Genomic DNA, 57,671 nt, shown 5'->3' with positions numbered 1-57,671 from the left:
ACTATCGCGTAGAGAAATATCCTGAAGCAACGATCAGTTTAGAGGTGTATACCTTAGGTGAAAGTAAGGACTTTATTGGTGGCTAAATATTTATTGCTAGTACTTGGTTTTCTTATGGGTGGATCTGTTTTTGCAGCACAAGATCCAACAGCCCCACTGGGATGGCAAGCTCCAACACAAAAAAGTCGGACGCAAAAGGTGTATAAGCCCGTACTACAAAGTGTGTTATGTGATGAATATAGCCGTTGTAGTGCGATCATAAATGGCCGTAATGTTTCTGTTGGCCAAAGCGTGAGTGGCTATAGAGTTATAAAAATTTATCCAGATTCTGTTGTGGTATCGCGTGGTGGTAAGCAGTCGCGCTTAGCATTATTTGCAGACAATATAACAATAAAATATTGAGGGAATGGTTAATATGCGTCGAGTCGCTGTAGGTTTAGCTATTGCGTCACTGGTTGGTTGTTCAACCAATATGGGGCACCGCGATCCTGTTGAAATAAAACAAGCATTAAATCAGGCAGTTAATGATGCTAACAATACATCATTAACGGATCTTCCTGAAGGGGTAAGTGCGGATCTAATGCCGAATATGGATCCTATGTCAGGATCTTCTATCGTACCATCGCACGTGGTAGAAAAGCGTTTTCAAGTGAATGCTCGTAATGTTGAAGCGAAAGCGTTTTTCACCAGCCTTGTGAAAGGTACGCCATTTAATATGGTGATTGCACCGAATGTGTCAGGTCGAATAACACTAAAATTAAAAGATGTAACGTTAAGTGAAGTCTTAAAAGTGGTCTCTGATATGTACGGTTATGAGATCACGCGTGCTGATAATATCATTCAGGTCTTTCCTGCCACATTACGTACTGAAATCATTCCAGTTGATTATTTGCAATTGCAGCGTCGTGGGGTTTCCTTAACCTCGATCACAACAGGCTCTGTGAGTGATAACGATTCATCTAATGGTTCTAGCAATAGCAACAATAATAATGATGACAATAATGACAGTGATAGTAATGGTAATAACCTAAGTTCAGGTGATAGTACTACTACTGGCGGCACCACCATCGAAACAACCTCTAAGAGTGATTTCTGGGGACAGTTGCAAAAAGCCGTTCAAGCTATGATTGGTGGTGCGGGAGATGGCCGTAGTGTTGTCGTTTCTCCACAAGCAAGCTTAATTTCTGTACGTGCGTATCCGAATGAATTACGTGAAGTGAAGAAGTTCCTTGGGATGTCTGAGCAGCGATTAAAGCGTCAGGTTATCTTAGAAGCTAAAATTCTTGAAGTAACGTTAAACGACAGTTACCAACAGGGTATTAACTGGGGCAATATTACTCGTAGTATTGGCAGTGGTGGCGTTACTATTGGTCAGCCTTCCGTGGTTAATCCTGTTACTGGGCTGATTAATACACTTCCTGGTGGTAACGATATTTCTGAGCTGCTTGGCGGTCAAACCAATATAACAATCACCGATGGCAACTTCAGTGCTGTGATGCGTTTTCTGTCGACTCAAGGTGATCTTAATGTGCTATCAAGCCCTCGCGTAACGGCGGCGAATAACCAAAAAGCGGTTATCAAAGTGGGTGGTGATGAGTACTTCGTCACTAACGTATCGAGCAGTAATGTTTCAGGTGATAACAGTACGGCAGCTCCAGATATTAATTTAACGCCGTTCTTCTCTGGCATTTCTCTTGATGTGACTCCGCAAATTGATGATCAAGGTGGTGTGTTACTGCATGTTCACCCAGCTGTGGTTGATGTAACAGATGAAGTGAAATCCATCGAGCTTGGCGATAAGTTTGGTACCTACCAATTACCACTGGCGAAAAGCTCTATTCGCGAATCTGACTCTATCATTCATGCTCATTCCGGTGATGTGGTGGTGATTGGTGGTTTGATGAAGACATCAACCCATGATCAAGTATCAAAAGTACCGTTACTTGGCGATATTCCCGGCCTTGGTAATCTGTTCCGTAATATCAATAAAGTGCAGCAAAAAACCGAGTTGGTGATTTTACTTAAGCCAACCGTTGTTGGTGAGCAAACTTGGAAGCAGCAGTTAGAGCGCTCCCAAAGTCTGCTTAATGAGTGGTTCCCAGAGAATAAATAAGTCATGTATCAGGCTTATTTTGGTTTCCATCAGGCACCTTTTGCTCTAACGCCAAATACGGAATTATTTCATGCGTTGCCACCCCATGTTGAAGCTATCCAAACCACATTGGCTGCTTTAACTATGGGGGAAGGGATCATTCATATTTCTGGTGAAGTTGGGACGGGTAAAACCTTAGTGTGTCGCATGCTCATTCAGCGTTTGCCCGCTCATTGTGATTTGGCCTACATCCCAACACCGCCGAAAGAGGGCGATGAACTTAAAATCGCATTGGCAATCGAGCTGGGGTTAGAGCCGCCAAAAGATCGTATCGCTTTAACGTCACAATTGCAGCATGAACTGATTCGAAGAAAAGAGCTAGGGCGTTCTGTTGTGGTGATATTAGATGAAGCTCAAGCGTTATCGGATGATTGTTTAGAGACAATTCGACTGCTTGGTAATCTGGAAACCGAATTTGAGAAACTGTTGCAGATTGTGCTGTTGAGTCAACCTGAGTTGGATCAGCGTTTGCAACAACATCACTTACGACAATTGCAGCAGCGCATAACGTTTCGAGCGCAACTGCGAGCTTTAGATTTGGCTGAAACTGTGGCTTATATTGAGCATCGTCTTTATCAGGCAGGATGTCGTCTACCACTGTTTTCTTTACCTCAATCTAAACTTATTTGGCAGGCCAGTAACGGTATTCCGCGCTTAATTAACCAGCTTTGTCATAAGGCGTTAATTGCAGCAAGCAGTAGCCAATTACAGATGGTTGGCCAACGTGAAATTCTAATGGCTATTCAAGACACACCTGGTGCGAGACAACCGCGATGGCTGTTTCCCGTTCCATGGGGGTGGAGTAAAGCATGAGTTCTATTAATAAAAAATTAGATGCTTTAGCACAAAAACAAGCGCTATCTAGTGATTTACCTCCGCTTAAGATGGCGAAAATAAAACCCGTTGCTCAATCGGTATGGCCATCTCGTATTGCCGTGGCTCTTTGCGCTATGGGGGTATTTGCTAGTGGTTGGATCATTCGTTCGTCTTATATTGATGCCGATGAGTCTGGTGCCGGGTTTCATGTTGTCACTCCAGCGGTTGCTGCGTCTAATCCGGTCTCTAATCATCAGGTGATGGTTAACGAAAAGAGTGACTCTCAGTCAGTACTTCACAGCCAAGAATTAAAAACTTCAAGTGAAGAAAATAACGAGATAACGACTGAGCATCGTTCTATATCTACTGAGGCAATTGTTCAAGTAGAAGAACCTAAAACCACACCGATTAAACTGAAACATCAAGCGTTAAAACCGGTAGTTGAAGAATATGACAGTGCACCTGAGCCAGAATTTGAACCTGAGCCAGAAGTACATATTGCTCAAGTTAGATCAGCGCCTCGTCATGTTATTGAAGAGAGTCATGAGCCTGAGCAATTGTCGATTAAAACTGTTACGTTAAATAATCGCCAGCTGGCTGATCTTGAATATAACCGAGCAGAAAAAGCACTAGCCCAAGCTGATAGTCAGCAAGCGATCATCAGTTTACAAAAAGCCGTTAAGTATCGACCAGACTGGATTGAAGCAAGACAAAAGCTAGCGGCCACCTTATATGGTCAAGGCAGTGTTCGTGGTGCCATCGCAACCTTGGAAGAGGGCTTGGAACTTGCACCTCAGCAGCCGGTATTGCGCTTAACGTTAGCGAAATTATTAGCACAAGAATCTCAGCCTGAAGCGGCACTGGCTATCTTAAATTCTGTACCCGCGAATGCGCCAATGCCTTATTTGGTGATGCGTGGTGCACTTGCTCAAGAAGTTAAAAATAACGCGATTGCTTTAAATTCTTATCAGCAACTGCTTAACCGTCAACCGCAAAATGGTCGCTGGTGGCTAGGCCTGGCTATTGCTGCAGAACGTAGCAATAACAAAGCCAAAGCAACCATGGCTTATCAGCAAGCATTGAAGTATGGCCATATTTCCCAGCAGTCAATTCAGTTTGCTCAGCAACGTTTAGCGTTATTAACAAAAACTCGAGGTTAAGTGTATGTCTCTGCGATTAAGAAAACGTCTTGGGGATCTTCTGGTTGAAGAGAACATTATTGCGCAAAGTGAGTTAGAACAAGCGCTGGCTGAACAACATAATACCGGGCGTAAGTTGGGTGATACGTTGATCAGTATGGGCTTTATCTCCGAGCAGCAGATGTTGGAATTCTTATCGCGTCAGTTAGGGATCCCGCTGGTTAACTTGAGCCGAATTAAGATCGATAGTGATGCGGTGTCGCTGCTATCAGAGGTTCATGCTCGTCGTTTACGTGCGTTAGCAATTGGTCGCAATGGCGATACCGTACGTGTAGCTATGAGTGATCCTGCCGATCTGACCGCACAGGAATCCGTTTACGATCAGCTTCATGGCTATCAAGTTGAGCTGGTGATTGCTTCTGAAACTCAACTGTTAGCAGCGTTTGATCGCTACTATCGCCGCACTAAAGAGATCGCCTCTTTTGCCGAGCAACTTAAAGCGGAACATCAGGTACAAAATCCCTTTTCTTTTGGTTTTGATGAAGCGGTTGATAATGATGAAGTTACAGTCGTTAAGCTGATCAATACGTTATTTGAAGATGCGATCCAAGTCGGGGCCTCTGATATTCATATTGAGCCAGATGAAGATGTCTTACGTATCCGTCAGCGTATTGATGGGGTATTACACGAAACGGTATTACAAGAGAAAAGTATTGCTTCAGCATTGGTGCTGCGTTTGAAGCTGATGAGCGGTCTGGATATTTCAGAAAAACGTCTGCCACAAGATGGACGCTTTAATATTAAAGTAAAGGAGCATTCCGTCGATATCCGTATATCAACCATGCCAGTACAGCACGGTGAATCGGTTGTAATGCGTCTATTGGATCAATCTGCTGGGATTTTAAGTCTTGAGCAGGTTGGTATGCCAGCAGAGATCCTAACTCGTTTCCGCCGTCAGCTTAAGCGTCTACACGGTATGATTTTAGTAACAGGCCCAACCGGTTCGGGTAAAACCACCACCTTATACGGCGCACTTAATGAACTAAACTTGCCGGGTAAAAAATTGATCACCGCAGAAGATCCGGTGGAATATCGTTTGCCTCGTGTTAACCAAGTTCAAGTCAATAGTAAGATTGGTCTGTCGTTTTCCTCGATTCTCCGTACGGTACTTCGTCAGGATCCCGATGTGATCTTAGTGGGTGAGATGCGTGACCATGAGACGGTTGAAATTGGTTTGCGTTCTGCTCTAACTGGCCACTTAGTTCTGTCGACACTGCACACCAATAATGCCATTGATAGTGCGCTTCGTATGATTGATATGGAAGCTCCTGGCTACTTAGTGGCAAGTGCAGTACGTGCGGTGCTCGCTCAGCGGTTGGTGCGTCGTATCTGTCCAGAATGCAAAGAGCCTGTTGCATTAGCACCTCAGCAGCAAGTGTGGTTGGAAAGTTGTTATCCGCAACTGAGTCAGCATACTTTTCATTATGGTCGAGGCTGTCAAAGCTGTAATTTCTCTGGCTACCGAGGTCGTATCGGTGTGTTTGAACTGCTTGAAATTGATATGCCGATGATGGATGCACTACGAGATAATAATGCGGTGCTATTTGGTCAGTTAGCGCGTAATAGTCAAAGTTATAAACCGTTGATTGAATCTGCGATGGAGCTGGCTATGGCCGGTACAACAAGTATTGATGAAGTGCTGATCTTAGGTGAAAGCGACAACGTTGATTTGGTGGTGTGAGTTTAGTTTATGGCGATGTTTCAATATAAAGGTCGTTATCAAGGGGCGATCCGACAAGGCAAAATAGAGGCTGCCAGCAGTGATGCCGCCGCTGATCTTTTGCTGCAACAAGGGATAATTCCACTCGATCTAAAGCCGTACTCAGAGTCTCCACTTAACTTCGACTTAATGGCGCTGTTTAAGGCTCCTTTGCCGCTAGAGATCTTGGTGATTTTCTGTCGTCAGCTCTATAGCTTAACCAAAGCTGGGATCCCATTACTGCGTGCGATTAAAGGTTTGGCACAAAGTACTAGCCATCCACTACTACGTGAAACTTTAGAAGCGGTCATTGCTGATTTAACCAATGGTAGTCCGTTATCGGTCTCGATGAAGCAACATCCACGGGTATTTACGCCACTGTTTGTTTCAATGATCAATGTGGGTGAAAACACGGGTCGTTTAGATAGCTCTTTGCTTCAGTTAGCCAATTATTATGAGCAGGAGATGGAAACCCGGCGCCAAATAGCTTCTGCCATGCGTTATCCCATGTTTGTTTTAACCTCGATTGGTTTGGCCATGGTGGTACTGAATATCAAAGTGATTCCACAGTTTGCTTCTATGTTTTCTCGATTTGGTATGGAGTTACCTCTGCCAACTCGAATTTTAATTGGCACCTCAAACTTCTTTGTACATTACTGGCCGTTATTACTAGGGGCTTCACTGGCCACTTGGATTGGATTACGAGTTTGGCGCAATACCGTCAAAGGACAAGAGACGTGGGATAACTGGCGTCTCAAAGTTCCGGTAACGGGCAGTATTGTGACTCGTGCTCAGATGGCCCGTTTTTCTCGTACATTTGCGTTAATGATTCGTGCTGGTGTTCCGCTTAATACCGCATTGCAAATGTCCGCCGAGGCATTGGGCAATCGCTATTTAGAGAACCGTTTGATTGAAATGAAAAGTGGCATTGAAGGGGGCGCAAGTATCGCGAGTACTGCGGTCAGTAGTGGTATTTTCCCTCCTTTAGTGTTGCAGATGATTGCCGTTGGTGAAGAGACCGGTCAAGTTGACGATCTCTTAATGGAAGTTGCCGATTTTTATGACCGCGAAGTGGACTATGATTTAAAGACACTAACCGCGCGTATTGAGCCCATTTTATTGTTAGTGGTTGCTGGCATGGTATTGCTGTTGGCATTAGGTATTTTCCTCCCGATGTGGGGTATGTTGGACTTGGCTCGTGGTGGTTAAAACTCGTCATTATTTATGGGTTCGCCGGAGTGTCACTGTTGCTTTAGTTTTGCTCGTTATCGCTATCATGATGATGTATTGGGCCAAAATTGAGCGCAGTGCTCGTGAGGCTCATTTGCACATGTTAGTTGGGCAGTTTCAAGAAAATGCGGCGCAACTGAAGCAGTATTGGGAACTCAACAATCGACCTCTGCAAACTATAATTGATGGATATTTAGTCCAATTTACAGAACGTGGCTGGCCTAAATTATCGTCAAATAGTGATAGTGGATGCCAAGAAATGTGGCAACTATTGGCTGGTAAGAAGGCAAATCTGAAATATTTAGCGTTAAAACGCAATGAGATTCATAATCGACTGAAATATGACACCTGCTATTACCTTGTTTCGCCAAATAAATGGCTAGGATTAGGTTACAGTAATGAGATATTATATGTCGGTAGTTTCAGCACAACAGAATGAAGTTCAATTTCTGTTATAGGACAGTGCAATGAATAAGCAGCAGGGTTTCTCGTTAATCGAGTTAGTCATTGTCATTATTGTGGTAGGTATTTTGGCTGCCACAGCAATGCCTCGGTTTTTAAATATTACTGAGCAAGCAAAGAAAGCCGCAGTAGAAGGTATGGCTGGTGGTTATGCAACCGCAGTGATTTCTGCTCGTGCTCAGTGGGAAGCATATGGCCGTCCAACGATGCAAGGTGTCAGTGGGGCGGTAAACAGTGTGGATTATGATGGTAGTGAGTTCTTACTAACTAAAGCGTCTAATCAAGATGGTGTTCGTATGGGTTACCCGTATGCATTATCTATTGATGGGAGTTCTAAGCCTTTTTCGGCTATGGCACCTCAAGATTGCGTCGACTTATTAGAGAATTTATTACAAAACCCGCCACGAGCATCGCTGGATCAACAGTCGATTCCGTCGGGTAATAACGTATTTTTTGTATCGATGTTGGGTTCAGGCAGTGAAAAAGCTTGCCGTTATTATCAAACAACATCGGCGAAAAATAGTAGTGGTATCGCGGATATCACTACAGGACATTATTTTACGTATACACCGGCAACCGGCCGCGTTGAAGTAAATATTAATAATTAAGTAAATTAATTGGAGTTGTTTTTATGAAACGTCAAGGCGGTTTTACGCTAATTGAATTAGTGGTTGTGATTGTAATCCTAGGTATTCTTGCAGTAACTGCAGCACCTAAGTTTATGAACCTACAAACAGATGCACGTAACGCGTCGCTACAAGGTCTAAAAGGTGCAATCCAAGGTGCAGCTGGTATTGTATATGGTAAAGCGGCTATTAATGGTATCGAAGCTAAAAATACAGCTACTGATTTAGATGTTGATGGTAAAACCATTAAAACCATTTATGGTTATCCAGTTGCAACTTCAGCAGCTCTTTCTGCTGTAGTTCAAGGTCTTGATAATAATGATGAATGGTTACCAGTGAATAATTCTCAAGGCGGCGAAGCCGCAGGTGATAGCATTTCTTACACTTTTGCAAATCAAGAGAAAAATGCATCTACAACAGTGTGCTCAGTAACTTATACTGCTGCTCAATCAGGTGCTGCTGCAACAGTTAAAGTTAACGATTGTAAATAATCAATTTCTTAGCGCTCTTCGGAGCGCTATTTAACCAAAATGTACCTGCTGGTGGATTTTGGTTAAATATCCAATCCCGAGGCTTACTATGAACCATCAGCGAGGCTTTACGCTCGTCGAGCTGATCGTTGTCATTATTCTTATTGGCATTATATCGGTTACAGCAGCATCGCGTTTTTCAGGGCGAAGTGGCTTTGATGCCTATATTACTCGCGATCAGGCGATATCTATTATGCGCCAAATTCAAATAGCAGCCATGCAAGGACAAGGCGTTAGCTCAAATAACCAAAATGTGACCAGTTCCTTGCTTGTTGTACCAAGTTGCTTAGGGGCGGCAAATATCTGCAGTCAGAGATTTCGCACGCAAACACCCGATGCGCTATGGCAACAAGATACACATACCAAGTTTTCTAGCTCCCAGAGTTTTATCACGTTCAATCTATTGGGTCAGCCAGTTTCTGCTCAAGGTGAACGTATCTGTACAAATAATGGCTGTGAGATAACGATTACGGCTAAAAATAAGCAAACAACTCATATCTGTATCAACAGCCAAGGTTATATATCAGCAGGAGTTTGTGCTAGTGAGTACTAACTTAAAATCTCGTGGTTTTACGTTAATAGAAGGGATTATCACGATAGTCTTGCTTGCTATTGCAATGATTACCTTAACCAGCTTTCTCTTTCCTCAGTTAGAGCGCTCTGCGATTCCTATGTATCAGGCCAAATCGGCCGCTATTGCTGATGCAGTTTTCAATGAAATATTATCGCGTCAATTTGATCAAAACTCCGATCCGCTGGGTGACAGTGTTTATCGTTGTGGTGAAGCTTATCCAGCTGCTGTTTCTGGTGCAATGACCTCCAATCTTTGTTCGAAAGAACTTGGGCCTGATGATGAGTTAGAAAAAGAGCAGCCTCAATATTCTAATGATGTGGATGATTTTATTGGTTGCTGGGGGGTACTAAGCCAGTGTGAGACTCATCAAGGTGTCGAGTATCGAGCTATTAAAGATAAAGAGAACAGCTTAGTTGGGTTAATTCCCGGTGTCTCTCAGTCTGAATACAAGCATATCGCCGTTATTGTTAACGTTAATTATGTCGATAATAGTCATGATCAATTTAAACTTGTTTCTGCTCCTAAAGCCGCCGCAGAATTAGTACCGCTTAAGCAGATTTCGGTCACGGTAGATGCAGGTCGTTATGGCTCGTATCAATATAAAGCGTTGCGAGGTAATTACTGATGAAGAAACTTCAGGGTTTTACCTTAATGGAGATGGTTATCGCAATGGTCATTCTTGCCATTATTATGGTCGGGATTGGCAGTTATATTGAAGCTGGCGTTAAAGGATATTCCAGTACTGTTGATCGTGAACGTTTACAATCTGAAGCTCGCTTTCTATTGGCTCGAATGACTAAAGATATTCGTCATGCTGCGCCAAATAGCCTTTCTGTATCTGATACATCAGGTTCGAAATGCTTAAGTTTTTATCCTATTGTAGGCTCTGCGGCTTATTACGATAATTTACCCAATAACAGTCATAGCTTAAATATCTCAACGTTTGATGATGCTAAAAAGTGGAATAGTAGTGACAAAATAGCGGTTGGATTTATTGATCCTCAACAATACGAAAAATCAGATATTAATTTTGTGGCTCTTTCTGACGACAAAGATAATTTATGGTCTTTAACTGTATCATCACCGATTACCACCTCATCTCCGGCGAACCGATTATATCTGTATAAAAATAAGATCAGCTATTGTTTACTTAATTCAACAATAGTACGAATGACGGATAATAAAACACCAATTGTAATGGCTCAGAATGTTAGCCAGTTTAAACCTGGGGTTGAAGTAGCTGGGTTAAGTAGTAATGCGATCGCTTTGATCGGATTGCAGTTTAAAGATCCAAGCTCACAAGAAGTTGCTAATTATAATCACAGTGTGCAGGTGCTTAATGCGTTATAACAGTATTCGAGCCCAACGAGGCAGCGGTATTATGATTGCACTCTTTGTCATTATTGTGATGGGACTGATGGCGGCCGCTATGACTAAAATAGGCTGGTCGAGTCAAAATACCACAACCAAAGAAGTGTTAGCAGAACGTGCATGGCTAACTGCTCACTCAGCCAATGAGGTTTTACTGACACAAATATTTCCTCTAGGACAGCCTCACAACAGTGATGAAACAGCATGTAAAGCATTATTGTTTAAACCTCAAGATTGGTTTAACTGTGAAGCTAAAGTGAGTTGCGAAAGTCGAAAGATCTTGCATGATCATCAACAAATTACCGAATATAAATTAAGTAGTACAGCGACATGTGGCAGCAAAAATATAACAATGACACGTACACAAGAAGTATGGGCGCGAGGGGTAAAATAATGCGTATTTATTTATTAATATTCGCCATTTTATCTTGTTTGTTTTTGCGAACGGCAATGGCGTCAACATCTCAGCAATTTGAGTTTGGTACAATATCAGGACCTTGTGTTGATTATTCTTGCGACATAAACTTTAAGAATAATTATAATGATCCTCTTATTTTCTTGATGCCTTCATTTGCTGATGGTCATTGGAATGATGCTCCTTCAACACTAAGAGTGATTAGCGCTAATGGTGGGGTTGGTGGTAAAGCTCGTATTCGTCAATATTTTGCACCTTATAATCATAATGACTTAATCTTATTAGATCCTGGTCACTGTAATAGGGCTAATTGGTGTTTAACCAAGCAACCGATGACGAATATTAGTTATTTTGTTATTGAAAATGGAGCTGATATCAACCTAGGTAGTAAAGGTCGAATAATAGCTAAAAGTATATCAACGAATAAATATTTGAGATATAAACAAACGGCTTCTAAAAACAATAGTGAAGAAATAAACACTAAAGATTTAATTGGTAAAAATCAGTTAGAAAATTTTGGTGTAATAGTTGAGTCTCAAGCTGTAAATAATATATCAGAACAACTTCCACCCAATGGTATATTTGAAAATCAATATGTTATTGACAAGATTTTAGATTATCCTTTCTATATAAAAGAAAACTATACAAATCGATGGTATACTCCTGCAGTTATTAAAAATAGTAATAGTTTTTATTTGGCATTGGACCGTGGTGAGACCGTTATTAATGGTGATTACTACAATAATTATAATTATTATCAAAAAGTTGGTTATTTATTAGTAACTGGAGCTGGACAATATAAAGGCTTATTGTTTTCTTTGGGCCATGGTTCAACTCCAAACACTTTAGGTCAGAATAAAGATTATAAAGGATTTAAAAATGTAACTTTGCCTTCAGAAAGACAATGTGGGGAAGTAACCGAAGTTCCCCATAGTAGTCAATTTAAGGGGCTTCCTTTTATTTTGGCATCAAAAAATAGTAGAAATGGTTCTGATGGTGGTATTTTTCGATTATGTAGGCTTAAGCAAGAAAGTCGCAATTCTGATGATATTGAGGTGAGTTTTGTTACTGATGAGGATTTAAATGAACCTCGAAGAGGTAAGACTAATGAATCATGCGGGGGACAAGATTGCATTGAACGACGTCATGCTAATGAAAGTTTTGGATTTATGGCATTTCAACAAGCGGTGGATTCTGAAACATGTGAATTATTTCCGGGACCAGCTCAATCATGGGATAAATATGATAGTGAATTAGAAGGCAATCATAATGTTTCTATTATTGGATCACCTGTTATTAATGGTAGTTATCACTTAGGCTTTACAGAAATTGATAATGAATCAGGTGGTAACAATCAGTTTTGTAATGGAAAAGAATGTTTTCCTGCTCAAGGATATACTCATTTATATGCTAAAAAAGCGATTTTAGATACTTGGCCTGGTATTGATGATGGTTATTTCTCTCTATCATCAATCTCCTCTTCAAAAAAGGAATATTGGTTTCAAACGTTAAGTTTGGAGGGAAATAAAGTTGCTAAGTTTCCGAATGGTACAATAATACATACCAGAGATTTAAGTGTTGGTAGTAATTCTTGGTTATCTTCGCAATCTGAAAATCCTGATGATCTAATCATTTATGTTCATGGCGAGAGTGGGCCATGGAAACGTGATTTTATTGATATGACAAAAGGTGCTCAAGTTCACGCTTTAATCTATTCAGAAAGAGATCTTAAAATGTCTTATGGTAATGGTAACAATGAAACTACTCGCTTAGTGGGTTCTATTACTGCTCCAGATATTGAAATGGTTGGTAAAAAAGATGGGAATTATAATCTTAAAAGCGAAATTATAGGCCAAAGTTCCTGTTTTGAATCAGAGCCAAACTACAGCTTAACTATTACACCAAAAATCAAAACAAATACCCTGTGTGATGATCAACCTATAACCTTTAACGTCCAAGCATCAGACGGTAGTTCATCAAATTATACAGGTAAAATCCACGTTACTATTTCTTCTCGATTTGGTGGTCAATGGGCTGGAAATGCTAATTTTACGAATGCCATAAAATTTAGTGAAAATACTTCTTTTGATTTGGATGTTGCTAATAACCAAGCTAAGTTTTGGCTTCGAGCAAATGATGCTGAAAAAATCACGGTTTCAGGCTCCATTGATAGAATGGAAGGGGCCGCTCCCATTGGTGAGTATTCTTTTATTCCCGGCGGATTTAAAATAACACCGCAAAGTGCCAATATCATTGCGGGTAAACCTTTTAGCGCTACTATTACCGCCGTTGCTTGCCCGGCCAAAGGGAAAGAAAAACCAATCTCAATGTATGATGGTGAGAAAACATTAGATTTTTCAACACAATACCAAAGTCCTAAAACGGGTAATGTTGCCGTTAATATTTTACGTGATAATTCTCAGTTTACTACTTCTGCCACTATTAGGTTTAACAAAGGTGAGAGTGAGCCTCTAACTTTACAATACAGTGATGCGGGTAGTTTAATTTGGAATGTTACTGATCCTAATTGTACGACAGAGTCGTGTCTATTAACGGATGGAAAAAACCGACAAGCTCAAGAATTGAAGCGATTATTACCTGACGGTCTTAAAGGATCGATGACTATCAACTCCCGCCCTTGGACTTTTGCAATTTGTCCAGCGCAAGGTAAGAACATTGATGGAACGGCACTTGGCGGTCAACCTTTAGCAGCTGCTGGAGATTATTTTTATTTGCATGTAAGGCCTGTTGTATGGCAGCAAGGTGGCTCTGAGTCAGATCCTATTTCAACAACAGCATATAATTTATGTAGTGCAGCCATTACACCGAATTTCTTTAAATCGGATGCGCCAAGGTTAAATGTAAATATCTCTCTTAATGAAAAACAGCCAGTTTCTCCGGTTGGAGGGGATTATGGCCAATTGTCTGGGAATTTACAGGCCAATAATCATACGGGTAATGATTATTTAAATTATCGTCTGACATGGTCAGAAGTTGGCAGTGTGCCTCTTAAAGCCAGCGGTCAAAGTGATTATTTAGGTATGACGATTAACTCAGGGTATCGATCTGCAGGGCGAATTTATCCAGCCTTTTTCGGCTCTACTCATAATGAACTGACACCAGCAATGGGATCCTTTACTTATATGGGACAACCATTCCCAGTACATTGGGTGGTGAATGCTTTTAATCGACAGGGAAAAGCCGTCGGCAATTATGATAAGTTTGCGCCAAAGTTAACGGCTAAATTTGCTTTTGATATTAAAAATAGTGGGAGTAACAGTGAAGAGCGATTGTTACTTCAGCAGCCATTACCGCAGACATGGTCTCACAATGGTGAAAATCATCATTCCTATATGAGTTATCAATCAGACGTTACTTTTGCTCGTCAGGGGTTTCAGGCACTTGATAAAGTAACAACACCGGGTGGACCGTATAACTCATGGCAATTATGGCTAACCATCACTAACCCAAATGCAGGACGTCCAGCTCAAGATCCTCGTCGACTGACGCCAGAGCTTTGCAATCCTAATGACGGGTGTTCAGATCCTGATTTATCTAAAATGACGGAATTACGGCTAGGTAATACCAATCCAATGCGCTATGGCCGCATGGTGCTCCAAGATGCCGCTGGTGATATTCGAGGCCCAGTAGCCATTCCACTTCGTGTTGAGTATTGGAATGGTGCTGCTTTTGAAACCAATGCCGATGACTCAAGCTCACATTTTGATGGTCGAAATTACTGCAGTCAGATTTTGTATCCTCAACCTGATAAAAAGAACATTCCAAGCACATCAGGTACCGGTAATGTTGACCAAGGCGTTGCAAGCAATGAAAAGTTAGTGGCGTATCCTGATGTTCCTGTTCTTGAGCCGTTTAAGCAGCAGGTACGTTTTTGGCAACGATTGTCAAATTCAACTGAACCCAAGGGAAACGGTATTTCATGTCGTGGTACATATACTTATCAGCCATGGCTCTCTTATAACTGGCGAAAAAAGGGCGATGAGGATCCATCTGCGATAGTGACATTTGGTGTGTATCAGGGAAATAAGCGTATTATTTATCGTGCTGAAGCGGGAGTTGCATCAAGTAACTATCAATAAAGTTCAGCACAAAATTGAGATCTCGTTATACTAGGTCGCGCTGATAGAAAATGAACGTTTTTATGGATACTTTGTCCTATAACTCGGTTCTTTGTCCTTCTCAGTGATGGACGTCAGTATTTGAGTAACCTTGAGTTGGTATGCGGGCAGATTAAGCAAGGTAATTAACCGCCCCGACCAATGATGAAAGGTAGAATTTTTCAGTTTAGAGAGCCGAATTCCCGCTCTCTGGACATTTTGACAAAGAAATTGCGGATCTTGTGGCAGGTTTGACAATCCTTGCCTTGTTTCAACTAACTCCACTTGATACATTTAGCGCAATTTACCGAATTTTGAGCTTGCAGGATTAGCCGAAGACTATGTTTAAAAAACTTCGTGGCATGTTTTCTAATGACCTGTCTATTGACTTGGGTACAGCCAATACCCTTATTTATGTCAAAGGACAGGGCATCGTTCTTGATGAACCATCAGTAGTAGCAATTCGCCAGGACCGCGCCGGTGCAACAAAGAGTGTTGCGGCTGTTGGTCATGATGCAAAACAAATGCTAGGACGTACGCCTGGCAATATTGCTGCGATTCGTCCAATGAAAGATGGTGTAATTGCCGATTTCTACGTGACTGAAAAAATGCTACAGCACTTTATTAAGCAAGTGCACGACAACAGTATTTTACGCCCAAGCCCACGTGTGCTTGTTGCTGTTCCATGTGGTTCTACCCAGGTTGAGCGTCGTGCGATTCGTGAATCAGCTCAAGGTGCTGGTGCTCGTGAAGTTTATCTTATCGATGAACCAATGGCTGCAGCTATCGGTGCTGGTATGCCAGTATCTGAAGCAACAGGTTCTATGGTGATCGATATCGGTGGTGGTACAACAGAAGTTGCTGTTATCTCGCTTAATGGTGTTGTGTACTCATCATCTGTACGTATCGGTGGTGACCGTTTTGATGAAGCGATCATCAACTATGTACGTCGTAACTACGGCAGCCTAATCGGTGAAGCAACGGCTGAACGCATTAAGCATGAGATCGGTTCTGCTTATCCTGGTGATGAAGTTCGTGAAATTGAAGTTCGTGGTCGTAACCTAGCAGAAGGTGTGCCTCGTAGCTTTACTCTAAATTCAAATGAAATCTTAGAAGCACTGCAAGAGCCGCTAACTGGCATCGTTTCTGCAGTTATGGTTGCACTAGAGCAGTGTCCACCAGAGCTTGCTTCTGATATTTCTGAGCGTGGTATGGTACTAACCGGTGGTGGTGCACTATTACGCGATCTTGATCGTCTGCTAACAGAAGAAACAGGTATTCCTGTTGTTGTTGCCGAAGATCCTCTAACTTGTGTAGCTCGTGGTGGCGGTAAAGCCCTAGAAATGATTGATATGCATGGTGGCGACCTCTTCAGCGAGGAATAAATGCCAACCCTAGCGCACAAAAAAACAGGTGATAGTGTTAGATGAAACCTATTTTTGGCAGAGGCCCATCTCTGCAATTACGCCTGTTTCTTGCCATATTACTATCGGCTGGCTTGATGCTAGCCGATAGTCGTCTTGATGCCTTTGCAAATGTTCGTTACTTTTTAAACTCTGCAATAGCCCCGTTACAGTATGCCGCGAATCTGCCACGAGAGTTGCTTGATAGCATGTCAGGCCAATTTAGCTCTCGCCAAACCCTATTGGTAGAAAATAAAGCCCTAAAACGTGACTTGTTGGTGATGCAAAGTAACGTCTTATTGCTCGATCAATTAAAGCAAGAAAACAAGCGATTACGTGATTTACTCGGTTCTCCATTTGTGCGAGATGAGCGCAAGATGATTACCGAAGTTATGGCCGTTGATTCCGATCCGTACAGTCATCAGGTGATGATAGATAAAGGTCGCATCGATGGTGTGTATGAAGGTCAGCCTGTTATCAATGAAAACGGCGTTGTTGGTCAAGTCTCTTACGTTGGCGCACATAACAGCCGGGTATTGTTGTTGATTGACCCTATGCATGCCATTCCGGTTCAAGTGGTTCGTAATGATATTCGAGCAATTGCCTCTGGCACCGGACAGTCGAATGAAATTCAGCTTGAGCATGTTCCAAGTAGTACCGATATCCAAGTGGGCGATAAGCTAGTAACCTCAGGTCTCGGTGGTCGCTTCCCTGAAGGATATCCGGTTGGTTATGTAACGGAGTTTTCTTTTGATAACAAACGTCCGTTTGCACAAGTAAAAGCTCGTCCAAGTGTGAATTTTGATCGCTTACGATATCTACTCTTAGTATGGCCAACGCCTCAACATAAAGAGACAGACCAAGATGTGGCGGCATCAACTGTTATTCCAACCGTTGCAGCTCAAGTAGCATCGCCAAAAGTTGAGCCAATTCCAACAGAACCTAATAAGCCAAAAGCAAAAAAAGAGGTGACCAATGTCCACTAGTTATGCTCATGGCCGAATTTGGATTTGGATCTCTTTTATTCTGGCTCTGATCCTACAAACAGCACCTTGGCCGGGACCGTTTGAACCGTTTCGTCCTTCTTGGGTTATGTTAGTTGCCTTTTATTGGGTGCTGGCTTTGCCTCATCGAGTGAATGTAGGAACCGCGTTAATCGTTGGTTTGCTGTGGGACTTGATGTTGGGCTCTACGTTAGGTGTTCGAGGGTTGATGATGTCAATCCTGTGCTATATTGTGGCGCTTAACTTTCAAGTATTACGAAATTTGTCGTTGTGGCAGCAAGCGGTTATTGTGGCGCTACTTAGTGTTGCAGGTAAACTGATTGAGTTCTGGGCTGAATATTTAGTCTCAGATATTACATTCGAACCACAGCAGTTATGGGCCGTTGTCTTAAACTTTTTACTCTGGCCATGGCTGTTCTTGCTACTGCGTCGAGTTAGACGTAAATTGGCAATACGCTAGTTAACAGATTGAAATTTTAAAGGGGAAGCTGGTATTGGCTTCCCTTTTTGTTATTTAAGGAATTCTAACAATGTCATCAACCATTCAAGTCTACCTAGCATCAGGTTCACCTCGTCGACAAGAGCTATTAACTCAGTTGGGATACCAATTTGAACGTGCGGTTGTTGATGTAGAAGAGTGCCATCAAGCGGGTGAAACACCAGAGCAATATGTACAACGATTGGCAAAGGATAAAGCTTTGGCCGGAGTTGCTGTTACAGATGGTCACACTCCTGTGATTGGGTCCGATACTATTGTTGTGGTTGATGATACAATCCTTGAAAAGCCCATTGATTTTAATGATGCAAAACGGATGTTGGAGCTATTATCGGGTCGTAAACACCAAGTTATGACCGCGGTAACTGTTGCAACACAAGAACGCCAACAAACTCGCCTCGTTATCACTGATGTGTGGTTTAAAACTTTGTCTGACAACGAAATTAAAAATTATTGGCAAAGTGGAGAGCCACAAGATAAAGCGGGCAGTTATGGTATCCAAGGGATTGGCGGTAAGTTTATCGAACGAATTGATGGCAGTTATTATGCTGTGATGGGGCTACCTTTAGTGGAAACCGACATCATGGTGCAAGAATTTTTAAGTTTATCAAAATAGAGGCAACCATGAGCACTGAGCTGCTAATAAACGTGACACCGAGTGAGACTCGTGTCGCTATGATTGAAGATGGCAATTTGCAAGAGATCCACATTGAACGTGAATCTAAACGCGGTATTGTTGGCAATATTTATAAAGGCCGAGTGAGCCGAGTTCTTCCCGGTATGCAGGCGGCATTTGTCGACATTGGTTTAGATAAAGCGGCGTTTTTGCATGCCTCTGATATCGTTCCTCATACTGAATGTGTAGCAGAGAACGAAAAACAGCAGTTTCAGGTTCGTGATATTTCTGAGCTAGTGCGTCAGGGCCAAGATCTTGTGGTTCAAGTGGTCAAAGATCCTTTAGGTACCAAAGGCGCACGTTTAACAACAGATGTGACGTTGCCATCTCGCTATTTGGTCTTTATGCCTGGGGCGAGTCATGTTGGTGTTTCACAACGTATTGAAAGTGAACATGAACGTGAACGTCTGAAAAAAATTGTGATGCCACATTGCGATGATTTGGGTGGTTTTATTATTCGTACTGCTGCTGAAGGAGCATCGGATGAAGAACTCAGCCAAGATGCAGCATTTTTAAAGCATTTATGGCGTAAAGTGATTGAGCGTCGCGCAAAATATAAAACGCGTTCAATGCTCTATGGTGAACTGGGTTTAGCTCAGCGTATTCTACGTGATTTCGTGGGAACTGAAATTCATAATATCAAAGTCGACTCTCGTTTAGCCTTTGATAAATTGAAAGAATTTACAGATGAATTTGTTCCTGAAGTAACGGAAAATATTGAGTATTACTCTGGCGACCAACCTATTTTTGATCTGTACGACACTGAAAATGAGATCCAGCGATCTTTGGATCGTAAGGTTGAACTGAAATCTGGTGGCTACCTTATTATTGATCAAACTGAAGCCATGACAACGGTAGACATCAATACGGGAGCGTTCGTTGGTCGTCGTAATTTAGAAGAAACGATCTTTAACACCAATATTGAGGCAACCAAAGCCATTGCGCGCCAGCTGCGTCTTCGTAACCTTGGCGGCATTATCATTATCGACTTTATCGATATGGCAGGTGAAGATCATCAGCGTCGAGTTCTACAAGCATTAGAGCAAGCGTTATCGGGCGATCGGGTAAAAACCAACATTAATGGTTTTACTCAGCTTGGCTTAGTTGAGATGACGCGAAAAAGAACTCGTGAAAGTATTGAACATGTTCTATGTGGTACTTGTCCAACCTGCAAAGGTCGAGGCACAGTGAAAACAGTTGAGAGTGTTTGTTACGAGATTTTACGTGAAGTCACTCGTGTTAACCGCGCTTATGACGCCGATCGTTTTGTTGTTTATGTTTCACCTGTTGTCGCAGATGCATTATCGGGTGATGAATATCATGCACTTGCTGAGCTAGAAGTTTTCATTGGTAAAGAAGTGAAAATTAAAGCCGAGCCTCTTTATATTCAAGAGCAGTTTGATGTCGTGATGATGTAAGAGGATTCTTTGCGTGACAAGCATACCCACTAAGTTAGCCCGAGCCTTATTGTGGCTAATTGTTGGCGGAGCTGTTTTTTCCGCCATTACTATAACTGGGTTGCGAGTCACGCTTCCTTATATTGACCGTTATCAGCCGCAATTAACCGCGTGGGCTGAGCAGCAGATTGGCTTGCCTATTTCGGTCGGGACAGTCAACGGTCGCTGGTTTAATGCCGGCCCTGAATTTACGTTATCAAATGTCGCTCTTTACCGCGAAGATTCGACGCAACAAATTGTCTCTATTGGGCAAGTTTCTGTTGCACTTAACTTTTGGCAAAGTCTACTTCAAGCCAAACCTGTATTTAAAGATATTGAGATCAATCAACTCAAGGTTGATCTCACTCAACTGCCTAAACAAAAAAAGACGCAAGAGAAGCAAACTAAAAGCTGGGCTGAAAAGTTAGAACAGCTATTTTTAGTGCGCCTTGACCGTTTTACTCTCCAGCATTCACAAATTACCTTATACACCCCATCGGGCAAATCGCAGCAACTGGATATATCAGATCTTAATTGGCGCAATAACGCAGGTCATCACTTAGCGGAAGGTACTGTTAGTGTTGCTAACAGCCATTTGAGTCGATTAAAAGTCATGGCTGATTTCTCTGAGCAGGGTGATTTGTCTTCGATAACTGGGCAGTTCTACGTTCAAGCTTCAAAGTTGGCAGTGACACCTTGGTTGCACCAGACATTTGCTAACATTGCGGATATCAAAAACAGTGAAGTGAGCTTTGAAAGTTGGATTAATGTTAAGCAAGGTCTTATCGAACAGAGCACGCTGGCGTTAGGGCCAATTGATATAGCGTGGCAGCAAAATCAAGTCTCCCATCAGTTTAAACTCAAGCGAGGTGTGGTTTCTTTAGCGCCATTAAACTCAGAGCCAAGCAGCAATCAGTGGTATATCTCAACAAATGATTTTGCTGTCACTACCGATGGTCAATCTTGGCCGCAATTGAATCTTCAAGCAAATGTGAATCTTAATCGTCAATACCAGCTTCAAGATTGGAAGTTGCAAATTGCTGATCTCAATTTAGCTCGACTACGACCTTTACTCGGTTTATTTCCTCAAGAGTTGCCTGCGATCAAAACGGTTACCGCAATGAAGCCTCAAGGTTTGATCTCTCAACTACGAGTATCGGATAAACAAGGTCAGCAACCGCAATTTTCTGCTGATTTCTCCCATGTCGCAATTAAGCAGTGGCAATTGATCCCCGGAATTCACAAACTTAATGGACAAGTGTCTGGTAGTTTGCAGCAAGGCAAAGTGCAATTGAGCCTGACCGATGATCAACTGCCTTATCAAGGAATCTTTCAAGCTCCACTTAATATTAAACAAGCTAATGTGACAGGCTATTGGCAGGTTGATAAGGATGGAAGTTGGCGATTATGGAGTGATCATCTTGCCGTAACGACTCCGGATCTTGCTGCCAACGGTGTTTTTCGCCTTGATTTTCCTTATCAACAGCCTGCATGGTTGTCATTTTATGGCGATGTTGATGTTAAAAATGCGGGGGCAACATGGCGCTATTTACCTATTCCTGCACTTGGTACTGAGCTCACTGATTACCTTTCACGAGCGATCCGGGGCGGGGAGGCAAAAGGGGCAAAACTACTGTGGTATGGCGCGCTACAAGATTTTCCATACAGCCACCATAATGGTATTTTTCAGGTTGATGTTCCCCTTAAAAAGGCTCGTTTTATTTTCGATACTGCGTGGCCAGAATTGACGGATTTGCAGCTGGATTTAGTCTTTAAAAATGATTGGATGTATCTCGATTCTCATCATGTCAAAACAATGGGAGCGGTTGGACATCGTGTCACGGGAGCATCTAAGCTTGCCAGTGATGGCCACTTAAAACTAGATATTGATGTGGCTGCTGATGGCAGTGCTGTTCGAGATTATATGTTGGCTACACCTTTAGTTGATTCTGTTGGTGCCGCCTTAACAACAGTACAAGTTAGTGGGCCAGTCAGTTCTCAATTTAGTTTGGATATTCCTTATGATGGTAGCCAAGTCGGTGTAACGGGCTATGCGTTGTTGAATAAGAACCGAGTTGCTTTGCAAACGCCAAATATCGAACTTGATAACGTATCGGGTAAGCTTAATTTTCATGATGATAAGATCTTAGCTCAAGGCTTCAGTGGGCGTTTATTGCAACAGCCGATTGATTTGAGTTTTAGTGGTGCTAATCAAGATGAAGGCTATCAAGTATTGGTTGATTTGGCTGGTGATTGGCAACTATCTCCACTGCAAAAACAATGGCAAGATCCGTTACTTGAACAAGTTTCTGGTAGCAGTCAGTGGCAATCTCATGTTGCCGTTCATCTAAATGACACAGGGTTTGGTTATGATGTTGATCTGAAAGCTGGCTTAGCTAATATTATTAGTAAGTTACCGTATCCATTAGCCTACATTGCCGCTCCAAAACAGCAGCAATATGTCACAGTAAAAGCACAAGGTGACAAGGAAAAAGTGGATGTAACGGCGCAGTTGCCAGATATGAACTATCAGATGCGACTTAATTTACAAACCAATAAACCACACATTGTTGCCAGTTATGCGGCCATTGGTAAGAAGCAACTGCTGCCTTGGCCGTTATTGGGTCAGCGCATTGACATTAATAGTGAGCAGGTAAACTTGGATGATTGGCTGGATGTGCTATCTAGTATTAACCATTCTTTTGCCCTAGCAAAACAGCAAGGTGAACCAAGAACAGTGCCATCAATTCCCTTACCGACACAGATTAATGGGCAGGTAAAACAACTGATTGTTGGCCAAATGCCGTGGCATGATGTCACGCTTACGGCCCGAAGAAACGGCGCTAATTGGCATGGAAATCTCGCTAGCCGAGAAGCGACTGGCACAGGAAATTGGCACGCACCTAATCAATTAAATATTAATCTAAAACGGTTATTTTTAACCATTCCAGGATTAGATAAGTCTCATAAACTGTTTCGCGAGCCTTACAAAATTACAGCACAGCCGTTTCATGTATCAGCTCAAGATAGAGCGGTAATGAGTGCGATGCCTAATATCAATTTATCTATAGCCGATGCTTGGCTGCAAGGGTATCGCTTAGGTAAAGTCGAAGGCCAGCTGCTTAAGAAAGGCAGTAGTTTAACGCTACCTAAATTTTCAGTAACAACAGGAGCCATGGCTTTGAATATGCAAGGTGCATGGCAGATTAAAGGAAATACGAGTACGACCCAGCTTAGTGCAAAAATTAAAGGGGAAGACAGTACAGATCTAATGGGGCGATTAGGTATCTCTGGTGGTATTCAAGACGCTTCATTTAAAACTAATCTATCAGCGTCATGGCAAGGTACGCCATGGCAGATTCGACGAGAAACATTAACAGGACAAGTTAAAACGAAAACGGGTAAAGGCATTATTAGTGGTGTAGGTGGCGCAGGTCGCTTACTCGGTTTGTTTAGTATTGATTCCATTATTCGCAAAATGCAGCTCGATTTCTCTGGCATTTTTGAAAATGGTTTGGCTTTTGACTACATCAAAGGCTCTGGTGATATTAAGAACGGTATTTTTATCACGAAAGATTTGACCATGAAGGCGTTAGCTGGCGATATGACGATTAAAGGTCAAGCGAACTTAGTGAAAGAAACCGTTGATGCGAATGTGAAATTCATACCTGACTTTACTTCGGGTATTCCTGTACTGACGGCATTTGCTGTTGCACCACAAACGGCACTGTATGTATTTGCTATCTCAACCGCACTGTCACCTGTGTTAGATGTCTTTACTCAAGTGAATTACTATGTTCACGGAAAAATAGATGATCCTGTTGTTACCGAACGCTCACGTTTTCAAGGGGAGTATAAACTTCCGGAAACCAAACAGTAGAAAGTAAAGTTGGAAAGGATATTAGCCATGACTAAAGTTGGGATTGTGCAGATGAACTCAGGGGCAGATCCTGAGCATAATTTATTAAAGCTAAAGAAAAAATTGAAAGGCTTACAACTGCAAGGTGCCAAACTGATCGTGACACCCGAAAATACAGTTGTCTTTGGTAGCAAAGAGGATTATCACAAAGTTGCAGAGCCACTCAATGATGGTCCTATTCAAACAGAACTCGCTCACTTTGCAAAACAATTAGGTATCTGGTTATTAATTGGCTCAATGCCTATTCGTCAGCAAGATGGTGCGGTGACAGCCACGGCTTTACTTTATGATGATCAGGGTCGATTACACGAACATTACAATAAACTGCATATGTTTGATGTTGAAGTGGCCGATCAACACCATAGCTATCGAGAATCAGATACCTTTAAGCCTGGCGATGAAATAAAAGTCGTCAGTACGCCATTTGGCAACATTGGCATGAGTATCTGCTATGATGTGCGCTTCCCACAGTTATATACGGCACTGCGAGAGCAAGGTGCTGATATTATTGTGGTACCAGCGGCCTTTACTCGTGTAACAGGAAAAGCGCACTGGGAAGTCTTATTACGAGCACGTGCGATTGAAACCCAATGTTGGGTAATCGCTGCTGCACAATGGGGTGAACATAACGAATCCCGAGAAACCTGGGGTCATTCAATGGTGATTGATCCATGGGGACAAGTTGTCGTGTGTCAGCAACAAGGAACGGGTGTCATTACGGCACATGTTGATCCGCAGCTAACAAAAACAATTCGAACTAATATGCCTGTGGTTGATCATGCCCGTTTGCATCTTCAGCCTCTCAATTAAAAGAGTTATTGAATGACCCTAAACACAGTAGAAAAGACCATGTTGGCTCAGGCTGATATGGGTCAAGACGAGTTACAAGCTATTCTAGCTAAGATTGCTACTCGAGATGTGGATTATGCTGATATCTATTTCCAATCTTGCTGGCATGAATCGTTAGTTCTTGAAGACAGCATCATTAAAGACGGTTCGTTTAATATTGACCGTGGTGTTGGGGTTCGAGCGATTTCTGGTGAGAAAACAGGTTTTGCTTATTCTGATCAGATCAATCTATTAGCTCTAGAGCAAAGTGCAAAAGCGGCTCGTGGTATTGCGCGTCAAGGTCGTAGTGCTCAGGTACAAGCTTTTGTTCCCGTTACGGCGAGTGGTATTTATGCACCTGTCGATCCATTAACAACGATGGATAAGCAGCAGAAAATTGAATTATTGCAGCAAATTGATAGCTATATTCGCACTAAAGAACCTTTGGTGACTGAGGTTTCAGTTAGCATTAATGGTGTTAATGAACAGATTTTAGTGGCAGGCCTTGATGGTACTTATGCTGCTGATGTTCGCCCATTGGTTCGCTTATCGATTAGCGTATTAGTTGAGCGTGGCGACAAACGCGAACGTGGCAGTGCTGGTGGCGGTGGTCGTTATGGCTATCAAGCATTCTTAGCAGAAGATGAAAATGGTAAGAGTGTTGCGTTACATTTTGCCGATGAAGCGATTCGTCAAGCATTAGTAAGTTTAGAAGCACAAGCAGCACCAGCTGGAACTATGCCTGTGGTATTAGGGGCAGGCTGGCCTGGCGTATTGTTGCATGAAGCGGTTGGTCATGGCTTAGAGGGGGACTTTAACCGTAAAGGCTCTTCTATGTTCAGTGGACAGCTTGGAGAGCAAGTCACATCATCACTATGTACTATTGTTGATGATGGCACACTACCGGATCTGCGTGGATCTATTAATGTCGATGATGAGGGTACTCCAGGCCAATACAATGTGTTGGTTGAGGGCGGTAAACTTAAAGGTTACATGCAAGATAAGCACAATGCTCGCTTAATGGGTGTTGCTCCAACCGGTAATGGTCGTCGTGAGTCTTATGCACATCTTCCAATGCCTCGTATGACCAATACTTACATGTTACCAGGTGAGCACTCGCCAGAAGAAATCATTGCTAGTGTGAAAAAAGGTATCTATGCCCCGAACTTTGGTGGTGGTCAGGTTGATATTACTTCCGGTAAATTTGTGTTCTCAGCATCAGAAGCTTACTTAATTGAAAACGGTAAGATCACAACTCCTATTAAAGGTGCAACGCTTGTGGGTAGTGGTATTGAAGCTATGCAGCAAGTTTCTATGGTCGGAAATGATCTTCAGATCGATAAAGGGGTTGGTGTGTGTGGTAAAGCCGGCCAAAGTATTCCTGTCGGCGTTGGTCAACCAACCTTGAAGTTAGATTCCATGACTGTGGGTGGCACTCAATAGTTGCGAGTTAACTTCTGAATAAAAAAATGCCAGGCTCCTTATTGGATACTGGCATTTTTTGTTTTTGAATAGGTAAACACTACAGATTCAACATTTAATTAGTCTTGAATGTACAACTCTTTTAGGTACTGGAAGATCTCTTTAAATGCTTTGCCTGGTTTTTGTTGTGCCTTCTCTTTACCTGCTTGGCGAACCAATTGACGTAAGTGCTGGCGATCTGCGTGAGGGTGATCAACTAAGATAGCATTGATCATGCTGTCTCCGTTTTCGATCAATTTATCACGTTTTTGCTCAAGCTTTTTCAACATCACGGTTTGTTGAGAGTGCTTATTACGTAGTTTATCTAGAGCTGCTTCAATTGGTTCTAGATCAATAAAACGCATCTGCTTACCGATGTACTGCAACTGACGACGACGAGCTTCTTTCGTAAAGCGTTGTGCGTCTTTAATTGCGTCCATCATATCTTCATCAAGAGGCATTTTGGCAAGGGCATTTGGTTTAAGCTCTACCAGCTCTTCACCAATTTTTTGCAGCTCTTCCATGTCGCGCTTCATCTCGGATTTACTTACCCAGATGATTTCCTCTTCTTCTTCCCAAGGGGCTTTTTTGTTTTTACGGCTCATAATGGGCTCACTAAGGGGGTTAATGATTCTATTTTATCAGTTTAATAACGATTTTGGGCGTAAATTCCATTATTCTATAACTAATAATGCCAATTCCGAGAAAAGAAAAGTATGGACGTAAGAGAACAGGTAGCTCAGCAGCGTGTTGAGCTTGAAGCTGCTGTTGCCAAAGCCCTTGAAATGGCTGGACAAAAAGCCGATGCCGCTGAAGTTGCTATTAATAAAACAACAGGCATCAGCGTTTCAACTCGTTTGAGTGAAGTGGAAAATGTTGAGTTTAACAGCGATGGTGCTTTAGGTATTACTGTGTACCGCGGTCAGCGTAAAGGCAGCGCATCTACCTCTGATCTTAGTGAAAATGCCATTGCTCAAACGGTCGCTGCAGCATTAGATATTGCCAGCTACACCTCGGAAGATCCTTTTGCAGGGCCTGGTCCAAAAGAGTTGATGGCAAAAGATATTCCAGATTTAGATCTGTTCCACCCAGATGAGCCAGAACCAGATCGCGCTGCTGAAATCGCCATTGCCGCAGAAGAAGCTGCGATGGCTTATGATCCTCGAATTAAGCAGAGCGACGGTGCGAGCTATGACAGCCACTATGGTATTCGTGTTTATGGTAATAGCCATGGCATGTTAGCCAGTTATGCTTCTAGCCGTCATAGCATCAGTTGTTGTGTGATTGCTCAAGGTAAAAATGGCGAAATGGAGCGCGATTACAGCTATACCACGGCTCGTCGTGCTTGCGATATGTGGACGCCTGAAAAAGTGGGTCGCCACGCAGCAGAGCGTACTGTGGGTCGCGTTGATGCACAAAAATTATCAACACGCGAAGCTCCTGTAATGTTTGCCGCCGATATCGCAACGGGACTATTTGGTCATTTAGTGATGGGTATCAGTGGTGCGAACCTATATCGTAAGTCGTCTTTTTTATTAGATAAGTTAGGTGAAGAAATTTTCCCTAATTGGCTAAATATCAGTGAGCGTCCACATATCTTACGTGGTATGGCAAGTACGCCGTTTGATAGCGAAGGCTTAGCAACTAAAGATTTAGAGATCATTAAAGATGGTCAGTTAGCGACCTACCTATTAACCAGTTATGCGGCTCGTAAAATGAATCGTCAGCCAACAGGTCATGCTGGTGGTATTCATAACTGGTTAGTAAGCTCTACGGGTGAAAACTTTACTCAAATGCTGAAAAAAATGGATCGAGGTCTGTTGGTTACCGAGCTTATGGGACAGGGCGTTAATATTGTTACTGGCGATTATTCCCGTGGTGCAGCAGGTTTTTGGGTTGAAAATGGTGAAATTCAATTCCCTGTTTCTGAGATAACCATTGCTGGTAACTTAGCTGACATGATGAAAAATATCGTGGCGGTAGGTTCAGATATTGAAACTCGCAGCCAAATCCAAACGGGTTCTATCTTATTAGACTCGATGAAGATTGCTGGTGAGTAGCAGAAGCTTTTCGAAAAACTTTCTGTGATGGAATAAAACAAAAGGCCCAATGAGTATTCTCCTTGGGCCTTTTTAACAACTTGATTGGGTCTAGATTATTGTAAAAATACGGTCGCAAGACCTAAGAATACAAATAAGCCGACAATATCGGTACAGGTTGTTAAAGCCATTCCCCCCGCAAGCGCTGGGTCGATTTTTAGCTTCTTAAGCATGATTGGAATAACCACACCAGCAACACCTGCCACGAAAAGGTTGGTAAGCATTGCACCTGCAATAATGGCTCCGAGAATCAGATTGCCTTTCCACAGAACCACGACACCACCGATAATTAATGCCCATAGAAGACCATTAATAAGGCCAACTCGTGCTTCTTTACTCAGTAGCCAACGAGTGTTGGAATCACCGATATGACCAACAGCTAAACCACGAATTACCAGTGCGACAGTTTGGTTACCAGCAACGCCACCCATTGAAGGAACAATGGTCATTAAAACAGCAATAGCAGCCATTTTTGATAGCGTGTCTTCAAACATATTGGAGACAGATGCGGCAGCTAGAGCGGTTAATACGTTAACACCAAGCCAGATACTACGACTTTTTGCCGATTTTAATACTGGGGCAAAGGTATCTTCGTCATCGTCCATACCCGCCATACTCATCATTGAGTGCTCAGCATCTTCACGGATTACGTCAACCACGTCATCAATGGTAATACGGCCAACCAGTTGATTATTGGCATCAACAACCGGAGCGGATAACCAGTTACGACGTTCAAACAGATTGGCGATTTCACCATCGTCCATATCCACAGGAATGGCTTCATCTGTATCGTCCATCACATCTTTAATTTCAACATCAGGCTGTGTAGTAACCAGAGTTGACAGAGAGATATGACCAATCAGTTTTTCTTCTTCATCAACCACATACAAAGTATCAGTGGCTTCTGGAAGTTCGCCTCGCATACGAAGATAACGCAATACAACATCGGTTGAGACATCACCACGAATTGTGATGAAGTCAGTACTCATAATGCCGCCAGCGCTATCTTCAGGGTAGGCTAGTGCTTTTTCGATTCGATGACGATCTGTTGCATCCATTTGCGCCAATACTTCCTGATATTTATCATCAGGTAAGCTACGCAATACGTATGCGATGTCATCACTTTCCATCCCCTCAGTAACGGCCGCCAGTTTCTCTGGATCCATTTGTGAGACGATACCATCTTTTACATCTTCAGATAGCTCTTCTAGGATGTCACCTTGCTCTTCCGGATCCGTCAACTGCCACAGCACTTGACGCTCTTTTGGTGGAGAGGCTTCTAAAAGGTGAGCAATGTCCTCCGGCTCCATATCCTGAAGCATTCGGCGTACATGGACAAACATCCCGCTTTCGAGAGCTTTATTAACTTCTTGTAATGTTTGATGGGTTTGATCTTGTTCTAATACGTCCGCCATAGGTATTAGGCCCACTGTTGTTTTTAAATTAATGGCGCAATAATCTGAATTTTAACGTAATAAATGAGTGATTGTCTCATTAGAAATCAAGACAAGCGCATAAAAATTTTGAATGGTGTTTTATGATAAGAATAAAAAAGAGAAAGTTATACCACTAAGTAATAACTTTCTCTGCATTTGTCGGCTAACTTAACGATTTTCGCCGCATTTCTCTTTTGCTGTCTTTTTAGTCAGAGTTTGATATTAAGAACCCCAGAAGATCAGCTTTCTTCGTCAAATCCAGCTTCAATCAGATGGCAAATGGCAGTCAAAGCTTGTTCACTCTGCTCACCTTGAGCTGAAACGGTAATTTGCTGGCCTTGAGCTGACTCTAGCATCAATAAGCCCATCACTCCGTCAGCAGTTGCACATTTTTCACCATTACAGAGTGTAATCGTTGCTTGATAGCTTTGTGCCGTTTCTACAATTTTGATGGCTGCGCGAGCATGTAAACCGAGTCGATTCTTAATATAGACTTGGCGACTGGTCGTCATTTTTTACCTTCCAAAGTACGGTGGCGAATGCGAATTTGCTGACCACTACGCTGGAAATACTCTGCCAACTGTTGCGCTATATAAACCGAGCGATGTTGACCGCCAGTACAACCAATAGCCACAGTGACATAGCTGCGATTATTTTTTTCTAGCATAGGTAACCAAGTTTCAATGAAATTACGAACTTGGTAGATCAACTGATTCACTTCTGCATGACTGGCTAGGAAGGTTTTTACGCCTTCATCTAATCCTGTTTGGGGCTTTAATTCTGGCACCCAATGAGGGTTTGGTAAAAATCGAACATCAAAGACATAGTCAGCGTCTGTTGGTAATCCATATTTAAATCCAAATGATTCAAATACAAGGATTAACTCACGAGATTCACGGCCTAGAACACGGCTACGAACAGTTTCACTGAGATCGTGAATTGATTTCCCAGTGGTATCAACAACCAGATCTGCACGCTCTTTAATCACTTCCATGATTTTAGATTCAGATAAAATGGCTTGTTCTAAGCTCATATTATCACGAGACAAGGGATGCAATCGGCGAGTCTCGCTATAGCGTTTAACGAGTTCTTTGTTATCGGCATCAAGGAAGAGGATATTAAGGTCAACTTTATTACTCAGGTCATTAAGGATCATCTCCAATGCCTGGGTGTCGCTTGGCATATTGCGAACATCTAAGCTGACAGCGACATCTTGCTGCTCGTCGCCGATGGTTTCGATAAATTGGGTAAGTAGGTTAACAGGAAGGTTATCAACACAGTAGTAACCTAAATCTTCTAATACGCGTAATGCAACAGACTTCCCTGATCCGGAGCGGCCGCTAACAACCATTAATCTCATGGTGCGATTACCTCAATGGTGGTCTGGATGAGAGGGTTATGATTCATGGGTGATGAGTTGGTATAACTCTTCATCGCTTTGCGCACAACGTAGTTGTTTACAAAGCTGTTTATCACTGAGTTTTTCAGCAATGGCAGAGAGTGTTTTTAGATGCTCAGAGCACTGATTTTCAGGAACAAGTAGGGCAAAAAGCAGATCGACAGGTTGATTATCAATAGCATCGAACTCAATGGGTTCTTGCGATTGAATAAACACTGCAATAGCTTTATCGCTGTTATTGATACGCCCATGAGGTATTGCAATACCATTACCAATCCCCGTTGTACCCATTTTTTCACGATTGAGCATGCAATCAAATAGGGGCTGAGGATTTTGATCTAAATGTTCAGCAGCGATTTCACTGATGATCTCTAGGGCGCGTTTTTTACTTGAGCATGAGACTGCACTTTTGGTGCAGTCTATGCTTAATACGTTACTCAGTTGCATGGTTAATGACTATTGAGTTTCTCTTTATGTTTATTTAACTGACGAACCAGTTTATCCGTCAGAGCATCAATGGCGGAATACATGTTATCTGAATCCGCTTTAGCGTGGATATCTCCCGCATTTACCTGCAAAGTCGCCTCAGCCACCTGCTGTAATTTTTCCACATTAAGGATCACGTGAATGTGGTTTATTTTATCGAAAAAGCGATCCAGTTTATCGAACTTAGTTGTTACGTATTCACGAAGAGCGTCAGTCACTTCAACATTGTGTCCAGTAATTACAATTTGCATAGACATCTTCCTTTTGTTGGGTCTGAACTAGGGCTTCTAGATCAGACGTTTTCGCTGATTCGAAGGCGGAATACCAAGAGATTCACGATATTTAGCAATTGTCCGTCGTGCGACCATGATCCCTTGCTCTGCCAGTAATGTTGCAATCTTGCTGTCACTAAGAGGTTTGCTTTGATTCTCAGCGGCAACCAGTTTCTTTACTAAAGCACGAATGGCTGTTGATGAACATTCACCACCACTATCCGTACTGACATGACTGGAGAAGAAATATTTCAGTTCAAAAATACCGCGTGGTGTATGCATGTATTTCTGAGTCGTAACTCGAGAAATGGTTGATTCATGCATATCAACCGCTAAGGCGATATCGTTAAGCACCATAGGTTTCATTGCTTCTTCACCATATTCGAAGAAGTCCTGTTGGTGTTCAACAATACAACGAGCTACTTTTAGTAATGTCTCGTTGCGGCTTTCTAAGCTCTTAATTAACCATTTAGCATCTTGCAAATGGGTTTTAATAAATTGGCTATCAGCACTATTGCGCGTCTGTTTACTCAGGGCAGCATATTGCTCATTAACCTTAATTCGTGGCACGCTATCTGGATTGATGGTTACGACCCATTTACCGTTGTCTTTATAGACGGATACATCTGGTACCACATATTCGGTTTCCGTTGCAACCACTCTATTGCCAGGTCGTGGGTCTAAGCCATGAATCAGTTGCATTACTTCTTTAAGTTCTGCCTCTTTGAGCTTAGTTTCTCGCATTAATTGGCGAAAGTCGCGATTGCCTAATAAATCGATATGTTGAGATAGTAACATTTTGGCTTCATTAAGCCAGAGGGTTTCTGGTGCGTAGGTCGCAAGTTGTAGCAGAAGACATTCTTGTAAGTTACGGGAGGCAACTCCAAGCGGGTCAAATTGTTGAATGCGTTTAAGAACAGCTTCAACCTCATCAAGTTCTACTTCATCATCACCTAAGCTTTCAAGAATATCTTGGCTTGAACAACTTAGATAACCTTGATCGTCAACCGCATCAATAATAGCAGTGGCAATAGCCAGATCGGTGTCACTAAATGGGGTTAATTGGACCTGCCACATCAGATAGTCTTGCAGCGATTCGGTCGTTTCCCCTTGATAGATAGGCATATCGTCATCAAGGGCAATACCTGTGCTACCGGTTCCGGCACTGTAGACATCATCCCAAGTTGTATCGACAGGTAAGTCTTGCGGCATCTCTTGTTGTTCAATTACTTCTGAGGTATCAAAAGATTCACTGTCTTTGATCTCATCGTGAGAGTCTGAATAATCAGAGTCCGAAGGTTTATTTTCTTCGTTATCAGCAAGATTCTCTTCTAACTCAAGAAGGGGATTGGCATCGAGAGCTTCTTGGATCTCCTGCTGTAGATCTAAGGTCGAAAGTTGCAACAGGCGAATGGCTTGCTGCAATTGTGGCGTCATTGCCAATTGTTGGCCAAGCTTGAGCTGGAGAGATGTCTTCATGTCGCTATCTTCACCTGTCGTTATTTTTATTGGTATGGTTGTATATGATATTAGACGATTATTTATTGTTTTTATAAACGGAATTGATCACCTAAGTACACTCGTTTCACATGTTCATCGTTAAGTACTTGTTCTGGCGTACCATTTGCAATGAGCTGCCCCTGACTTACGATATAAGCATGTTCACAAACATCCAGAGTTTCACGAACGTTATGGTCGGTAATTAAGACGCCTAGACCACGATCGCGCAGATGCTCAATGATTTTCTTAATATCAATAACCGAAATTGGGTCAACACCTGCAAAAGGCTCATCTAATAAAATAAATTTCGGATTAGCCGCTAAAGCTCGTGCAATTTCAACACGACGACGTTCACCACCTGATAGCGCCATACCCATACTATTACGGATATGTTGAATGTTGAACTCATCAAGCAGTTCTTCCAACTTATCTTGACGCTCTTGTTTGGTCAATTCTTTACGGGTCTGTAATACCGCCATTAAGTTATCGTGGACGCTCAATCGACGAAAAATTGAAGCTTCCTGTGGCAAGTAACCAATACCCATACGCGAGCGGTTATGCATCGGTTGTAAGCTGATATCAGTGTCATCAATGGTGATGGCACCTTCATCACGGGCAACAAGGCCGACAATCATATAAAAAGAGGTGGTTTTACCTGCACCATTTGGGCCGAGCAGACCAACAATCTTACCCGATTCAACTTGTAAGCTTACATCGGAGACGACTTTACGACCGTTGTAGCTTTTTGCTAAGTGTTCCGCTTTTAAAATTGCCATAACAGAGTGTTATTTCTTCTTATTGTTGAATTGGTTTGGTTGCAAAATCGTTGTTACACGCTCTTTGCTACCACTTTTCGCCATTAGACGTTGTTCATCAATTTTATAGGTGATGACATTACCTTTGATTTCACTGCCGTCTTGAGTAAGAACTGCATGGTCAGACATTTTTAGAAATTCTGTTGCAGTTTCATAACGCATTTTGCGAGCACTACCATCAATAGGCTTACCATCGTCCATTACTTGGTGGAATGTTGCTGGTGTACCGTAAGCATCAATAGTTTCTTGACCTTCTTTGCCTTGTGGGCGAGTCACAACCACTTTGTTCGCTCGAATATCAATAGAACCCTGACGCAATACAACGTTACCAGTGAACGTTACAATGTTTTTCTGAATATCTAGCTCTTGGTTATCTGAGCTGATATGAATCGGTTTTTCTGTATCTGTGCTTAGAGCCCAGCTTGATGTACTTAGGCATAGCAGGCACAGTAAAGTACTAATCTTTAGGTGTTTCATATATACCTTTCACATTATTAAGTAGTGTTGCCACATTGCGATCCATATTACCTTTTAAACCATCGCCTTCATTCTCAAAGCTAGTACCAGTAATAACAACGTGATCTTGAGTATCGAAATCTTTATTGACCAAGTTTAAGCGTAGATTATCTGTGCTGATCACTTGGATCGCAGATTCAGGTAATAAGTTAAAAATACGCACATTACCTTTCATTTCTAGCACTTGGTCTTGAGTTAACAGGGCATCATTTGCACTGACTCGCCATTCAGTTTTACTGCCATCTTGGTAGACCCAAAGGACAGGTTTGCTGAAGGTGGTGTTGCCACTAATACTAAAGTGCTCAATATGAGCAGAGTCAATTTGGTAGCTTCGTATCCCTTTTTCGTTATACGATGTATTGCTAACCACATCGCCTGTAAATACCGGTTTTTCGCTATCAATAGTAACTTGGTCATCACTCTGCCAGTGTTTTTGCAGCAAGTAATAACCAGACCATACAGCGACTAATACAACCAGTAGATAGCACAACCTTTTTAAGGTCATATACTTAAACCTTTATGTTTATCTAGTTCACCTTTTGCTTCCAAGATGAGGTCACAAACTTCTCGTACTGCACCATAGCCGCCTTGAATTCGAGTGATAAAATCAGCACGCTGAGCAAGAAGGGGGTGTCCATCAGCAACACAAACTGAGAGGCCTATTTTTGCCATAACAGGCCAGTCGATTAGGTCATCACCGATATAGGCAATATGCTGAGGTTCGATTGCGAGCTTATCGATAATATCTTGATAGGCTGTTAATTTATTATCTTGTCCTTGATAAATATGTTCAATCCCTAGTGCTTGCATGCGGTTTTCAACGATATTTGAACGTCGACCTGTGATGATCGCAACTTGGATCCCCGCATTCATTAGAGACTTAACCCCATAACCATCTCGGGTATGGAAAGTTTTCAGCTCTTCACCATTGTTGCCCATATAGATACGGCCGTCGGAAAAGACACCATCAACATCACAAATCAGCAGTTGGATTTGTTTTGCCTGGTTAAAGACATTTTGACTGACAGAGCCATAAATGGTTTCAACAAGTTGTGACATTAGATAACTCCAGCCTTAAGTAAATCATGCATATTGAGTGCGCCGACTAAACAGCTTTGTTCAGTTACTAGTAATCCATTGATCTTTTTATCTTCCATTAATTTTAGACCTTCAGCGGCTAAAAGCTGTGGTGAAATGGTTTTTGGATTACGAGACATAACGGTACCAATGGTGGTGTTATGAATATCAATATGATCATCCAGCAAACGGCGTAGATCGCCATCGGTGAAGATCCCAATGAGCTGTTGTTCATTATCAACAATCGCAGTCATACCCAGACCCTTACGAGAAATTTCTAGTAAGGCATCTTTAATCGTTGCGTGTTCTGTAACTATAGGCAGATCATCACCACTGTGCATGACATCTGAGATTCGCATCAGTAGTTTTCTACCTAATGCCCCACCTGGATGAGACAGGGCAAAATCGTTGGCCGTAAAACCTCGCGCTTCCATAATCGCAATAGCCAGCGCATCTCCCATAACCAGAGTTGCCGTTGTGCTGGAAGTTGGTGCAAGATTAAGAGGACATGCTTCTTTATCGACAGTGATTTGCAAATGGTATTGAGCCAGTTTCGCCATGCTAGATTCGGGTTTACCCGTCATAGCAATAAGAGGGATACCAAGACGTTTAATTACAGGCAGCAAAGCCAATATTTCAGAGGCTTCCCCTGAATTTGAAATCGCAATGACAACATCATTTTTTTTGATCATTCCTAAATCACCATGGCTGGCTTCTCCTGGATGAACAAAAAATGCTGAGGTTCCTGTACTGGCAAGTGTTGCCGCTATTTTATTACCAATATGACCTGATTTACCCATACCCATAACAATTACTTTGCCGCTACAGTTCAATATGAGCTCACAAGCATTAGCAAAATCTTGGTTAATATATTGGCGAATATTATTCAACGCGTGAATTTCAGTTTCGATCACACGTAGGCCATTTGCACAAAAGTCGAATTTTGGCATAAGTCCTCTCTTATTATTAAGCGGCAAGATTATAGAACAGATATGCTTGATAGGCGATAAAGCAGATCAATAGGATACCGCCTTCTACACGATTAATACGACGGTTTTTCCCTAGCGCCATAATCAGTAGTAGAACCGATACCCCTAACATAACATAGAAATCACGTCCCATAGCTAATGGACTGATTGCTGAAGGGTTTAAAATACCAGGAATGCCCATTACGGCTAAAATATTAAATACGTTAGAGCCGATGATATTACCTACTGCCATATCGTCTTCACCTTTAAGCACACTGGCTACAGAGGCAGCTAACTCTGGTAGGCTAGTACCGACGGCAATAATAGTTAAACCGATAACTAAATCGCTCATACCATAGTATTTTGCGATAGTAACCGCTGACTCAACGACCATATCAGAAGAGTAAAGCAGTAAAGCAAGACCAACAATAATCCAAATGAAAGAGGCGGTATTACTTACATTCTGTGGGATCTCTGACTCTTGTTCATCCACCATTACATCGCCTTCTTGTTTTGCTTTTTTGCTGATGTAAAGCATAGCTAAAAGAAACAGCACAAACAGAACAAGAAGTAATACGCCTTCAGCAAAGCCCAGATAGTTATCCCACAGCAAAGCGCCAGCAATCAAAGTAACCACTAACATAAGTGGTAACTCACGACGGATAATGGTTGAGCCGATAGCCAAAGGCTTTAGCATCGCTGTTACACCTAAAATTAGGGCGATGTTAGCAATGTTAGAACCTAAAACGTTTCCTACTGCAGTATCTGTTTTACCTGCAAGAGCCGCTGTTGCCGACACCATCATTTCAGGAGCAGAAGAGCCCATAGCTAGAATGGTCATACCGATGACAAGAGGAGCAACGCCCATATTTCTTGCAAGTGCCGCAGAACCGAATACAAGACGGTCTGCACTCCAAACAAGTAGAGCTAATCCAACACAGAGTAGAACAACGGCTTCAAGCATTTTTATCCCTTTAAACAGCAAGTAATTTGGTATTTAAACTAATCATAACGTGAGATTTAGCCAAATAATGCTTTGGGCTCGTCATTTTCAGAGCTTATCTCGGTCATTATGTTAGTTAAGGTGAATATCTGTCATTAAATGTAAGTCTTTAATTTTGACGGTATGAGCTGCAAAAGGGAAGTTATTAAGTAAATAAATCCTCTTTAATGATGTATTCGCCGCGATTTTTTCTAGTCTATCAAGGATGGGTTTAGTTTAAATTTGCTATCCTAAGAAGAATTGTAAACACTGTTCAATATTGTTTTACATTAACGTAAAATAGCTAATTGCAATTAAATGCATGACTTTTGTTGTGAAAATTTTTACTTCATTCAATAACTAGGTAGAATTGCGCCTATTTATTTTCTTCATTGGGCAGATTGTAAGCGGAGACTTGTTGGCCATGGATAAACAAGAAGCTCTGATTTCGGTTAAAAATATGACCTTTAGCCGAGGAGAGCGCAAGATTTTTGATAATGTTTCTTTAACTGTTCCTAAAGGTAAAGTGACTGCGATCATGGGGCCATCGGGAATTGGTAAGACAACATTATTACGTCTTATTGGCGGGCAAATCGCTCCTGATGAAGGAGAAGTGTGGTTCGATGGCCACAATATTCCTACTTTAGGTCGCAGTGCTTTGTATCAAGTACGTCAGCGAATGAGCATGCTCTTTCAATCTGGTGCACTTTTTACTGATATGGATGTATTTGATAATGTTGCTTTTCCACTACGAGAGCACACTCAGCTGCCAGAAGAGTTGATTCGTACTTTGGTACTACTAAAACTGGAAGCGGTAGGATTACGAGGGGCTGCACATCTGCAACCTAACGAACTTTCTGGTGGTATGGCAAGGCGTGCAGCATTAGCTCGTTCTATTGCTCTAGATCCAGAGTTGATCATGTATGATGAGCCTTTCGTTGGCCAAGATCCTATTACTATGGGGGTGTTGGTTGAGCTAATTGGCAGTCTTAATCAGGCATTAGGTATTACCTCTGTTATTGTTTCTCATGATGTACCAGAGGTAATGAGTATTGCTGATCATGTCTATTTGTTGTCTGGAGGCAAAGTGATTGGCAGCGGAAGTCCACAAGAACTTCAGGCTAATAGTGATCCTCGTGTCCGTCAGTTCCTTGATGGTGATGCTGATGGTCCGGTTCGCTTCCAGTTTCCTGCTCAAGATTTACAGCAGGAGCTCTTTGGTTCATCCAATGCGTGAAATCCGTATAAAGGATTAGAATGAATTTATGATTACAGATTTTATTGCTGCGATTGGACGTCGAACATTAAATCTTTGCAAAACGGTTGGTCGTGCAAGTTTGATGTTATATGGCGCGCTTATTTGTAAACCGCAGCCTCGGAAAATGTTTCCGCTATTATTAAAGCAGCTCTATTCGGTTGGGGTTCTTTCCATTGCCATTATCCTTGTCTCTGGCCTGTTTATCGGCATGGTACTGAGCCTACAAGGTTATATTGTATTAGTGGATTTTGGTGCTGAAACCAGTCTGGGGCAAATGGTTGCCTTATCGTTGCTACGAGAGCTAGGCCCTGTGGTCACAGCATTATTATTTGCTGGTCGAGCAGGTTCGGCATTAACGGCTGAAATTGGTCTAATGAAAGCAACCGAGCAGCTATCCAGTATGGAGATGATGGCGGTAGATCCGTTACGTCGTGTTATTGCACCTCGTTTTTGGGCTGGCGTTATCTCTATGCCATTACTGGCCATGATGTTTACAGCGGTAGGCATTTGGGGCGGCCAACTTGTTGGTGTGGACTGGAAAGGGATTGATTACGGTAGTTACTGGTCTGTTATGCAGTCATCGGTTGATGTGTGGTATGACATTGGTAACGGATTATTAAAAGCGGTTGTCTTCGCTATTACTGTAACTTGGATTGCTGTCTTCAACGGTTATGACGCTGTCCCAACATCTGAAGGTATTAGCCGAGCAACGACTCGTACGGTCGTAAATTCGTCGTTGGCCGTTTTAGGTCTAGATTTTGTATTAACCGCGTTGATGTTTGGTAACTAACGCAGTCATTGATTGGAATATATAGATGCAACAGAACAAACGTTTGGAGCTCTGGGTTGGCGCATTTGTCTTAGCAGGAATTGCTGCGCTGTTAGTGCTTGTTTTTAAGGTCGCTGATGTCAAAAGCTTCGGTAGTGATGAGACTTATACCTTAAAAGCCCACTTCGATAATATTGGCAGTTTAAAAGTACGTTCACCCGTTAAAATTGGTGGGGTAACTATTGGCCGTGTTACAGCAATCAACCTTGATGAACACTCATATACACCGGTTGTAACTTTGGCGATTGATAAACAATTTGGTTATTTCCCTGATACAACATCGGCTTCTATTTTAACGCAAGGGTTATTAGGTGAGCAGTATGTTGGGATCTCACCTGGATTTGTCGATGATGATGTCGATATGTTGAAAAATGGCGGCTTAATTGAAGACACCAAGTCAGCATTAGTTCTAGAAGATATGATAGGCCAAGTGCTATATAGCATTGGTGGCGATAGTAAAAAGTAGGAGTTAGATATGAAACTTTTCCGTTCTCTACTTATGTGTTTGCTCGCTCTGCCGATGTTGGCACAAGCAGCAACAGTAGATCAGACCAATCCGTACACTATGATGGATAAGGTCTCAACCACAATGTTCGCGCGCCTAAAAGCAGAACAAAAGCAAATTCGCTCAAACCCTGAAGAGCTACGTACGATTGTTAAGCAAGAATTATTGCCATACATCAATGTTCGTTACGCGGCATATAAGGTGCTGGGTTCGAATTTAAAAAATACCACTAAAGAGCAGCGTAATGCTTTTGTTACAGCCTTTTCTGATTATTTAGTGGCGTCATATGCTCAAGTATTGACTCAATACAGCGATCAGAAAATTGAAATAGAGCCAGCAAAAGCCATTCCAGCTGATCGCTCTATTATTTCCGTTCGAGTAGATATTATTGATCAATCTCGTCCACCAATTCGTTTGGACTTTAAGCTTCGTTTGAACAAAAAGACAAAAGAATGGCAAGGATTTGACATGGTTGCTGAAGGAGTGAGTATGATCTCGACTAAGCAGAGCGAATGGAGTGGTCAGCTACGAACTAAAGGCATTGATGCAGTAACTAAATCGCTACAAGATTTAGCTGCGAAGCCAATTCATTTCGAGGATAAGTAAGCATGACGGCACAAAAGATTGTGTGGCAGGCGCATGAAAATGGGGATTATTCCTTGTCAGGTGCGCTAGATCGTGACACAGTGCCCGACCTTTGGCAAAACCGTCAGAATTGGATGCCTCAGCAAGAAACAGTTCGAATCGATCTGGCTGAGCTAGCACGTATCGATTCTGCCGGTATGGTTATGCTGCTGCATTTAATCCAACAGTTACAACAAGCAGGGAGCACGGTTTCCCTGTGTCATGTTCCGCAGCAATTGATGACGTTGCTGCGATTAAGCCATGTAGAATCAATGTTTACGGCTTGCATGGAGTAAGTCGTTAAGAGGACAGCTTGTGGAAATTTCAGAGATCAAAGCCATTCTGGAAAGTGCCCTTGAACTAGACGAAGTGATCGTAAAGGGTGAAGGTAGCCATTATGAAGTGATTGCGGTAGGTGCAATCTTTGATGGTATGAGCCGAGTAAAAAAACAACAAACAATTTATGGCCCTCTGATGGGACATATTGCGGCTAATGACATTCACGCGTTAAGTATTAAAACGTTTACTCCTCAAGAGTGGGCGCGTGATCGTAAATTGATGTCGCTATAAGAGGTAGAAAATGCAGAAGTTTCGTATTCAAGGCGGTGGTCCGCTATGTGGTGAGGTTGCTATCTCTGGTGCTAAAAATGCCGCATTACCTATTCTTTTTGCTGCGCTATTAGCAGAAGAACCGGTTGAAGTAGCAAATGTACCAAAGTTACGCGACATCGATACAACAATGGAACTGTTAAGCCGTCTTGGTGCAAAAGTTTCCCGTAATGGCTCTGTTCATGTCGACGCAAGTGGCGTGAATGAGTATTGCGCACCTTACGATTTAGTAAAAACAATGCGTGCTTCTATCTGGGCTCTAGGTCCATTGGTGGCTCGTTTTGGTCAAGGTCAGGTTTCTCTTCCTGGTGGTTGTGCGATTGGTGCTCGCCCTGTTGATCTGCATATTACAGGTCTTGAGCAATTAGGTGCGACCATTACCCTAGAAGAGGGCTATGTAAAAGCGCATGTTGATGGTCGTCTAAAAGGCGCTCATATCGTGATGGATAAAGTGAGTGTTGGTGCGACAGTAACGATTATGTGTGCGGCAACATTAGCTGAAGGTCAAACCATCATTGAAAATGCTGCTCGTGAACCAGAAATTGTTGATACTGCTGATTTCTTAAAAGCGATTGGTGCGAAAATCACAGGTGCTGGCACAGATACTATTATCATTGATGGTGTTGAGCGTTTAGGTGGTGGTTATCACAGTGTGGTTCCTGACCGTATTGAGACTGGTACTTTCCTTGTAGCAGCTGCTGTATCTGGCGGTAAGATCGTATGCCGTGGTACGAAAGCAAGTCTAATGGATGCGGTGTTAGCCAAGCTTGAAGAGGCGGGTGCTAAGGTAGAAACTGGTGACGATTGGATCAGCTTAGATATGACTGATCGTGAGCTTAAAGCAGTAAATATTCGTACTGCTCCACACCCAGGTTTCCCGACAGACATGCAAGCTCAGTTCTCTTTGCTGAACTTAATGGCAAAAGGTACTGGTATTATTACGGAAACCATTTTCGAAAACCGCTTTATGCATATTCCTGAGTTGATCCGTATGGGCGCTCATGCTGAGATCGAAGGTAACACAGTTATTTGTGGTGATACCGAGGGCCTAAGTGGTGCTCAGGTAATGGCAACAGACCTTCGTGCATCGGCAAGCTTAGTAATTGCGGGTAGCATTGCAAAAGGCGAAACTATCGTTGATCGTATCTACCACATCGATCGTGGTTATGAGCGTATTGAAGATAAGTTTAGTGCGCTTGGTATGAATATCGAACGTATCAGTGAATAAGAGACTCTTAATTGCTTGATATAAAAAACCTCGCCAGTGTGCGAGGTTTTTTATATCTCAGAATGTTAATAGATCATATTTGTTAATGGTTATTCACGCCATTATCTAGCTTGGTGGTACTGGGGGAAGTTGCTGTACTGGCGGTTCAGGTTTTGTCCCTAAGTTCTCTGGTTTATTACCAATTAACACATCTAAAATCATTGGCTTACCATTGCGCAGTACTTTTACTTTGACATGAGTACCTGGGCGAATGTCGGTAACAATATCAAGAACACTGAGCATATCTTTAACTGGTTTACCGTCAATTTCGACCAAGATATCACGAACATGAATCCCAGCTTTTGCTGCCGGTCCATCTGGATTCATGCCCAGAACCAAGATCCCATTGATTTGATCTGCATCATATAAGCGTGCCATCACTGGGTTTATTTCACTGCCATCAATGCCGATATAGCCTCGAATCACACGACCATCTGCAATCAGTTTTTTCATGATCTTAATCGCTGACTCATAAGGTATGGCAAAAGAAATACCGTATGTTTCAATATTAGCAGGGTGGAAGGATGCAGTATTGATACCGACCAGCTCACCTTTAGTATTAACCAGAGCCCCCCCTGAGTTACCCTCATTGATTGCTGCATCGGTTTGTAAAAAGTCCTGATGGCCGTAAAAACTGACTCCAGAGCGTCCTGTTGCTGAAATGATACCAAAGGTTGTGGTTTGGCCCAGGTTATATGGGTTACCTATAGCTAAAACAACATCACCAACCGCCGCTTTATAGTTTGGATTAACGGGAATTACAGGTAAGTTTTCGGCATTGATTTTTAAGACGGCAAGATCGGTTTCTTGATCTTTACCAATCAATTGAGCGGTAAAGAAACGACCGTCTTGTAAGGCGACAATAACTTGGTCTGCCTGAGCGACAACATGGTAGTTTGTTAAAATATAACCTTTATCGCTCATGATAACGCCAGAGCCTAAACCTTGAGTGGTAAGCTTAAGGCGATCTTCGGTGTTATAGCGACGGTTATAAATATTAACAACAGCTGGTGATGCGCGACGAACCGCATAGTTAAAAGATAACTGTGAGCTTGAGTCGTCATCACTAATAGAGACCGTTGGAGCAGAGATTATATTTTGACGTAAATCAGGAACAGCTAGCAGTAAAATTGCAGCAGTGGCAAGGCCTAGCAAAACTGAACGCCCAAGAAAAGCCAGCATTAAAGTTCCTCTGAAAAAAGCTCGGAAAATAAAATCTACAAAAGGTGCTCAAGAATAGCATTACAGCGAAGAGATAACCAAATTGAATCCATAAAAAAGCCCCAGTTTACGTGAACTGAGGCTCAATCAATGGGGATTAGAGTATGATTAACGCATGATTAAATACAATACGCTATCACCACGTTTAACTTCCATTGCAAGTACGTTTGGTTTTTTCTCAAGCGCCTTACGAAGTTCGCCAAGGTTTTTAATTGGCTGACGGTTTAGACCAATAATAATATCGCCCTTCTTCAAGCCATAGCGAGCCGCAATAGATTGTTTGTTCAGCTCGGTTACTTTAACTCCGTGAACTTTATCTTCTGGGCTAGTATTAGCAAATTCAGCACCGGCTAAGCTTTCATGCAGATCATCAGCTTTAACTTGAGTCTGTTTTGCCGCTTCTAAAGTCACAGGAACATTCAGCTCTTTACCATCGCGAATTAGGCCTAGTGTTACTTTTTTACCAGCACCTAGAGTTGCAATTTTTGCGCGTAATTCACTGAAAGTGCGAATCGGCTTATTATTGACTGAAACAATAATATCACCCGCTTTTAGACCAGCTTTTGCCGCAGAGCCTTCAGGAAGTACTTGGCTTACAAACGCACCGTGATTCGTCTTATAGCCAAAGGTTTCAGCTAGCTCAGAGGTTAGCTCACCACCAGTAACACCCAGAACACCGCGCTTAACTTGACCAAATTCGATAAGTTGATCTGTTAAGTTTTTCACCATATTAGCAGGGATTGCAAAACCGATACCGACGTTACCACCGTTAGGGCCAAGAATCGCGGTATTAATACCAATTAACTCACCATTTAGGTTTACTAAGGCACCACCTGAGTTACCGCTATTGATTGGCGCATCAGTTTGGATAAAGTTTTCGAAGTTCTCGATATTTAAACCACTACGACCAAGTGCGGAAACAATACCTGATGTTACTGTTTGTCCTAGGCCAAATGGGTTACCGATAGCAACGGCAAAATCACCTACGCGAAGATTATCAGAGTCAGCGAGTTTGATAGCCGTAAGATCTTTGGCATCTTCTAATTGCAGCAGCGCAATATCAGACATTTTATCGGTACCAAGCAGCTTTGCTTTTACCTCACGTCCGTCAGAAAGCTGTACTTTGATGGTATCTGCGCCATCAACAACATGGTTATTGGTAACGACATACCCTTTTTTAGCGTCAATAATGACCCCCGAGCCTAACCCTCTAAATGGTTGTTCTCGTACTTGCTCGGTAGGGAAATCTGGACCAAAGAAAAAGCGATAAGCCTCAGGTAGGCGCTGTTTGGAAACGTGTTTGCCTTCAACTGCAATGCTTACTACAGCTGGTGTTACTTGCTCAAGCATTGGCGCAAGGCTAGGTACTTGTTGATTATTAACGGCGGTAGGTAACGCCGCAGTTGCCGTCATCGGGGTGACAACTGAACTAATACCTAAAGCCAGTGCACTTAAAACAAGCAGAGGTTTTCTCATTATTTCTTCACTCCAGTAATATCTGTCCCAATAAGACTGATAGTCTGGAGTGAAGTTCCTAGTCACAATTATTTATTCCATGAAATTGTGATAAGAGTCATTAAAAATGTGTCCTAGCTCGCAACTTTAGCTTCAGGGGCTTTTTCTGGCTCTGAAGCAACTTCTGATTTGTCCTCAGTTTTACCACTAAACAAGCCAGTTGCACCATTGGCATAATCACGCGGCTGGTCCTGAGTCTTATCATCACTATGTTCGGCTTTAACTGCTGTTAAGTTGCTAATACGATGAGCAAATGGGTTATCTTGAGCTGGTAGGTTTGGCATTAACTCTGTGGAGGTTTTGGCCATATGCTCATACAGTTTGCTGTAATCTTTTGCGACGTTATCGAGTAGCTCGGCGCTACGAGCAAAATGATCAACCAATTCTTGACGATATTGCTCCAATTCATAACGTGATTTGTCTAAGTCTTTCTTTAATTCTTTTTGTTGCTTTACGTTTTTATTACCTAATCGAGCGACGAATGCACCGATCAATGCGCCGACTACAAAAATTAATAGCGCAGGAATCCAAGTCATAGCCATACATGCTCCTTGTGACTTCAATAATATTTATCTTTCGCTGTCCTATTTACTCAAAACCAGGCCAGCCGTCATAATGATTTTCTATTTGTGTGAAAGGAGTCGTGTTTCTTCTTTCAAATTCACCAAATTGATAATAAGTAAGGTTAAGGATGACGCCAATAGAAAAATATCAGTTGGATCTGAAACAACCCGATTTTGTTGCAGATCCGTACCAAGCGGCCGTAATAGAACAATTTGATGAGTTATACCAAAATTTACTTCAGCAAAAACCAGAGCAAGCTAAAGTTTCATTTTGGCATCAATGGTTCCCCCCATCACAACAAGCGAAGAGCGTGCCAATTAAAGGCTTATATTTATGGGGAGGGGTTGGAAGAGGGAAAACTTACTTAATGGATCTGTTTTTTGAGACATTACCTACTCAACGTAAACAGAGAATCCATTTCCATCGTTTTATGCAGTATGTTCATCGCCAGCTAGGGCAGCTAGAGCAACAAGTTGATCCATTAAAAGAGGTTGCGAAGACCTTAAATAAACAGATAGATGTGTTGTGCTTTGATGAATTTTTTGTCTCGGATATCACCGATGCCATGATATTGGCTAACCTGTTTGAAGCCTTATTTGCACAGGGGATTATTTTGGTGGCAACGTCGAATATTCCCCCACATGACCTTTATCGAAATGGCCTACAAAGAGCTCGCTTTTTACCGACTATCGCGCTGCTTGAGCAACATTGTAAGGTAATTCATTTAGATTCCCCGACCGATTATCGATTGCGTCAATTAGAGCAAGCTAAGCTTTTTTATTATCCATTAACCGATGTGGTTGCAGAGCAGTTACAACAGGCTTTTATTTCGTTATCGAGAGAGCCTCGGATTTATGGGCAGCCGATTCATATTAACAATAGAGCGATCGCTACATTAGGGCAGGCGAGTGATGTGTTGTATTGCCAATTTTCAGCTCTGTGTCAAACCGCTCGTAGTGCTAATGATTACATTGAAATTGCACGTTTATATCATACGGTGATAGTTGAAGGGATCCCGATGATGGATGATGGCCAAAATGATGCGATGCGGCGTTTTATCGCATTAGTGGATGAATTCTATGAGCGACGAGTTAAGTTGCTGATTTCATCTCAAATTTCAATAGAGCATATGTATCAAGGTACGTTATTGCGATTTGAGTTTGAACGCTGCTGTTCACGGCTAATTGAAATGCAAAGTCATGATTATCTGGCACAACAACACCGCCCATAAACCTCAAATCGGGTGAGTATGAAAATGTCGAAAAAGTAGTGTTTACGGTGAGAAAATTAGCGAGAAAGAAAAAATTAGATTTTTTTTTGGAAAAAAGGTGATTTTTTCTCCACCCTTCTCTATAATCTTGCGACCCACCGTACCTGTAACGGCAAATTGTCGTGAGTGCCAACCACTCGAAGGGGTGATGATTGGGCTCTTACAGAGGGGCCATCAATCGGTGGTCCTATGAAAGTGAAACTATTTAAATTATTGGGTAAGAATTAGCATGAAAACTTTCGTTGCTAAACCAGAAACTGTAAAACGTGACTGGTATGTTGTTGACGCTGAAGGTAAAACTCTTGGTCGTCTAGCAACTGAAATCGCATCTCGTCTACGTGGTAAGCATAAGCCGGAGTACACTCCACACGTTGACACTGGTGACTACATCGTAGTTATCAACGCAGAAAAAGTTGCTGTAACTGGCGCTAAGAAGACTGACAAGATGTACCACCACCACACTGGTTACATCGGTGGTCTTAAGTCAATCAGCTTTGAGAAGCTAATTGCGAAGAAACCAGAAATGGTTATCGAAATCGCTGTTAAAGGCATGCTTCCTAAAGGTCCTTTAGGCCGTGCTATGTACCGTAAGCTTAAAGTTTACGCAGGTACTGAGCACAATCACGCTGCACAGCAGCCTAAAGTTCTAGACATCTAATTGGGGATTATGACAATGGCAGAGAATCAATACTACGGCACTGGCCGTCGCAAAAGCTCAGCTGCTCGCGTTTTCATTAAACCAGGCACAGGCAACATCGTAATCAACAAGCGTAGCATCGAAGAGTACTTCGGTCGCCCAACAGCTCGTATGGTTGTTCGTCAGCCTCTTGAGCTAGTTGAAATGACTGAGAAACTTGACCTATACATCACTGTTAAAGGTGGTGGTATCACTGGTCAATCAGGTGCAATCCGTCACGGTATCACTCGCGCTCTTATGGAGTACGATGAGACTCTACGTCCTGCTCTACGTGCAGCTGGTTATGTTACTCGTGACGCACGTCGCGTTGAACGTAAGAAAGTTGGTCTACGTAAAGCACGTCGTCGTCCACAGTTCTCTAAGCGTTAATATCGCTTTTCAGATTTTATATCTGGAACTGTGTACAGAAAAGCTCAACCTCCGGGTTGGGCTTTTTCTTTATCTATTGTTTTTATTTTAATGACATTGTGTAACGTCATTTATCATTCTTATCTGAAAGCCCACCTATCTCTCACATTTATGGCAAACCCTAGTCTATAACTTGTTATTAACAGGTCTTTTCTTTATCCTTTTATGTTAACAATAGTTTAATATTGTAATAACTATTGATAATAAAGTGACGAAAATGATGGTTGTAATCGTTCGCTAATACGCTTCTTTTGCGTGCTGATGCCAGTAGTTAACAGCCATACAGGACGTAACATATGAGGTAAAGTCGTTAACACTCCGGAACTAATAGGGACATAACAATAATCCGTACAGGAGTACAAGGGAGAATGTTGAATGAGCAATACGCCGATCAGTAGTGGCAGACGTCGGTTTCTTACCGTTACCACCTCGGTTGTGGGCGGTTTAGGTGCTGCAGCTATTGCGGTTCCATTTATTAAATCGTGGAACCCAAGTGCAAAAGCAAAAGCCGCTGGAGCCCCAGTCGAAGTTGATATCAGCAAGCTAGAAGAGGGGCAGATGATCCGAGTTGAGTGGCGAGGTAAGCCTGTTTGGGTGGTTCGTCGCAGTGACGCAGTATTGAAGCAATTAGAAGGACACGATGAACAATTACGAGATGCTGCATCGGATGAACCTCAACAACCTGATTATGCAAAAAATGCTTATCGCTCTGTTAAGCCAGAAATTTTCTTAGCGGTTGGTATCTGTACTCACCTTGGTTGTTCGCCAACCTATTTACCCAATACTTTTAGTGAACAAGTCAGTGGTATCGCATCTGGATTTTTTTGTCCGTGTCATGGTTCCAAATTTGATATGGCGGGCAGAGTCTTCTCTGGTGTTCCAGCCCCTTTAAACCTTGTGGTGCCACCTCATACATTTCTTGATGATAATACGATTTTAGTCGGTGTTGATGGGGAGGAGGTTGCCTAATGTCTGGATTTTCTGCTTGGCTTGAAAAACGCCTTCCTGTGATGAATGCTTACAAAAAGCATCTGTCAGAATACCCAATGCCAAAGAATTTTAACTTCTGGTATCTGTTTGGTTCCCTTGCAATGTTGGTCTTGGTTAACCAGCTTATTACCGGAATTTGGCTTACGATGAACTATGTTCCTTCTGGAGAAGGGGCGTTTGCATCGGTTGAATATATTATGCGTGATGTCGATTATGGTTGGCTATTACGTTATATGCACTCTACCGGTGCGTCAGCATTTTTTGTGGTGATCTATCTCCATATGTATCGGGGCCTGATTTACGGCTCGTATCAGCAACCTAGAGAGCTGCTATGGCTATTTGGTATGTTGATTTTCTTAGTCTTAATGGCTGAGGCTTTTATGGGGTATCTACTGCCATGGGGGCAAATGTCGTACTGGGGAGCACAGGTTATCATTTCTCTTTTCGGTGCGATCCCTGTCATTGGCGATGATTTGACCCTTTGGATCCGCGGAGATTATGTTATTTCTGGAGCAACGCTCAACCGATTCTTTGCGCTTCATGTTATTGCCTTACCTATCGTCTTACTACTACTTGTGGTTCTCCATGTTTTAGCATTGCATGAAGTGGGATCTAATAACCCTGATGGTATCGAGACTAAACTACCAAAAGGAAGCAAAGGAGAAGGGTATAGTCCGCAATTTAAGTTCCATAAGTACTACACCAAAAAGTACGACATCATTGATTCGATCCCATTTCACCCTTATGGCACAGTAAAAGATCTTATTGGTGTAGCGGTATTTGCTTTCTTATTCAGCTATGTCATTTTCTTTAATCCTGAGATGGGAGGCTATTTCCTTGAGCCACCTAACTTTGAAGCTGCTAATCCGTTAAAAACACCTGAGCATATTGCTCCCGTTTGGTATTTCACGCCATTTTACGCCATCCTGCGAGCGGTGCCTGATAAGCTATTAGGTGTAGCGGCGATGGGGCTTTCTATTATCATGCTGTTTTTATTACCTTGGCTTGATCGTTGTAAAGTTCGCTCTTTTCGTTACCGCAGTAAGCTTCATTTAGCCAATATTGCCCAATTTACCGTAAGCTTTGTTGCGCTAGGTATTTTAGGTGCATTACCGGCAACTCCAACCTATACCTTGCTTGCCCAAATCTTTAGTTTTGCTTACTTCATGTTTTTTGTTTTGTTGTTCTTCTACAGCAAAAATGAAGCGACCAAACCATTACCAGAGAGGGTGAATTACAAATGAAAAAATGGTTAATAGTTTTCTTTGCATTTATTCCTTCATTGGTATTGGCTGCTGGATCCAATGTTTCGCTGGATCAACCAAACAATGATCTTCGAGATAAAGCATCGCTACAAAAGGGGGCTAAATTATTTGTTAATTACTGTTTAGCCTGTCACTCCATGCAGTATCAACGCTATGAGCGAGTGGCGAATGATTTAGCGATCCCGCCTGATCTTATGATGGAGAATTTGGTTTTTGATGAAAATGCCAAAATTGGTGATCTGATGACAAACAGCATTTCTCCTGATTACGCTGCAGCATCGTTTGGTGCGCCAGCTCCTGATTTAACTATGGTTGCTCGGGTTCGGGGGACAGATTGGCTCTATACTTATTTACGTTCGTTTTATGCCGATCCATCTCGTCCATTTGGGGTGAATAACTTAGTCTTTCCAAGCGTAGGTATGCCTCATGTTCTAGAAGAGCTACAAGGTGTGCCAAATAAAATTTATGAAACTAAGCTGATTGATGGTGAAGAAGTTCAAGAATTTGTTGGAATTGAGTCAGATGGCACAGGAGAGTTAAATCAAGAAGAGTATGATCAAGCGATTCGCGATTTGGTGAATTTCCTTGAGTATTCTGGTGAACCTATGAAACTCGAACGTCAGCGATTGGGCTGGTGGGTAATGGGATTTATCGCAATTTTCTTTATTTTAGCCATACTGTTGAAGAAAGAATATTGGCGTGATGTCCATTAGTAAGGTAATCTAGTGGGTTAAGAATCTCGCAATGGGGGCTGGTGCTTCCATTGCCTTTTATGTATTGAATATACTGGAGGGGTGAATGGCTGTTGCTGCCAATAAACGCTCTGTGATGACTCTGTACTCTGATGCTTCAGACATCTACAGCCATCAAGTACGAATTGTACTAGCAGAGAAAGGTGTTAGTTTTGAAACTGAGTTAGTTGAGCCAAATAACTTACCAGAAGATCTACTAGACCTAAACCCATATCATTCTGTACCAACTCTTGTTGATCGTGAACTCGTGTTGTATCAGGCAAACATCATTATGGAGTACTTGGATGAGCGTTTCCCTCACCCACCTCTAATGCCTGTTTACCCGGTAGCTCGTGGTAATAGCCGTCTAATGATGTACCGTGTTGAGCGTAACTGGTACACCTTAGCTGAAAAGGTTAACAACGGCACATTGGATGATGCAGATAAAGCACGTAAACAACTTCGTGAAGAGCTGCTGGCACTAGCACCTGTATTTGCTGAATACCCATATTTCATGAGCGATGAGTTCAGCCTAGTTGACTGTTACTTAGCTCCGCTGTTATGGCGTCTTCCTACCATGGGTATTGAGTTAAGCGGTCCAGGTTCTAAAGAAGTGAAAGCATACATGACTCGCGTATTTGAACGTGATTCATTCCTTGCTTCTCTTACTGAAGCTGAGCGTGAAATGCGTCTAGCTGGTCAGTAATATGGATGTAGGACAAATGACGCCACGTCGTCCCTATGTACTGCGTGCGTTTTATGATTGGCTAGTGGATAACGAGCTTACTCCGCACTTGGTCGTTGATGCGACTTTGCCAGGAGTAAAAGTGCCAATGGATTTTGTGAGCGACGGTCAGATTGTTCTGAATGTGGTTCCACGAGCTGTTGGTAACTTAGAACTGGGTAATGAAGCGGTTAGCTTTAATGCTCGCTTTGGCGGTCGTCCTCATTCAGTTATCGTACCTCTTTACGCAGTATTGGCGATCTATGCTCGTGAAAATGGTGCTGGCACAATGTTTGAGCCAGAACCTGCTTATGATGCACAGCTAGAAAATGGCGAAGGTATTTTTGATACAGAAGATATGGTAGCTCCGAAAGCGACTTTATCTGCTGTTGAAGAAGGTGAGCTTGAATCAGTGGGTGATGATGATCATCCTGATGATGAGCCACCAAAGCCTCGTGGTCGACCAACTTTACGTGTCGTAAAATAAAAAAACGCAGCCTAGGCTGCGTTTTTATTATCTGAATTTTATCGAAGTTCTATTTTATTTCGATTGTTCTTATTTGGGTTCTTCAAACATGGTCACAACACGTTTGACCCCCGATACATTTCGAGCGACATTCGTTGCGAGCTCTCTTTGTCCTGATGTGACATATCCCACTAAATAGACAGTTCCATTTTCACTGTAGACCTCAATAGCGGCATCAGAAAGTCGTTTGCTACCAATCAATTGGCTCTTAACTTTGGTGGTTAGCCAACTGTCTGAACTAATTTGTCCAACACCAAGCAATGGTCCAATTTGAGTTTGGTTATATACCGTTCTTACATTATTAAGCTTTTTAACTTGGTTTAAAAACTCGTGCTGAGTTGCCGGATTGGTCACCTGTCCAATAAGTAGTACTTTGCCAGAGAGGGCAATGGCTGTCACACTGACCTTTTGATAGTAAGCTCGGCTATTGGCAAGACCTGAAATATCCATGGCAATCCGCTCATCTTGCCATTGTTGTTCTAAGCTGCGAGGGTCGGTGCCCGTAATCGTTGAACAACCAAAAAGAGTTAAGAGTAGTAGCCCTAGAACACCATTTTTCCAACGCATTATTTAGCCCTCATGATACGGAAAGAGAACTCGATCAATAAGATCACACAGAGTATGAATTGTTAACAAGTGAACTTCTTGAATACGTGCTGTTCGTTGGGATGGGATGCGAATCTCTACATCGTGAGTGCCAAGAAGACCTGCCATTTCGCCGCCATCTTTACCTGTCAGCGCAATAATCGTCATATCACGAGTTAATGCCGCTTCCATCGCTTTGATGATGTTTTTGCTGTTACCACTAGTCGATAGAACAAAAAGAACATCACCTGCTTGGCCTAGTGCGCGAACTTGCTTTGAAAAAACTTGATCGCCGGAGTAGTCATTTGCTACAGCGGTTAAAATGGTGGTATCAGCAGTTAATGCAAGGGCTGGTAGGCTAGGACGCTCAGTTTCGAAGCGGTTGATCAAACAAGAAGCAAAATGTTGAGCGTTGGCTGCTGAGCCGCCATTACCACAACAGAGAATTTTATTGCCGTTAAGTAAGCTTTGAACCATCACTTGAGCCGCTTTTGCAATGGCATCAGGCAGAGCTTCTGCAGCTGCAATTTGGGTCTGAATACTTTCGGTAAAACTTTCACGGATGCTATCTAGCATGGATTAACCTTCCACTAGGGTATTTGTAAACCACTCAATTGTATGAGCAGAACCTTGAATAGCGACTATATCAAAACGAAATTCGGTATGCTCGGTTGAGAGTCCATTTTTTTGTAACCAGAACAGTGCCGTACGTTTTAGCTTTCGTTGCTTATGATAGGTAACAGCATCTACTGCTGAACCATAACGACTTTTTGTGCGGTATTTAACTTCAATAAATACGATGCAAGAGCCGTCTTTCATAATTAAGTCTATCTCACCACTTCGGCATTGAAAGTTCCGCATAATAGGAACCAGCTGTCGTTGGCATAGATAAGATTCAGCCAAGGCTTCGAAAGCTTGACCTTGTTGTCGCGTATTAAATGATGGTTGATTCATGAGCCTCATTCCTTGAGGGAGATGAATAAAATCGTTATATCGCTAGTGTACCTTTGCGATGCTCTATTGGGTAGTCCTCGATGTTATTTTGCCTGCAACAACAGCTATCTGAGGCATAGAATCATTGATTAAACTGAATTTTGACATTGGCTGGATTCCCCCTTTAGTGCCATGTATTATTCTTAAGCAGATTGGCTGACTTCACGCCTTGTAAATCAATAGGATTAAAATTTACCATGGAAAAAAATCACGATAGTGCGGCTCGCTTTGCCTTACTTCAACAGTATTTACCTGCTGATATTGAGCGTTCGGTACGAGATTCATTGCGAGAAGATTTAGGTGGCGTGATTGATGCTGAGCGTGATATTACCGCAGCACTGATTCCGCAAGAAAGCATAAGCATAGCAACCATTATTACACGAGAAGATGGTATTTTTTGTGGTCAGTTATGGGCTGATGAAGTCTTTCGTCAGCTAGGAGGAAAGGTGGCAATTGAATGGCTAGTTCAAGACGGCGAACCGGTAACGGCAAATCAAGTCTTATGCCGTTTAACTGGCCCTTCGCGTTTGCTGCTAACCGGAGAGCGTAATGCAATGAATTTTATTCAAACACTCTCTGGTTGTGCTACTGAAACGGCCCGTTATGTCGCTCAATTGGCAGGAACTCATACCCGTTTGCTAGATACCCGTAAAACGATTCCAGGACTACGTAGCGCTTTAAAATATGCGGTTGCTTGCGGTGGGGGATATAATCATCGTCTGGGCGTTTTTGATGCTTATCTGATTAAAGAAAACCATATCGCCGCTTGTGGTGGGATCAAACAAGCCATATCTCAAGCCAAACAACTGAATCCTAATAAGCCAGTTGAAGTTGAAACCGAAAGTCTTGCTGAATTGGAGTTAGCGATAGAGGCGGGTGCGGATATCATCATGCTCGATAATTTTAGTTTTGCCATGATGCGAGAAGCGGTGGCTTTAAATGCCGGACGGGCTGTACTTGAAAACTCTGGTAATGTCACGTTAGAAACATTGGCGGAATGTGCAGCAACTGGGGTGGACTATATTTCTGTTGGCGCATTAACCAAGCATATTCGAGCAATGGACTTATCGATGCGTTTTCAATAACCACTAGATACAAAAATCCCCAGTACTTTGCAGTCTGGGGATTTTTTATTTAAAGCGTATTTGAGCTATCTTGCTCTGATACTGAGGTTGTACTGTCTGGGGTATCAGAAGCATCATCAGTGGCTGTTGTATCTGTTTGATCCGTTACAGCCTCTTCTGTAATTGGGGTACTACCAAATGTGCCCCAGTCCAATTGACGCTGAACCACACACTGGCTATCAACACTTAGCTTACCCGTTGCTCCCGATGCAGTGAAACCTGGAATTGCTCGAAGTTGAGGAAGCTCTGTGGCCACTTTGTACGCATCCATACCAAATGCATGAAGACGAACACTGGTTTTACCTTGATTTGGCCACAGTTGGTTAAAGTGTGCCATAAAGCTTGGGTCTGGGCTTACCAGTAGTGGGATATCACTGTATTCCACACCATTTAACTCAAAGCTTTTCGAGTCTGAGTTACTGCGGGAGCTTGCATACATAGCTGGTGGGGCAATACTTGGATCGATGTTAAGTTCGATAAATGGCTTAATTAGCGTCAGTTCGCTCTTACTACCGATAATGTAGATGGCATCGGCAGCGCGACTTCCTTCTATTCCCGTTGATGCTGAAATCTGAGCAATTTGGTTAGCACGAGAACGGCGAGCTGTTGGCCCAAAGATCTGGCTGATTTGTTGCTGGATCTGAGCTTTCGAACCAAATGAACCGCTAAATGGAGCATAGCCAGTGAGTTCTTTCCACTGATTAACAAAAGCGGCACTAACACGTTGGCCATAGCTACTATCTGGGAATAGCACGATTGGGTAGTGCTTACCTTCTTGGTAGATATGCTCCGCTGCTTGCTCTGCTTCTTGTTCTGGTGACAATGAGTAGTAGCACGCTGTTGGCTGACTGCTTGTAATCACACTTGGCTCATTAAGGGCCAACATAGGAACATTTGCACTATTGGCTTTTTGGAACTCAACAATTTTATCTTTACGAAGCGGACCAACGACAAACTCAGTGCCATTTTGTTGCAGTTTACCTACGATACTCGCAATGGATTCGGCATCAGTATCATAAACATTAAGTACAGCATTAGGATTGCGATTTGGATCATCTAAGATCGCATTCATAAAACCATCACGAACGGCTTGGCCTTGTGCAGAGAAACGACCGCTTAATGGTAGCAATAGCGCAACCTTATTAAGCTGAGGGGCCTTCATGTTCATGATGTTATCAAGCTGCTCTGGTAAGTAAGCATTAGCTGGATGGTACGGATTCATACTCAGCCACTGGTTTACTTTTTCTTTTAGCTGTTCTGGATTATAACCGTAGCTATTTTTGAGCATTGCAAGTTGAGCCCAACCTTGAAGAACAGTTTCATCTTTACCAATACGAGCTTGGCTTAACTGCTCATTGCTGTATGGCGATAGGTCTTGCCATAGGGCTTGCCAGTTAGCTTGTTTTTGCTCCGGGCTAAGGTACAGATCAAGTTTGGTGCGTTCACGTGCTGCGGCAAAACTTTGGTCTAATTGTTCCAGCAGTTTTGCGCGTAGCTGGTAATAACGGCGATATTGGCTGGTAGCTAAACTCCAAGATGGCTGAAATTGAAGACCAGACAGTGCTAATTGAGCATTACCTTGAACATTACGCAAGTCTGCTCGTGCAAGTTGCCATTCTGCAATTTGCATTGGGCTCATCGTTTGACGAGAAAGTTGGTCTGTAAGCTGCTCAGCTTGAGGGTAGCGGCCTTCTTTAATGAGTGCTTTTAAGGCTAAAAGATCCCAGTTAATGCGGTCAGCACCTTCGCTGGCTTGAGCTTTACTTAGGTAATCCGCAGAGCTCAATGTAGCTGCGGCAGTAATATCGGTGTTCGGCGCCTGATGGAAATAAGGATTGCTACTACAACCTGCCATTAATACAGCAAAGGCTACAGGAGCCATCAGTCGTGTTACACTCTTACGCTTATGGGTAAACTTGATCATTGAGTTCATTCAACTGTGACACATTACTCTTTATATTAATTGCAGATGAGATTCTAGACAAATGAGCGAAACCACTT

General features: G+C 42.5%; 61 protein-coding genes (2 of these 61 running past the window's edge). 41 read left to right on the top strand and 20 right to left on the bottom strand.

The annotated features are described in order from the left end of the window. The 23 genes from CTN07_RS06690 to tldD all read left to right on the top strand — a co-directional run. Nucleotides 1–86: the 3' portion of a type IV pilus inner membrane component PilO gene (locus tag CTN07_RS06690; protein WP_005303599.1), read on the top strand. Its footprint begins 550 nt before the window's first position; 86 of the gene's 636 nt are visible here — the last part of the coding sequence; its start codon lies off the left edge, out of view; the stop codon is at nt 84–86. Continuing rightward, complete coding sequence (locus CTN07_RS06685; protein ID WP_036764739.1) at nt 79–402, top strand: hypothetical protein; 324 nt, start codon at nt 79–81, stop codon at nt 400–402. Before CTN07_RS06690 ends, CTN07_RS06685 begins: the two co-directional genes overlap by 8 nt. A 13-nt stretch (nt 403–415) precedes the next feature. Further along, nucleotides 416–2,113: a pilus (MSHA type) biogenesis protein MshL gene (gene mshL / locus CTN07_RS06680; RefSeq protein ID WP_005303602.1), complete on the top strand. Its 1,698-nt coding sequence runs from the start codon at nt 416–418 to the stop codon at nt 2,111–2,113. Between the two features lie 3 nt (nt 2,114–2,116). Further along, complete coding sequence (locus CTN07_RS06675) at nt 2,117–2,965, top strand: ExeA family protein (RefSeq protein WP_005303605.1); 849 nt, start codon at nt 2,117–2,119, stop codon at nt 2,963–2,965. Next, nucleotides 2,962–4,128 (top strand): tetratricopeptide repeat protein, encoded by a 1,167-nt coding sequence (locus CTN07_RS06670; RefSeq protein WP_005303608.1) that lies wholly within the window; start codon nt 2,962–2,964, stop codon nt 4,126–4,128. Before CTN07_RS06675 ends, CTN07_RS06670 begins: the two co-directional genes overlap by 4 nt. Before the next feature lie 4 nt (nt 4,129–4,132). Continuing rightward, a complete protein-coding gene (locus tag CTN07_RS06665; protein ID WP_005303611.1) occupies nt 4,133–5,848 on the top strand; it encodes a GspE/PulE family protein in 1,716 nt (571 codons plus the stop codon). A gap of 9 nt (nt 5,849–5,857) precedes the next feature. Continuing rightward, nucleotides 5,858–7,075, top strand: coding sequence for a type II secretion system F family protein (locus CTN07_RS06660; RefSeq protein WP_005303613.1), 1,218 nt, complete (start codon nt 5,858–5,860; stop codon nt 7,073–7,075). Continuing rightward, nucleotides 7,065–7,535, top strand: coding sequence for a hypothetical protein (locus CTN07_RS06655; protein ID WP_036764742.1), 471 nt, complete (start codon nt 7,065–7,067; stop codon nt 7,533–7,535). Before CTN07_RS06660 ends, CTN07_RS06655 begins: the two co-directional genes overlap by 11 nt. Nucleotides 7,536–7,563: 28 nt before the next feature. After that, nucleotides 7,564–8,166 carry a prepilin-type N-terminal cleavage/methylation domain-containing protein gene (locus CTN07_RS06650; protein WP_005303615.1) on the top strand — a complete coding sequence of 201 codons (603 nt, stop codon included), beginning with the start codon at nt 7,564–7,566 and terminating at the stop codon, nt 8,164–8,166. Nucleotides 8,167–8,189: 23 nt separating this feature from the next. Continuing rightward, a complete protein-coding gene (locus CTN07_RS06645; protein ID WP_005303618.1) occupies nt 8,190–8,675 on the top strand; it encodes a prepilin-type N-terminal cleavage/methylation domain-containing protein in 486 nt (161 codons plus the stop codon). A gap of 88 nt (nt 8,676–8,763) precedes the next feature. Continuing rightward, nucleotides 8,764–9,267 (top strand): prepilin-type N-terminal cleavage/methylation domain-containing protein, encoded by a 504-nt coding sequence (locus CTN07_RS06640; RefSeq protein ID WP_036764744.1) that lies wholly within the window; start codon nt 8,764–8,766, stop codon nt 9,265–9,267. Beyond that, on the top strand, nt 9,257–9,913 hold the full coding sequence (locus tag CTN07_RS06635) for a type IV pilus modification PilV family protein (RefSeq protein ID WP_005303622.1): 657 nt from the start codon (nt 9,257–9,259) through the stop codon (nt 9,911–9,913). Before CTN07_RS06640 ends, CTN07_RS06635 begins: the two co-directional genes overlap by 11 nt. Then, a complete protein-coding gene (locus CTN07_RS06630) occupies nt 9,913–10,638 on the top strand; it encodes a PulJ/GspJ family protein (RefSeq protein WP_005303624.1) in 726 nt (241 codons plus the stop codon). Before CTN07_RS06635 ends, CTN07_RS06630 begins: the two co-directional genes overlap by 1 nt. Beyond that, nucleotides 10,628–11,053 carry a hypothetical protein gene (locus CTN07_RS06625; RefSeq protein ID WP_036764746.1) on the top strand — a complete coding sequence of 142 codons (426 nt, stop codon included), beginning with the start codon at nt 10,628–10,630 and terminating at the stop codon, nt 11,051–11,053. The genes CTN07_RS06630 and CTN07_RS06625 overlap by 11 nt, the downstream gene beginning before the upstream one ends. Beyond that, entirely contained in the window at nt 10,990–15,174 is a 4,185-nt protein-coding gene (locus CTN07_RS06620) for a DUF6701 domain-containing protein (RefSeq protein ID WP_005303627.1), read from the top strand. Before CTN07_RS06625 ends, CTN07_RS06620 begins: the two co-directional genes overlap by 64 nt. A gap of 359 nt (nt 15,175–15,533) precedes the next feature. Next, entirely contained in the window at nt 15,534–16,577 is a 1,044-nt protein-coding gene (mreB, locus tag CTN07_RS06615) for a rod shape-determining protein MreB (protein ID WP_005303629.1), read from the top strand. Nucleotides 16,578–16,618: 41 nt separating this feature from the next. Next, a complete protein-coding gene (gene mreC, locus CTN07_RS06610) occupies nt 16,619–17,581 on the top strand; it encodes a rod shape-determining protein MreC (RefSeq protein WP_005303632.1) in 963 nt (320 codons plus the stop codon). Continuing rightward, complete coding sequence (gene mreD / locus CTN07_RS06605) at nt 17,571–18,059, top strand: rod shape-determining protein MreD (protein ID WP_036764751.1); 489 nt, start codon at nt 17,571–17,573, stop codon at nt 18,057–18,059. Before mreC ends, mreD begins: the two co-directional genes overlap by 11 nt. A gap of 70 nt (nt 18,060–18,129) precedes the next feature. Beyond that, nucleotides 18,130–18,711, top strand: coding sequence for a Maf family protein (locus CTN07_RS06600; protein ID WP_005303635.1), 582 nt, complete (start codon nt 18,130–18,132; stop codon nt 18,709–18,711). Nucleotides 18,712–18,719: 8 nt separating this feature from the next. Further along, on the top strand, nt 18,720–20,189 hold the full coding sequence (rng, locus tag CTN07_RS06595) for a ribonuclease G (protein ID WP_005303638.1): 1,470 nt from the start codon (nt 18,720–18,722) through the stop codon (nt 20,187–20,189). Between the two features lie 13 nt (nt 20,190–20,202). After that, entirely contained in the window at nt 20,203–24,087 is a 3,885-nt protein-coding gene (locus CTN07_RS06590) for a YhdP family protein (RefSeq protein WP_005303642.1), read from the top strand. Nucleotides 24,088–24,114: 27 nt separating this feature from the next. After that, the gene (locus CTN07_RS06585; protein WP_005303645.1) at nt 24,115–24,936 is read left to right on the top strand and encodes a carbon-nitrogen hydrolase family protein; all 822 of its coding nucleotides are present in this window, start codon (nt 24,115–24,117) and stop codon (nt 24,934–24,936) included. Nucleotides 24,937–24,948: 12 nt separating this feature from the next. Further along, nucleotides 24,949–26,397: a metalloprotease TldD gene (gene tldD / locus CTN07_RS06580; RefSeq protein ID WP_005303649.1), complete on the top strand. Its 1,449-nt coding sequence runs from the start codon at nt 24,949–24,951 to the stop codon at nt 26,395–26,397. A gap of 98 nt (nt 26,398–26,495) precedes the next feature. Here the strand turns inward: tldD and yjgA are convergent, their stop codons facing one another. Further along, nucleotides 26,496–27,020 carry a ribosome biogenesis factor YjgA gene (gene yjgA, locus CTN07_RS06575; protein ID WP_005303652.1) on the bottom strand — a complete coding sequence of 175 codons (525 nt, stop codon included), beginning with the start codon at nt 27,018–27,020 and terminating at the stop codon, nt 26,496–26,498. 111 nt (nt 27,021–27,131) lie between these two features. On the opposite strand from yjgA, the gene pmbA reads away from it, so the two are divergent. Beyond that, entirely contained in the window at nt 27,132–28,475 is a 1,344-nt protein-coding gene (gene pmbA / locus CTN07_RS06570) for a metalloprotease PmbA (RefSeq protein ID WP_005303654.1), read from the top strand. A 95-nt stretch (nt 28,476–28,570) separates the two neighbouring features. Here pmbA and mgtE read toward each other — a convergent pair whose 3' ends face one another. The 12 genes from mgtE to CTN07_RS06510 form a co-directional block, all read right to left on the bottom strand. Next, nucleotides 28,571–29,929 carry a magnesium transporter gene (gene mgtE, locus CTN07_RS06565; RefSeq protein WP_036764754.1) on the bottom strand — a complete coding sequence of 453 codons (1,359 nt, stop codon included), beginning with the start codon at nt 29,927–29,929 and terminating at the stop codon, nt 28,571–28,573. 260 nt (nt 29,930–30,189) lie between these two features. Further along, the gene (locus CTN07_RS06560; protein WP_036764757.1) at nt 30,190–30,462 is read right to left on the bottom strand and encodes an HPr family phosphocarrier protein; all 273 of its coding nucleotides are present in this window, start codon (nt 30,460–30,462) and stop codon (nt 30,190–30,192) included. Next, nucleotides 30,459–31,310, bottom strand: coding sequence for an RNase adapter RapZ (gene rapZ / locus CTN07_RS06555; RefSeq protein ID WP_005303663.1), 852 nt, complete (start codon nt 31,308–31,310; stop codon nt 30,459–30,461). Before rapZ ends, CTN07_RS06560 begins: the two co-directional genes overlap by 4 nt. A gap of 36 nt (nt 31,311–31,346) precedes the next feature. After that, entirely contained in the window at nt 31,347–31,796 is a 450-nt protein-coding gene (gene ptsN / locus CTN07_RS06550) for a PTS IIA-like nitrogen regulatory protein PtsN (protein WP_036764760.1), read from the bottom strand. Nucleotides 31,797–31,798: 2 nt separating this feature from the next. After that, nucleotides 31,799–32,086 carry a ribosome hibernation promoting factor gene (gene hpf, locus CTN07_RS06545; RefSeq protein WP_036764763.1) on the bottom strand — a complete coding sequence of 96 codons (288 nt, stop codon included), beginning with the start codon at nt 32,084–32,086 and terminating at the stop codon, nt 31,799–31,801. A gap of 36 nt (nt 32,087–32,122) precedes the next feature. Continuing rightward, a complete protein-coding gene (locus CTN07_RS06540; protein ID WP_373921403.1) occupies nt 32,123–33,544 on the bottom strand; it encodes an RNA polymerase factor sigma-54 in 1,422 nt (473 codons plus the stop codon). Nucleotides 33,545–33,657: 113 nt separating this feature from the next. Beyond that, nucleotides 33,658–34,383 (bottom strand): LPS export ABC transporter ATP-binding protein, encoded by a 726-nt coding sequence (gene lptB, locus CTN07_RS06535; protein WP_005303670.1) that lies wholly within the window; start codon nt 34,381–34,383, stop codon nt 33,658–33,660. 9 nt (nt 34,384–34,392) lie between these two features. Continuing rightward, entirely contained in the window at nt 34,393–34,899 is a 507-nt protein-coding gene (lptA, locus tag CTN07_RS06530) for a lipopolysaccharide transport periplasmic protein LptA (protein WP_036764766.1), read from the bottom strand. Continuing rightward, nucleotides 34,880–35,443, bottom strand: coding sequence for an LPS export ABC transporter periplasmic protein LptC (gene lptC, locus CTN07_RS06525; protein WP_005303677.1), 564 nt, complete (start codon nt 35,441–35,443; stop codon nt 34,880–34,882). The genes lptA and lptC overlap by 20 nt, the downstream gene beginning before the upstream one ends. Then, nucleotides 35,440–35,997: a 3-deoxy-manno-octulosonate-8-phosphatase KdsC gene (gene kdsC / locus CTN07_RS06520; protein ID WP_005303680.1), complete on the bottom strand. Its 558-nt coding sequence runs from the start codon at nt 35,995–35,997 to the stop codon at nt 35,440–35,442. Before kdsC ends, lptC begins: the two co-directional genes overlap by 4 nt. Further along, complete coding sequence (locus tag CTN07_RS06515; RefSeq protein ID WP_005303683.1) at nt 35,997–36,965, bottom strand: KpsF/GutQ family sugar-phosphate isomerase; 969 nt, start codon at nt 36,963–36,965, stop codon at nt 35,997–35,999. Before CTN07_RS06515 ends, kdsC begins: the two co-directional genes overlap by 1 nt. A gap of 16 nt (nt 36,966–36,981) precedes the next feature. Continuing rightward, entirely contained in the window at nt 36,982–37,947 is a 966-nt protein-coding gene (locus tag CTN07_RS06510) for a calcium/sodium antiporter (RefSeq protein WP_005303686.1), read from the bottom strand. Between the two features lie 442 nt (nt 37,948–38,389). On the opposite strand from CTN07_RS06510, the gene mlaF reads away from it, so the two are divergent. Genes mlaF through murA form a run of 7 tightly spaced genes read left to right on the top strand, consistent with a single transcriptional unit; the run spans nt 38,390 to nt 43,018 of the window. After that, nucleotides 38,390–39,202 (top strand): phospholipid ABC transporter ATP-binding protein MlaF, encoded by an 813-nt coding sequence (gene mlaF, locus CTN07_RS06505; RefSeq protein ID WP_005303689.1) that lies wholly within the window; start codon nt 38,390–38,392, stop codon nt 39,200–39,202. A 28-nt stretch (nt 39,203–39,230) separates the two neighbouring features. Then, nucleotides 39,231–40,013: a lipid asymmetry maintenance ABC transporter permease subunit MlaE gene (mlaE, locus tag CTN07_RS06500; RefSeq protein ID WP_005303692.1), complete on the top strand. Its 783-nt coding sequence runs from the start codon at nt 39,231–39,233 to the stop codon at nt 40,011–40,013. A gap of 25 nt (nt 40,014–40,038) precedes the next feature. Next, on the top strand, nt 40,039–40,518 hold the full coding sequence (gene mlaD, locus CTN07_RS06495) for an outer membrane lipid asymmetry maintenance protein MlaD (protein ID WP_036764769.1): 480 nt from the start codon (nt 40,039–40,041) through the stop codon (nt 40,516–40,518). 9 nt (nt 40,519–40,527) lie between these two features. Next, nucleotides 40,528–41,163 carry a phospholipid-binding protein MlaC gene (gene mlaC, locus CTN07_RS06490; protein WP_005303694.1) on the top strand — a complete coding sequence of 212 codons (636 nt, stop codon included), beginning with the start codon at nt 40,528–40,530 and terminating at the stop codon, nt 41,161–41,163. Nucleotides 41,164–41,165: 2 nt separating this feature from the next. Next, entirely contained in the window at nt 41,166–41,477 is a 312-nt protein-coding gene (locus CTN07_RS06485) for an STAS domain-containing protein (protein WP_036764771.1), read from the top strand. A 19-nt stretch (nt 41,478–41,496) separates the two neighbouring features. Beyond that, on the top strand, nt 41,497–41,751 hold the full coding sequence (gene ibaG, locus CTN07_RS06480) for a BolA family iron metabolism protein IbaG (protein ID WP_005303697.1): 255 nt from the start codon (nt 41,497–41,499) through the stop codon (nt 41,749–41,751). Between the two features lie 10 nt (nt 41,752–41,761). After that, entirely contained in the window at nt 41,762–43,018 is a 1,257-nt protein-coding gene (gene murA, locus CTN07_RS06475; protein WP_005303700.1) for a UDP-N-acetylglucosamine 1-carboxyvinyltransferase, read from the top strand. Between the two features lie 105 nt (nt 43,019–43,123). Here murA and degS read toward each other — a convergent pair whose 3' ends face one another. From degS to zapG, 3 genes are all read right to left on the bottom strand, one after another. Further along, nucleotides 43,124–44,239, bottom strand: coding sequence for an outer membrane-stress sensor serine endopeptidase DegS (gene degS / locus CTN07_RS06470; RefSeq protein WP_005303703.1), 1,116 nt, complete (start codon nt 44,237–44,239; stop codon nt 43,124–43,126). A gap of 147 nt (nt 44,240–44,386) precedes the next feature. Then, nucleotides 44,387–45,754, bottom strand: a complete 1,368-nt coding sequence (locus CTN07_RS06465; RefSeq protein WP_171027371.1) for a Do family serine endopeptidase — start codon at nt 45,752–45,754, stop codon at nt 44,387–44,389. 113 nt (nt 45,755–45,867) lie between these two features. Beyond that, nucleotides 45,868–46,329, bottom strand: coding sequence for a Z-ring associated protein ZapG (zapG, locus tag CTN07_RS06460; RefSeq protein ID WP_036765272.1), 462 nt, complete (start codon nt 46,327–46,329; stop codon nt 45,868–45,870). A 155-nt stretch (nt 46,330–46,484) separates the two neighbouring features. Between zapG and zapE the strand changes: the two genes are divergently transcribed. The 8 genes from zapE (at nt 46,485) to sspB (ending at nt 52,929) form a co-directional block, all read left to right on the top strand. Next, on the top strand, nt 46,485–47,588 hold the full coding sequence (zapE, locus tag CTN07_RS06455; RefSeq protein WP_005303712.1) for a cell division protein ZapE: 1,104 nt from the start codon (nt 46,485–46,487) through the stop codon (nt 47,586–47,588). 268 nt (nt 47,589–47,856) lie between these two features. Beyond that, nucleotides 47,857–48,285: a 50S ribosomal protein L13 gene (rplM, locus tag CTN07_RS06450; protein WP_005303716.1), complete on the top strand. Its 429-nt coding sequence runs from the start codon at nt 47,857–47,859 to the stop codon at nt 48,283–48,285. Nucleotides 48,286–48,300: 15 nt separating this feature from the next. Further along, complete coding sequence (rpsI, locus tag CTN07_RS06445) at nt 48,301–48,693, top strand: 30S ribosomal protein S9 (RefSeq protein WP_005303719.1); 393 nt, start codon at nt 48,301–48,303, stop codon at nt 48,691–48,693. A 414-nt stretch (nt 48,694–49,107) separates the two neighbouring features. After that, on the top strand, nt 49,108–49,701 hold the full coding sequence (gene petA, locus CTN07_RS06440; protein ID WP_005303722.1) for a ubiquinol-cytochrome c reductase iron-sulfur subunit: 594 nt from the start codon (nt 49,108–49,110) through the stop codon (nt 49,699–49,701). Continuing rightward, on the top strand, nt 49,701–50,966 hold the full coding sequence (locus CTN07_RS06435; protein ID WP_005303725.1) for a cytochrome b: 1,266 nt from the start codon (nt 49,701–49,703) through the stop codon (nt 50,964–50,966). Before petA ends, CTN07_RS06435 begins: the two co-directional genes overlap by 1 nt. After that, nucleotides 50,963–51,700, top strand: a complete 738-nt coding sequence (locus CTN07_RS06430; protein ID WP_005303728.1) for a cytochrome c1 — start codon at nt 50,963–50,965, stop codon at nt 51,698–51,700. Before CTN07_RS06435 ends, CTN07_RS06430 begins: the two co-directional genes overlap by 4 nt. An 85-nt stretch (nt 51,701–51,785) precedes the next feature. Continuing rightward, nucleotides 51,786–52,424, top strand: a complete 639-nt coding sequence (sspA, locus tag CTN07_RS06425; RefSeq protein WP_005303729.1) for a stringent starvation protein SspA — start codon at nt 51,786–51,788, stop codon at nt 52,422–52,424. Nucleotide 52,425: 1 nt separating this feature from the next. Continuing rightward, complete coding sequence (sspB, locus tag CTN07_RS06420) at nt 52,426–52,929, top strand: ClpXP protease specificity-enhancing factor (protein ID WP_036764774.1); 504 nt, start codon at nt 52,426–52,428, stop codon at nt 52,927–52,929. A 69-nt stretch (nt 52,930–52,998) separates the two neighbouring features. Here sspB and CTN07_RS06415 read toward each other — a convergent pair whose 3' ends face one another. Genes CTN07_RS06415 through CTN07_RS06405 form a run of 3 tightly spaced genes read right to left on the bottom strand, consistent with a single transcriptional unit; the run spans nt 52,999 to nt 54,507 of the window. Further along, nucleotides 52,999–53,535 (bottom strand): BON domain-containing protein, encoded by a 537-nt coding sequence (locus CTN07_RS06415; protein WP_036764777.1) that lies wholly within the window; start codon nt 53,533–53,535, stop codon nt 52,999–53,001. A 3-nt stretch (nt 53,536–53,538) separates the two neighbouring features. Then, entirely contained in the window at nt 53,539–54,129 is a 591-nt protein-coding gene (locus tag CTN07_RS06410; protein WP_005303734.1) for a phosphoheptose isomerase, read from the bottom strand. A gap of 3 nt (nt 54,130–54,132) precedes the next feature. Continuing rightward, nucleotides 54,133–54,507, bottom strand: coding sequence for a YraN family protein (locus CTN07_RS06405; protein WP_085999130.1), 375 nt, complete (start codon nt 54,505–54,507; stop codon nt 54,133–54,135). A 236-nt stretch (nt 54,508–54,743) separates the two neighbouring features. On the opposite strand from CTN07_RS06405, the gene nadC reads away from it, so the two are divergent. Further along, nucleotides 54,744–55,631, top strand: a complete 888-nt coding sequence (gene nadC, locus CTN07_RS06400; protein ID WP_005303737.1) for a carboxylating nicotinate-nucleotide diphosphorylase — start codon at nt 54,744–54,746, stop codon at nt 55,629–55,631. 49 nt (nt 55,632–55,680) lie between these two features. On the opposite strand, the gene CTN07_RS06395 is transcribed toward nadC, so the two are convergent. Further along, on the bottom strand, nt 55,681–57,594 hold the full coding sequence (locus tag CTN07_RS06395; RefSeq protein WP_107183688.1) for a penicillin-binding protein activator: 1,914 nt from the start codon (nt 57,592–57,594) through the stop codon (nt 55,681–55,683). Between the two features lie 61 nt (nt 57,595–57,655). Between CTN07_RS06395 and rsmI the strand changes: the two genes are divergently transcribed. Then, nucleotides 57,656–57,671, top strand: partial view of a 16S rRNA (cytidine(1402)-2'-O)-methyltransferase gene (gene rsmI / locus CTN07_RS06390; RefSeq protein WP_005303744.1) — the 5' portion only. Its footprint extends 845 nt past the window's final position; the window shows 16 of its 861 coding nt (coding positions 1–16); its start codon is at nt 57,656–57,658; the stop codon falls past the right edge of the window.

Source organism: Photobacterium damselae, from assembly GCF_003026815.1.
Lineage (GTDB): Bacteria > Pseudomonadota > Gammaproteobacteria > Enterobacterales > Vibrionaceae > Photobacterium > Photobacterium damselae.
Note: the sequence above shows the minus strand (reverse complement) of the source record. Positions and strands in the feature narration are given on the sequence as shown.

Bases quoted from the DNA above. Each gene is read 5' to 3' on its own strand.
- mshL (WP_005303602.1), top strand. From the start codon at position 416: ATGCGTCGAGTCGCTGTAGGTTTAGCTATTGCGTCACTGGTTGGTTGT.
- CTN07_RS06675 (WP_005303605.1), top strand. From the start codon at position 2,117: ATGTATCAGGCTTATTTTGGTTTCCATCAGGCACCTTTTGCTCTAACG.
- CTN07_RS06670 (WP_005303608.1), top strand. From the start codon at position 2,962: ATGAGTTCTATTAATAAAAAATTAGATGCTTTAGCACAAAAACAAGCG.
- CTN07_RS06665 (WP_005303611.1), top strand. From the start codon at position 4,133: ATGTCTCTGCGATTAAGAAAACGTCTTGGGGATCTTCTGGTTGAAGAG.
- CTN07_RS06660 (WP_005303613.1), top strand. From the start codon at position 5,858: ATGGCGATGTTTCAATATAAAGGTCGTTATCAAGGGGCGATCCGACAA.
- CTN07_RS06650 (WP_005303615.1), top strand. From the start codon at position 7,564: ATGAATAAGCAGCAGGGTTTCTCGTTAATCGAGTTAGTCATTGTCATT.
- CTN07_RS06645 (WP_005303618.1), top strand. From the start codon at position 8,190: ATGAAACGTCAAGGCGGTTTTACGCTAATTGAATTAGTGGTTGTGATT.
- CTN07_RS06640 (WP_036764744.1), top strand. From the start codon at position 8,764: ATGAACCATCAGCGAGGCTTTACGCTCGTCGAGCTGATCGTTGTCATT.
- CTN07_RS06630 (WP_005303624.1), top strand. From the start codon at position 9,913: ATGAAGAAACTTCAGGGTTTTACCTTAATGGAGATGGTTATCGCAATG.
- CTN07_RS06625 (WP_036764746.1), top strand. From the start codon at position 10,628: ATGCGTTATAACAGTATTCGAGCCCAACGAGGCAGCGGTATTATGATT.
- CTN07_RS06620 (WP_005303627.1), top strand. From the start codon at position 10,990: ATGTGGCAGCAAAAATATAACAATGACACGTACACAAGAAGTATGGGC.
- mreB (WP_005303629.1), top strand. From the start codon at position 15,534: ATGTTTAAAAAACTTCGTGGCATGTTTTCTAATGACCTGTCTATTGAC.
- mreC (WP_005303632.1), top strand. From the start codon at position 16,619: ATGAAACCTATTTTTGGCAGAGGCCCATCTCTGCAATTACGCCTGTTT.
- mreD (WP_036764751.1), top strand. From the start codon at position 17,571: ATGTCCACTAGTTATGCTCATGGCCGAATTTGGATTTGGATCTCTTTT.
- CTN07_RS06600 (WP_005303635.1), top strand. From the start codon at position 18,130: ATGTCATCAACCATTCAAGTCTACCTAGCATCAGGTTCACCTCGTCGA.
- rng (WP_005303638.1), top strand. From the start codon at position 18,720: ATGAGCACTGAGCTGCTAATAAACGTGACACCGAGTGAGACTCGTGTC.
- CTN07_RS06585 (WP_005303645.1), top strand. From the start codon at position 24,115: ATGACTAAAGTTGGGATTGTGCAGATGAACTCAGGGGCAGATCCTGAG.
- tldD (WP_005303649.1), top strand. From the start codon at position 24,949: ATGACCCTAAACACAGTAGAAAAGACCATGTTGGCTCAGGCTGATATG.
- yjgA (WP_005303652.1), bottom strand. From the start codon at position 27,020: ATGAGCCGTAAAAACAAAAAAGCCCCTTGGGAAGAAGAAGAGGAAATC.
- pmbA (WP_005303654.1), top strand. From the start codon at position 27,132: ATGGACGTAAGAGAACAGGTAGCTCAGCAGCGTGTTGAGCTTGAAGCT.
- mgtE (WP_036764754.1), bottom strand. From the start codon at position 29,929: ATGGCGGACGTATTAGAACAAGATCAAACCCATCAAACATTACAAGAA.
- CTN07_RS06560 (WP_036764757.1), bottom strand. From the start codon at position 30,462: ATGACGACCAGTCGCCAAGTCTATATTAAGAATCGACTCGGTTTACAT.
- rapZ (WP_005303663.1), bottom strand. From the start codon at position 31,310: ATGAGATTAATGGTTGTTAGCGGCCGCTCCGGATCAGGGAAGTCTGTT.
- ptsN (WP_036764760.1), bottom strand. From the start codon at position 31,796: ATGCAACTGAGTAACGTATTAAGCATAGACTGCACCAAAAGTGCAGTC.
- hpf (WP_036764763.1), bottom strand. From the start codon at position 32,086: ATGCAAATTGTAATTACTGGACACAATGTTGAAGTGACTGACGCTCTT.
- CTN07_RS06540 (WP_373921403.1), bottom strand. From the start codon at position 33,544: ATGACGCCACAATTGCAGCAAGCCATTCGCCTGTTGCAACTTTCGACC.
- lptB (WP_005303670.1), bottom strand. From the start codon at position 34,383: ATGGCAATTTTAAAAGCGGAACACTTAGCAAAAAGCTACAACGGTCGT.
- lptA (WP_036764766.1), bottom strand. From the start codon at position 34,899: ATGAAACACCTAAAGATTAGTACTTTACTGTGCCTGCTATGCCTAAGT.
- lptC (WP_005303677.1), bottom strand. From the start codon at position 35,443: ATGACCTTAAAAAGGTTGTGCTATCTACTGGTTGTATTAGTCGCTGTA.
- kdsC (WP_005303680.1), bottom strand. From the start codon at position 35,997: ATGTCACAACTTGTTGAAACCATTTATGGCTCTGTCAGTCAAAATGTC.
- CTN07_RS06515 (WP_005303683.1), bottom strand. From the start codon at position 36,965: ATGCCAAAATTCGACTTTTGTGCAAATGGCCTACGTGTGATCGAAACT.
- CTN07_RS06510 (WP_005303686.1), bottom strand. From the start codon at position 37,947: ATGCTTGAAGCCGTTGTTCTACTCTGTGTTGGATTAGCTCTACTTGTT.
- mlaF (WP_005303689.1), top strand. From the start codon at position 38,390: ATGGATAAACAAGAAGCTCTGATTTCGGTTAAAAATATGACCTTTAGC.
- mlaE (WP_005303692.1), top strand. From the start codon at position 39,231: ATGATTACAGATTTTATTGCTGCGATTGGACGTCGAACATTAAATCTT.
- mlaD (WP_036764769.1), top strand. From the start codon at position 40,039: ATGCAACAGAACAAACGTTTGGAGCTCTGGGTTGGCGCATTTGTCTTA.
- mlaC (WP_005303694.1), top strand. From the start codon at position 40,528: ATGAAACTTTTCCGTTCTCTACTTATGTGTTTGCTCGCTCTGCCGATG.
- CTN07_RS06485 (WP_036764771.1), top strand. From the start codon at position 41,166: ATGACGGCACAAAAGATTGTGTGGCAGGCGCATGAAAATGGGGATTAT.
- murA (WP_005303700.1), top strand. From the start codon at position 41,762: ATGCAGAAGTTTCGTATTCAAGGCGGTGGTCCGCTATGTGGTGAGGTT.
- degS (WP_005303703.1), bottom strand. From the start codon at position 44,239: ATGCTGGCTTTTCTTGGGCGTTCAGTTTTGCTAGGCCTTGCCACTGCT.
- CTN07_RS06465 (WP_171027371.1), bottom strand. From the start codon at position 45,754: ATGAGAAAACCTCTGCTTGTTTTAAGTGCACTGGCTTTAGGTATTAGT.
- zapG (WP_036765272.1), bottom strand. From the start codon at position 46,329: ATGACTTGGATTCCTGCGCTATTAATTTTTGTAGTCGGCGCATTGATC.
- zapE (WP_005303712.1), top strand. From the start codon at position 46,485: ATGACGCCAATAGAAAAATATCAGTTGGATCTGAAACAACCCGATTTT.
- rplM (WP_005303716.1), top strand. From the start codon at position 47,857: ATGAAAACTTTCGTTGCTAAACCAGAAACTGTAAAACGTGACTGGTAT.
- rpsI (WP_005303719.1), top strand. From the start codon at position 48,301: ATGGCAGAGAATCAATACTACGGCACTGGCCGTCGCAAAAGCTCAGCT.
- petA (WP_005303722.1), top strand. From the start codon at position 49,108: ATGAGCAATACGCCGATCAGTAGTGGCAGACGTCGGTTTCTTACCGTT.
- CTN07_RS06435 (WP_005303725.1), top strand. From the start codon at position 49,701: ATGTCTGGATTTTCTGCTTGGCTTGAAAAACGCCTTCCTGTGATGAAT.
- CTN07_RS06430 (WP_005303728.1), top strand. From the start codon at position 50,963: ATGAAAAAATGGTTAATAGTTTTCTTTGCATTTATTCCTTCATTGGTA.
- sspA (WP_005303729.1), top strand. From the start codon at position 51,786: ATGGCTGTTGCTGCCAATAAACGCTCTGTGATGACTCTGTACTCTGAT.
- sspB (WP_036764774.1), top strand. From the start codon at position 52,426: ATGGATGTAGGACAAATGACGCCACGTCGTCCCTATGTACTGCGTGCG.
- CTN07_RS06415 (WP_036764777.1), bottom strand. From the start codon at position 53,535: ATGCGTTGGAAAAATGGTGTTCTAGGGCTACTACTCTTAACTCTTTTT.
- CTN07_RS06410 (WP_005303734.1), bottom strand. From the start codon at position 54,129: ATGCTAGATAGCATCCGTGAAAGTTTTACCGAAAGTATTCAGACCCAA.
- CTN07_RS06405 (WP_085999130.1), bottom strand. From the start codon at position 54,507: ATGAATCAACCATCATTTAATACGCGACAACAAGGTCAAGCTTTCGAA.
- nadC (WP_005303737.1), top strand. From the start codon at position 54,744: ATGGAAAAAAATCACGATAGTGCGGCTCGCTTTGCCTTACTTCAACAG.
- CTN07_RS06395 (WP_107183688.1), bottom strand. From the start codon at position 57,594: ATGATCAAGTTTACCCATAAGCGTAAGAGTGTAACACGACTGATGGCT.